The organism is Pseudomonas sp. GM60 (assembly GCF_000282415.1).
Lineage (GTDB): Bacteria > Pseudomonadota > Gammaproteobacteria > Pseudomonadales > Pseudomonadaceae > Aquipseudomonas > Aquipseudomonas migulae.
Window position 1 is genome coordinate 1 of sequence record NZ_AKJI01000061.1, and the last position, 57,671, is coordinate 57,671.

48 protein-coding genes, 1 other RNA gene and 1 pseudogene (1 of these 50 running past the window's edge) are annotated in these 57,671 nt (G+C 58.6%); 21 read left to right on the forward strand and 29 right to left on the reverse strand.

Features of this window, described 5'->3' with window-relative positions; genetic code table 11:
- The 3 genes from PMI32_RS13930 to rlmE form a co-directional block, all read right to left on the reverse strand.
- A partial coding sequence (locus PMI32_RS13930) for a dihydropteroate synthase (protein ID WP_008029766.1) occupies positions 1–413 on the reverse strand: 413 nt, incomplete at its 3' end.
- An 8-nt stretch (positions 414–421) separates the two neighbouring features.
- Entirely contained in the window at positions 422–2,332 is a 1,911-nt protein-coding gene (gene ftsH, locus PMI32_RS13925; RefSeq protein ID WP_032828773.1) for an ATP-dependent zinc metalloprotease FtsH, read from the reverse strand.
- A gap of 202 nt (positions 2,333–2,534) precedes the next feature.
- Positions 2,535–3,164 carry a 23S rRNA (uridine(2552)-2'-O)-methyltransferase RlmE gene (rlmE, locus tag PMI32_RS13920; protein ID WP_008029769.1) on the reverse strand — a complete coding sequence of 210 codons (630 nt, stop codon included), beginning with the start codon at positions 3,162–3,164 and terminating at the stop codon, positions 2,535–2,537.
- 101 nt (positions 3,165–3,265) lie between these two features.
- Between rlmE and PMI32_RS13915 the strand changes: the two genes are divergently transcribed.
- Positions 3,266–3,574, forward strand: a complete 309-nt coding sequence (locus tag PMI32_RS13915; protein ID WP_007942889.1) for a YhbY family RNA-binding protein — start codon at positions 3,266–3,268, stop codon at positions 3,572–3,574.
- A 9-nt stretch (positions 3,575–3,583) separates the two neighbouring features.
- Here the strand turns inward: PMI32_RS13915 and PMI32_RS13910 are convergent, their stop codons facing one another.
- The 8 genes from PMI32_RS13910 to grpE form a co-directional block, all read right to left on the reverse strand.
- Entirely contained in the window at positions 3,584–3,988 is a 405-nt protein-coding gene (locus PMI32_RS13910) for a hypothetical protein (RefSeq protein WP_008029772.1), read from the reverse strand.
- A 28-nt stretch (positions 3,989–4,016) separates the two neighbouring features.
- Positions 4,017–4,493, reverse strand: a complete 477-nt coding sequence (gene greA, locus PMI32_RS13905; RefSeq protein WP_008029775.1) for a transcription elongation factor GreA — start codon at positions 4,491–4,493, stop codon at positions 4,017–4,019.
- Positions 4,490–7,711 (reverse strand): carbamoyl-phosphate synthase large subunit, encoded by a 3,222-nt coding sequence (carB, locus tag PMI32_RS13900; protein WP_008029777.1) that lies wholly within the window; start codon positions 7,709–7,711, stop codon positions 4,490–4,492. The genes greA and carB overlap by 4 nt, the downstream gene beginning before the upstream one ends.
- A gap of 118 nt (positions 7,712–7,829) precedes the next feature.
- Positions 7,830–8,966 (reverse strand): glutamine-hydrolyzing carbamoyl-phosphate synthase small subunit, encoded by a 1,137-nt coding sequence (gene carA, locus PMI32_RS13895; RefSeq protein WP_008029779.1) that lies wholly within the window; start codon positions 8,964–8,966, stop codon positions 7,830–7,832.
- A gap of 259 nt (positions 8,967–9,225) precedes the next feature.
- A complete protein-coding gene (gene dapB / locus PMI32_RS13890) occupies positions 9,226–10,032 on the reverse strand; it encodes a 4-hydroxy-tetrahydrodipicolinate reductase (protein ID WP_008029781.1) in 807 nt (268 codons plus the stop codon).
- 9 nt (positions 10,033–10,041) lie between these two features.
- On the reverse strand, positions 10,042–11,166 hold the full coding sequence (dnaJ, locus tag PMI32_RS13885) for a molecular chaperone DnaJ (RefSeq protein WP_008029785.1): 1,125 nt from the start codon (positions 11,164–11,166) through the stop codon (positions 10,042–10,044).
- 297 nt (positions 11,167–11,463) lie between these two features.
- Entirely contained in the window at positions 11,464–13,380 is a 1,917-nt protein-coding gene (dnaK, locus tag PMI32_RS13880) for a molecular chaperone DnaK (RefSeq protein WP_008029786.1), read from the reverse strand.
- Between the two features lie 102 nt (positions 13,381–13,482).
- Positions 13,483–14,049: a nucleotide exchange factor GrpE gene (gene grpE, locus PMI32_RS13875; RefSeq protein WP_008029789.1), complete on the reverse strand. Its 567-nt coding sequence runs from the start codon at positions 14,047–14,049 to the stop codon at positions 13,483–13,485.
- A 241-nt stretch (positions 14,050–14,290) separates the two neighbouring features.
- Here grpE and recN point away from each other — a divergent pair, with 241 nt between their 5' ends.
- Positions 14,291–15,964: a DNA repair protein RecN gene (gene recN / locus PMI32_RS13870; protein WP_007942901.1), complete on the forward strand. Its 1,674-nt coding sequence runs from the start codon at positions 14,291–14,293 to the stop codon at positions 15,962–15,964.
- Positions 15,965–16,039: 75 nt separating this feature from the next.
- Here the strand turns inward: recN and fur are convergent, their stop codons facing one another.
- Positions 16,040–16,444: a ferric iron uptake transcriptional regulator gene (fur, locus tag PMI32_RS13865; RefSeq protein ID WP_003197684.1), complete on the reverse strand. Its 405-nt coding sequence runs from the start codon at positions 16,442–16,444 to the stop codon at positions 16,040–16,042.
- 97 nt (positions 16,445–16,541) lie between these two features.
- On the opposite strand from fur, the gene PMI32_RS13860 reads away from it, so the two are divergent.
- On the forward strand, positions 16,542–17,069 hold the full coding sequence (locus PMI32_RS13860) for an outer membrane protein assembly factor BamE (protein WP_008029791.1): 528 nt from the start codon (positions 16,542–16,544) through the stop codon (positions 17,067–17,069).
- A gap of 61 nt (positions 17,070–17,130) precedes the next feature.
- On the opposite strand, the gene PMI32_RS13855 is transcribed toward PMI32_RS13860, so the two are convergent.
- From PMI32_RS13855 to PMI32_RS13845, 3 genes are read right to left on the reverse strand one after another with little or no spacing between them, the layout of a single operon-like run.
- A complete protein-coding gene (locus PMI32_RS13855) occupies positions 17,131–17,445 on the reverse strand; it encodes an RnfH family protein (RefSeq protein ID WP_008029793.1) in 315 nt (104 codons plus the stop codon).
- Positions 17,438–17,872 (reverse strand): type II toxin-antitoxin system RatA family toxin, encoded by a 435-nt coding sequence (locus tag PMI32_RS13850; RefSeq protein WP_008029796.1) that lies wholly within the window; start codon positions 17,870–17,872, stop codon positions 17,438–17,440. Before PMI32_RS13850 ends, PMI32_RS13855 begins: the two co-directional genes overlap by 8 nt.
- 7 nt (positions 17,873–17,879) lie before the next feature.
- The gene (locus tag PMI32_RS13845) at positions 17,880–19,283 is read right to left on the reverse strand and encodes a sodium-dependent transporter (protein ID WP_008029797.1); all 1,404 of its coding nucleotides are present in this window, start codon (positions 19,281–19,283) and stop codon (positions 17,880–17,882) included.
- Between the two features lie 118 nt (positions 19,284–19,401).
- Here PMI32_RS13845 and smpB point away from each other — a divergent pair, with 118 nt between their 5' ends.
- Positions 19,402–19,884, forward strand: coding sequence for an SsrA-binding protein SmpB (gene smpB / locus PMI32_RS13840; protein ID WP_008029800.1), 483 nt, complete (start codon positions 19,402–19,404; stop codon positions 19,882–19,884).
- A 110-nt stretch (positions 19,885–19,994) separates the two neighbouring features.
- Here smpB and PMI32_RS13835 read toward each other — a convergent pair whose 3' ends face one another.
- Positions 19,995–20,762 carry a GntR family transcriptional regulator gene (locus tag PMI32_RS13835; RefSeq protein ID WP_008029801.1) on the reverse strand — a complete coding sequence of 256 codons (768 nt, stop codon included), beginning with the start codon at positions 20,760–20,762 and terminating at the stop codon, positions 19,995–19,997.
- Between the two features lie 262 nt (positions 20,763–21,024).
- Here PMI32_RS13835 and PMI32_RS13830 point away from each other — a divergent pair, with 262 nt between their 5' ends.
- The 9 genes from PMI32_RS13830 (at position 21,025) to PMI32_RS13795 (ending at position 31,562) form a co-directional block, all read left to right on the forward strand.
- Positions 21,025–22,719, forward strand: a complete 1,695-nt coding sequence (locus tag PMI32_RS13830; protein ID WP_008029804.1) for a lactate permease LctP family transporter — start codon at positions 21,025–21,027, stop codon at positions 22,717–22,719.
- 151 nt (positions 22,720–22,870) lie between these two features.
- Complete coding sequence (locus PMI32_RS13825; protein WP_008029806.1) at positions 22,871–23,695, forward strand: (Fe-S)-binding protein; 825 nt, start codon at positions 22,871–22,873, stop codon at positions 23,693–23,695.
- Positions 23,692–25,146: a LutB/LldF family L-lactate oxidation iron-sulfur protein gene (locus PMI32_RS13820; RefSeq protein WP_008029808.1), complete on the forward strand. Its 1,455-nt coding sequence runs from the start codon at positions 23,692–23,694 to the stop codon at positions 25,144–25,146. The genes PMI32_RS13825 and PMI32_RS13820 overlap by 4 nt, the downstream gene beginning before the upstream one ends.
- Positions 25,146–25,817, forward strand: coding sequence for a LutC/YkgG family protein (locus PMI32_RS13815; protein WP_008029810.1), 672 nt, complete (start codon positions 25,146–25,148; stop codon positions 25,815–25,817). Before PMI32_RS13820 ends, PMI32_RS13815 begins: the two co-directional genes overlap by 1 nt.
- On the forward strand, positions 25,814–28,624 hold the full coding sequence (locus tag PMI32_RS13810; RefSeq protein WP_008029811.1) for an FAD-binding and (Fe-S)-binding domain-containing protein: 2,811 nt from the start codon (positions 25,814–25,816) through the stop codon (positions 28,622–28,624). The genes PMI32_RS13815 and PMI32_RS13810 overlap by 4 nt, the downstream gene beginning before the upstream one ends.
- Positions 28,625–28,754: 130 nt before the next feature.
- On the forward strand, positions 28,755–29,027 hold the full coding sequence (locus PMI32_RS13805; RefSeq protein WP_008029813.1) for a PA2433 domain-containing protein: 273 nt from the start codon (positions 28,755–28,757) through the stop codon (positions 29,025–29,027).
- A gap of 330 nt (positions 29,028–29,357) precedes the next feature.
- Positions 29,358–29,612 carry a PA2433 domain-containing protein gene (locus PMI32_RS13800; protein ID WP_008029815.1) on the forward strand — a complete coding sequence of 85 codons (255 nt, stop codon included), beginning with the start codon at positions 29,358–29,360 and terminating at the stop codon, positions 29,610–29,612.
- Between the two features lie 113 nt (positions 29,613–29,725).
- Positions 29,726–30,119, forward strand: a transfer-messenger RNA (tmRNA) gene (ssrA, locus tag PMI32_RS29815).
- Between the two features lie 186 nt (positions 30,120–30,305).
- Complete coding sequence (locus PMI32_RS13795) at positions 30,306–31,562, forward strand: integrase domain-containing protein (protein ID WP_008029817.1); 1,257 nt, start codon at positions 30,306–30,308, stop codon at positions 31,560–31,562.
- Positions 31,563–31,723: 161 nt separating this feature from the next.
- Here PMI32_RS13795 and PMI32_RS30665 read toward each other — a convergent pair whose 3' ends face one another.
- The 3 genes and pseudogenes from PMI32_RS30665 to PMI32_RS13780 form a co-directional block, all read right to left on the reverse strand.
- The gene (locus PMI32_RS30665; RefSeq protein ID WP_008029818.1) at positions 31,724–31,993 is read right to left on the reverse strand and encodes a hypothetical protein; all 270 of its coding nucleotides are present in this window, start codon (positions 31,991–31,993) and stop codon (positions 31,724–31,726) included.
- On the reverse strand, positions 31,990–32,970 hold the full coding sequence (locus tag PMI32_RS13785; protein ID WP_008029820.1) for an integrase domain-containing protein: 981 nt from the start codon (positions 32,968–32,970) through the stop codon (positions 31,990–31,992). Before PMI32_RS13785 ends, PMI32_RS30665 begins: the two co-directional genes overlap by 4 nt.
- A 129-nt stretch (positions 32,971–33,099) precedes the next feature.
- Positions 33,100–33,888: pseudogene (locus tag PMI32_RS13780) on the reverse strand (DUF3987 domain-containing protein); the annotation flags it as partial.
- A 1,297-nt stretch (positions 33,889–35,185) separates the two neighbouring features.
- On the opposite strand from PMI32_RS13780, the gene PMI32_RS13775 reads away from it, so the two are divergent.
- Complete coding sequence (locus tag PMI32_RS13775) at positions 35,186–35,887, forward strand: helix-turn-helix transcriptional regulator (protein ID WP_008029824.1); 702 nt, start codon at positions 35,186–35,188, stop codon at positions 35,885–35,887.
- A gap of 5 nt (positions 35,888–35,892) precedes the next feature.
- Positions 35,893–36,678, forward strand: a complete 786-nt coding sequence (locus PMI32_RS13770) for a PhzF family phenazine biosynthesis protein (protein WP_008029825.1) — start codon at positions 35,893–35,895, stop codon at positions 36,676–36,678.
- Positions 36,679–36,817: 139 nt separating this feature from the next.
- On the opposite strand, the gene PMI32_RS13765 is transcribed toward PMI32_RS13770, so the two are convergent.
- Positions 36,818–37,693 carry a LysR family transcriptional regulator gene (locus PMI32_RS13765; protein ID WP_008029827.1) on the reverse strand — a complete coding sequence of 292 codons (876 nt, stop codon included), beginning with the start codon at positions 37,691–37,693 and terminating at the stop codon, positions 36,818–36,820.
- 102 nt (positions 37,694–37,795) lie between these two features.
- Between PMI32_RS13765 and PMI32_RS13760 the strand changes: the two genes are divergently transcribed.
- The 5 genes from PMI32_RS13760 (at position 37,796) to PMI32_RS13740 (ending at position 42,548) form a co-directional block, all read left to right on the forward strand.
- Positions 37,796–38,731, forward strand: a complete 936-nt coding sequence (locus PMI32_RS13760; RefSeq protein WP_008029828.1) for an NADP-dependent oxidoreductase — start codon at positions 37,796–37,798, stop codon at positions 38,729–38,731.
- Positions 38,732–38,765: 34 nt separating this feature from the next.
- Positions 38,766–39,635, forward strand: coding sequence for an NmrA/HSCARG family protein (locus tag PMI32_RS13755; protein ID WP_008029829.1), 870 nt, complete (start codon positions 38,766–38,768; stop codon positions 39,633–39,635).
- Between the two features lie 280 nt (positions 39,636–39,915).
- Entirely contained in the window at positions 39,916–40,323 is a 408-nt protein-coding gene (locus tag PMI32_RS13750; protein WP_008029830.1) for a DoxX family protein, read from the forward strand.
- 19 nt (positions 40,324–40,342) lie between these two features.
- A complete protein-coding gene (locus PMI32_RS13745) occupies positions 40,343–41,245 on the forward strand; it encodes a pirin family protein (RefSeq protein ID WP_008029831.1) in 903 nt (300 codons plus the stop codon).
- Between the two features lie 757 nt (positions 41,246–42,002).
- The gene (locus tag PMI32_RS13740; protein ID WP_008029832.1) at positions 42,003–42,548 is read left to right on the forward strand and encodes a DUF4410 domain-containing protein; all 546 of its coding nucleotides are present in this window, start codon (positions 42,003–42,005) and stop codon (positions 42,546–42,548) included.
- 104 nt (positions 42,549–42,652) lie between these two features.
- Here PMI32_RS13740 and PMI32_RS13735 read toward each other — a convergent pair whose 3' ends face one another.
- From PMI32_RS13735 to PMI32_RS13695, 9 genes are all read right to left on the reverse strand, one after another.
- Positions 42,653–43,075: an organic hydroperoxide resistance protein gene (locus PMI32_RS13735; protein ID WP_008029833.1), complete on the reverse strand. Its 423-nt coding sequence runs from the start codon at positions 43,073–43,075 to the stop codon at positions 42,653–42,655.
- A 168-nt stretch (positions 43,076–43,243) separates the two neighbouring features.
- Positions 43,244–44,617: an exopolysaccharide Pel transporter PelG gene (pelG, locus tag PMI32_RS13730; RefSeq protein ID WP_008029834.1), complete on the reverse strand. Its 1,374-nt coding sequence runs from the start codon at positions 44,615–44,617 to the stop codon at positions 43,244–43,246.
- Entirely contained in the window at positions 44,618–46,132 is a 1,515-nt protein-coding gene (gene pelF, locus PMI32_RS13725) for a GT4 family glycosyltransferase PelF (RefSeq protein ID WP_008029835.1), read from the reverse strand.
- Positions 46,129–47,118: a HEAT repeat domain-containing protein gene (locus PMI32_RS13720; protein WP_008029836.1), complete on the reverse strand. Its 990-nt coding sequence runs from the start codon at positions 47,116–47,118 to the stop codon at positions 46,129–46,131. Before PMI32_RS13720 ends, pelF begins: the two co-directional genes overlap by 4 nt.
- Positions 47,096–48,463 carry a PelD GGDEF domain-containing protein gene (locus PMI32_RS13715; RefSeq protein ID WP_008029837.1) on the reverse strand — a complete coding sequence of 456 codons (1,368 nt, stop codon included), beginning with the start codon at positions 48,461–48,463 and terminating at the stop codon, positions 47,096–47,098. The genes PMI32_RS13720 and PMI32_RS13715 overlap by 23 nt, the downstream gene beginning before the upstream one ends.
- A gap of 5 nt (positions 48,464–48,468) precedes the next feature.
- On the reverse strand, positions 48,469–48,987 hold the full coding sequence (locus PMI32_RS13710; RefSeq protein WP_008029838.1) for a hypothetical protein: 519 nt from the start codon (positions 48,985–48,987) through the stop codon (positions 48,469–48,471).
- 28 nt (positions 48,988–49,015) lie between these two features.
- On the reverse strand, positions 49,016–52,639 hold the full coding sequence (locus PMI32_RS13705; RefSeq protein ID WP_008029839.1) for a tetratricopeptide repeat protein: 3,624 nt from the start codon (positions 52,637–52,639) through the stop codon (positions 49,016–49,018).
- Positions 52,617–55,430: a bifunctional glycoside hydrolase/polysaccharide deacetylase family protein gene (locus PMI32_RS13700; RefSeq protein WP_008029840.1), complete on the reverse strand. Its 2,814-nt coding sequence runs from the start codon at positions 55,428–55,430 to the stop codon at positions 52,617–52,619. Before PMI32_RS13700 ends, PMI32_RS13705 begins: the two co-directional genes overlap by 23 nt.
- A gap of 47 nt (positions 55,431–55,477) precedes the next feature.
- Positions 55,478–56,410, reverse strand: coding sequence for an NAD-dependent epimerase/dehydratase family protein (locus tag PMI32_RS13695; protein ID WP_008029841.1), 933 nt, complete (start codon positions 56,408–56,410; stop codon positions 55,478–55,480).
- A gap of 288 nt (positions 56,411–56,698) precedes the next feature.
- On the opposite strand from PMI32_RS13695, the gene PMI32_RS13690 reads away from it, so the two are divergent.
- Positions 56,699–57,671, forward strand: the 5' portion of a protein-coding gene (locus PMI32_RS13690; protein ID WP_238541026.1) for a hypothetical protein. Its footprint extends 128 nt past the window's final position; only the first 973 of its 1,101 coding nucleotides appear in the window; it begins with the start codon at positions 56,699–56,701; its stop codon lies off the right edge, out of view.

The following is a 57,671-nucleotide window of genomic DNA, read 5'->3' on the forward strand; positions in this document are numbered from 1 at the left end:
GCGCCCGCCGCATCCAGAGCACCCTCTCGACGCAACGAACGAACGTCATTGATCAAACCCGCACCCAGCCGCGCCGATTCACGCATGACCGCTGGCGTGGAGGTATCGACCGAGATAATCACATCCAGCTCGCGGTTGATGCGCTCGACAATTGGCGCTACGCGCTCCAGCTCTTCGAGCGGCGAAACCGCCCTGGCACCGGGCCGGGTCGACTCACCACCGACATCAATCAGCGTCGCGCCGGCCAGCACCATGGCTTCGGCGTGGCGCAAGGCCGCATCGAGCTGGCTGTATTGGCCGCCATCGGAAAAGGAATCAGGGGTAACATTGAGAATGCCCATGACATGCGTCTGGGCCAAATCAAGAACCCGGTTGCCGCAAGGCAACCGGGTTGAGGACTGAACAGAAGTCATTTCAAACCTTAAACGTCAGCAGCCGGACCGCCGATCGGTGTTTCCGGACGCTCATCCTGTACCACCGGAGGCGTTCCGGAGGTACCGGTGCCGCCCGACCAGTCGCGAGGTTCGCGAGGCGTACGACCCGCCATGATGTCGTCGATCTGATCGGCATCGATCGTTTCGTACTTCATCAGGGCATCAGCCATGGCGTCGAGCTTGTCACGGTTATCCGTGAGGATCTGTTTGGCCGTGCCATAGCACTGGTCAATGATGCTGCGTACTTCGGAGTCGATCAGCTTGGCTGTCTCACCGGAGAAGCTTGCACTCTGACCACCGCCGCCGCGACCGAGGAACACTTCGCCCTCTTCTTCGGCGTACATCAACGGACCGAGTTTCTCCGACAGCCCCCACTTGGTCACCATGTTCCGTGCAATCTGACTGGCACGCATGATGTCGTTGGATGCACCGGTAGTGACACCGTCAAAGCCCAAAGTCATCTCTTCAGCGATACGGCCGCCGTACAGCGAGCAGATCTGGCTGATCAACGCACGCTTGGACAGGCTGTAGCGATCTTCTTCCGGCAGGAACATGGTCACACCCAGCGCACGACCGCGCGGGATAATCGACACCTTGTAGACAGGATCATGCTCAGGCACGACGCGACCAACAATGGCATGGCCTGCTTCGTGATAAGCGGTGTTCTGCTTTTCTTTCTCGGACATGACCATGGATTTGCGCTCGGCGCCCATCATGATCTTGTCTTTCGCCAGTTCGAATTCTTTCATCTCGACAATGCGCTTGCCGGTGCGGGCAGCGAACAGCGACGCTTCGTTCACCAGGTTGGCAAGGTCGGCACCAGAGAAACCAGGCGTACCACGAGCGATCACGGCCGGAGCGACGTCGTCACCCATTGGCACTTTACGCATATGGACCTTGAGAATTTGCTCGCGACCGCGGATATCCGGCAGCCCAACCACAACCTGACGGTCGAAACGGCCCGGACGCAGCAACGCCGGGTCCAGTACGTCCGGACGGTTGGTTGCAGCGATGACGATGATGCCGTCATTCATTTCGAAGCCGTCCATCTCTACCAGCAACTGGTTGAGAGTCTGCTCGCGCTCATCGTGACCACCGCCCATGCCGGCACCACGGTGGCGACCGACGGCGTCGATTTCATCGATGAAGATGATGCATGGCGCGTGTTTTTTGGCTTGCTCGAACATGTCGCGAACACGGCTCGCACCGACACCTACGAACATTTCGACAAAGTCGGAGCCGGAAATGGTGAAGAACGGCACCTTGGCTTCACCGGCAATGGCCTTGGCCAGCAAGGTTTTACCGGTACCTGGAGGACCGACCATCAGCACGCCGCGAGGAATGCGGCCGCCCAGACGCTGGAACTTGCCCGGATCGCGGAGGAATTCGACCAGCTCGCCGACTTCTTCCTTGGCTTCGTCGCAACCGGCAACGTCAGCCAGGGTAGTTTTCACCTGGTCTTCGGAGAGCAGGCGCGCCTTGCTCTTGCCGAAGCTCATCGGCCCGCCCTTGCCTCCGGCACCGCCCTGCATCTGCCGCATGAAGAACATGAACACGGCGATGATCACCAGGATCGGGAAGCTCGCGACCAGCAGTTGAGTCCAGATGCTTTGCTGCTCAGGCTGCTTGCCTTCGACTACCACGTGGTTGTCCACGAGATCGCCGATCAGACCGTTGTCCTGGATCGCAGGACGAATGGTCTTGAAGCTGTCGCCATCGTTGCGCTTACCGGTAATCACATAGCCATCAACGGCTACGCGCTCGACCTTGCCATCCTTGACCTGCTGGATGAAGTCGGAATAGTTGAGGGTCTGCGGCTCGTTAGGGCTGGAGAAGTTGTTCATCACTGTCACCAGGACAGCCGCGATGATCAACCACAGGATCAGATTCTTTGCCATATCGTTCAATTAACTACCCTCTGAAGCAAGCGCCGCTAATGGCGCGCGCTTCGCATGATATTCACCGGCCTAACTTACTACATTACCTACAACACTGGCAGGCGCCGTCTGTAACCCTTTGTGAAACACTTCCTACACAATATTCGCTAATTCCCACAAGGCGAAATACGAAAAACCTATCGCCCCGCAAAAAAACCTCGATTTACTCACTACGGCCGCGGTAGCCCCAAGCCAGCATGTATTGCTCGCGGGAACTGCCACGGGAAGAGTCCGGCTTGATCATCTGGACCTTGTCGAATTTCTGACGAGCGTCCTTCACGTAAGCATCAAACCCTTCGCCCTGAAACACCTTGATCACGAAATTACCACCCGGCTTGAGTATCCGGGCAGCCAGATCAAGAGCCAGCTCACATAGAAACATGGCTTTTGGCATGTCCACTTCAGGCGTACCACTCATATTGGGGGCCATATCGGAAATCACAAGGTCCACCTGCGAATTACCGACGGCTTCAAGGATCTGAGCGAGCACTTTGTCCTCGGTGAAGTCCCCCTGAATGAAAGTCACGTCCGGAATGCCGTCCATTTCCAGGATGTCCGAGGCGATCAGGCGCCCCTGACCACCGATCAGCCGACTAGTGACCTGCGACCAGCCGCCGGGCGCCGCCCCCAGGTCGACAACGCTCATACCCGGACGGATCAGCTTGTATTTCTCCTGAACCTCCAGAAGCTTGTAACTCGCACGCGAGCGGTAACCATCCTTCTGCGCCTGCTTCACATAGGGATCGTTGACATGTCTTTTCAGCCAACCAAGGCTTGTCTTGGAACGCGCCATTGGGCACCTCGATGATAAGGGTCGTGATTAGTTGGGCGGATCCACGAACCCTCGGGTAAAATGGCCGCCATTTTACAGAATCCAGACGAAAGGGTCAGATTATGCCGCTCACTCAAGAGCAGAAGAAACAGTACAAATCCATTGGCCACCACCTGAAACCAGTTTTGATTGTGGCTGACAACGGTCTGACTGAAGGTGTGCTAGCCGAACTTGAACGCGCTTTGGCGGATCACGAGCTGATCAAGATCAAGCTCAACATCCTCGATCGCGAATCGCGCCTGGCGTCCATTGCAGAACTCTGCAAGGTCGGCAAAGCGGATCTGGTTCAAGTCATCGGCAAGATGGCACTGATTTACCGCAAGAACTTCAGCGTCAACAAGCAGCTGTCGAACGTCCATCGCTTCAAGTGATGGCAAGGGTCAAGGGTGTGCTTCGCGCACCCTGCCGCTCCATCCCGGTACCGGCTGCAAGACCAGCACCAGCCCGGAAAAGCCCAGAACAAGATAGCTGAACACCTGCCAACGCACTGCATCCGGCCAACCGACACGCACCGCGAAAAACATCGCGCACGCATACAGCGCCATCATTAGCAGCTGCCCGCGAATATCGCGCCATAGACTGGCAAGGCCCTCGGCCTGAACCAGCACCAAAGCCTGAAAAATTACACACGCCGAGGCGAAACCCACCATCAGCGTATTCAGCATGCCTGCAATTTCTTCGATCAGCAGCGGCGCCAGGCCAATTTGGCCCAGCACCGGCAGCAGACCGATGTGTAACAGCCACAAGCCGCCGACCCACAACATCTGAGTCAGCTGCCAAAGCATGGCGCCCGCACGCAGCGGGCGCCTTCTTTCAGATGTGGCGGACTTCGACAATCTCGTACTCGATAACGCCACCCGGCGTTTTCACAGCAACCACATCACCCTCTTCCTTGGCAATCAAGGCACGGGCCAATGGCGAACCTACCGAAATCTTGCCGAGTTTGAAGTCAGCCTCGTCCTCACCCACGATGTGGTAAGTGACGCGCTCATCGGTCTCGACGTTGGCGATTTCAACGGTGGTGCCGAAAATCACTTTACCGGTGTGAGGAATGCTCGTGACGTCGATGATGACCTGATTCTGAATCCGGCCCTCGATGTCACGAATCCGCGCCTCGACCATACCTTGCTGCTCGCGAGCAGCGTGGTATTCGGCGTTTTCCTTCAAGTCACCCAATTCCCGGGCCGTACCGATGTCCTGGCTGAGCTTCGGGCGGACGACCTTGGTCAGGTGAGCGTGTTCTTCTTCCAGGGCTTTCGCGCCCTGGACGGTCATTGGGTACTTGATCATGCCTTCAATCCTGCGTGTAGATCCTGCAAGCGGCGTACGGTCTTCTCGGGACCGAACTTCAGCGCTTCGCAGATGGCTTCGCCAGCAGCAATGGTGGTGGTGCAGTAGATTTTGTGCTGCAAGGCATTACGACGAATGGAGTACGAGTCAGCAATCGACTGGCGACCTTCGGTGGTGTTGATGATCAGGGTGACCTCGTCATTCTTGATCATGTCGACCACGTGCGGACGACCTTCAGTCACCTTGTTCACACGGCGCACTTTCAGGCCTGCGGCTTCGATCAGCTTGGCAGTACCGGCAGTGGCTACCACTTCGAAGCCCAAGTTGATCAGATCACGGGCCACGCCTGCAACCAGTGGTTTGTCGTCGTCACGCACGCTGATGAACGCTGTACCGCCGGTCGGCAGCACTTCGCTGGCGCCCATCTGAGCCTTGGCAAACGCTTCGCCGAAGGTGTCGCCCACGCCCATCACTTCACCGGTGGACTTCATCTCTGGGCCCAGGATCGGGTCCACGCCAGGGAATTTGGCGAACGGGAAGACCGCCTCTTTCACACTGTAGAAGTTCGGGATGATTTCTTTGGTGAAGCCGATTTCCTTCAGGGTTTTACCGGCCATGACGCGTGCCGCGATCATTGCCAGGGAAACACCGATGCACTTCGACACGAACGGTACGGTACGGGAAGCGCGCGGGTTGACTTCGATGACGTAGATGTCTTCGCCTTGCAGCGCCAACTGCACGTTCATCAGACCGACAACGCCCAGCTCCAGGGCCATTTTCTTGACCTGTTCGCGCATCTCGTCCTGGATGTGCGCAGGCAGCGAGTACGGCGGCAGGGAGCATGCGGAGTCACCGGAGTGAACACCGGCCTGCTCGATGTGCTGCATGATCGCGCCGATCACCACGTCGGTGCCGTCGCAGACCGCATCCACGTCCATCTCGATGGCGCAGTTGAGGAAGTGGTCAAGCAGCACCGGGCTGTCGTTGGACACTTTCACTGCGTCACGCAGGTAGCGCTTGAGTTCTTCTTCTTCGTAGACGATTTCCATCGCACGGCCGCCCAGTACGTAGGACGGACGAACCACCAGCGGGTAACCGATCTTGGCCGCGGCACGAATCGCTTCGTCTTCGCTGCGCACGGTGGCGTTTGGCGGCTGACGCAGGTTCAGACGCTCAACCATTTGCTGGAAGCGCTCACGGTCTTCGGCACGGTCGATGGCGTCAGGGCTGGTGCCGATGATCGGCACGCCGGCTTCTTCCAGGGCACGAGCCAGTTTCAGTGGAGTCTGGCCGCCGTACTGGACGATCACGCCTTTTGGCTTCTCGACCCGGCAGATTTCCAGCACGTCTTCCAGGGTCACTGGTTCGAAGTACAGGCGATCGGAGGTGTCGTAGTCGGTGGAAACGGTTTCCGGGTTGCAGTTGACCATGATGGTCTCGTAACCGTCTTCGCGCAGGGCCAGTGCCGCGTGTACGCAGCAGTAGTCGAACTCGATGCCCTGGCCGATACGGTTTGGACCGCCGCCGAGGATCATGATCTTGTCGCGGCCCGACGGCGCGGCTTCGCACTCTTCCTCGTAAGTCGAGTACATGTAGGCGGTGTCGGTGGCGAACTCGGCAGCGCAGGTGTCAACGCGCTTGTAGACCGGGAAGATCTCCAGCTTGTGACGGTGGCGACGCAACGCTTTTTCGGTCACGCCCAGCAGCTTGGCCAGACGCATGTCCGAGAAGCCTTTGCGCTTGAGCTTGAACATCAGGTCGCGGTCGATGCTGGCCAGACCCAGGGTCTTGACCTTCTCTTCTTCCTTGATCAGATCTTCGATCTGTACCAGGAACCACGGGTCGATCATGTTCATGCCGAAGATGTCTTCGACCGACAGGCCGGCGCGGAAGGCGTCAGCGACGTACCAGATGCGCTCGGCGCCCGGCACGGTCAGTTCGCGCTTGAGGATGCTCATGCTTTCCGGGTTGCCCAGGTCGAGCTTCTCGTCCAGGCCGCAAACGCCCACTTCCAGGCCGCGCAGGGCTTTCTGCAGGGATTCCTGGAAGGTCCGGCCGATGGCCATGACTTCACCGACCGACTTCATTTGAGTGGTCAGGCGTGCGTCGGCTTTCGGGAATTTCTCGAAGGCAAAACGCGGCAGCTTGGTGACGACGTAGTCGATCGACGGCTCGAACGACGCCGGAGTAGCGCCACCGGTGATTTCGTTCTGCAGCTCGTCCAGGGTATAGCCGATCGCCAGCTTGGCAGCGATACGCGCAATCGGGAAACCGGTGGCTTTCGAGGCCAGGGCCGAGGAACGGGATACCCGCGGGTTCATCTCGATGACGACCATGCGGCCAGTGTCCGGGCAGATGCCGAACTGAACGTTGGAGCCGCCGGTTTCCACGCCGATCTCGCGCAGTACCGCCAGGGAGGCGTTACGCATGATCTGGTATTCCTTGTCCGTCAGGGTCTGTGCCGGCGCAACAGTGATCGAGTCACCGGTGTGCACGCCCATCGGGTCAAAGTTTTCAATGGAGCAGACGATGATGCAGTTGTCCTTCTTATCGCGGACAACCTCCATCTCGTATTCTTTCCAGCCGATCAGGGATTCGTCGATCAGCAGCTCTTTGGTCGGAGACAGGTCCAGACCACGGGCGCAGATTTCTTCGAACTCTTCACGGTTGTAAGCGATACCGCCGCCGGTGCCGCCCATGGTGAAGGACGGACGGATAATGCACGGGAAGCCCAGGCGCTCAAGAACGGCGTTGGCCTCTTCCATGCTGTGGGCGATACCCGAACGCGGGCAGTCCAGACCGATGGATTTCATCGCCTTGTCGAAGCGCGAACGGTCTTCAGCCTTGTCGATGGTGTCAGCGTTGGCGCCGATCATCTCTACGCCGAACTTCTCCAGAACGCCTTCGCGCTCCAGGTCCAGTGCGCAGTTCAGAGCGGTCTGGCCGCCCATGGTTGGCAGCAGCGCGTCCGGACGCTCTTTCTCGATGATCTTGGCAACGGTCTGCCATTTGATCGGTTCGATGTAGGTGGCGTCGGCCATGTCCGGGTCGGTCATGATGGTCGCTGGGTTGGAGTTCACCAGGATGACGCGGTAACCCTCCTCGCGCAGGGCTTTGCAGGCCTGGGCGCCGGAGTAGTCGAATTCGCAGGCCTGGCCGATAACGATCGGGCCAGCGCCGAGAATCAGGATGCTTTTAATGTCTGTACGTTTTGGCATGGGTTTGTCACTCAAATCCGCAGGTCAGTCGGCAAGCCGTCTTGTTCAATCTTTGAAGCCTTGAGGGGGTCGCCGATGTCGGGACCGCCCTCAAGCTTTGCTGCATCAAGGCGAGCGATCAGCGTCGCTTGGCCATTTCGTTGATGAAGCGATCGAACAATGGCGCTACGTCGTTCGGGCCAGGGCTGGCTTCCGGGTGACCCTGGAAGCTGAAGGCGCTCTTGTCGGTACGCTCGATGCCTTGCAGGGTGCCGTCGAACAGCGATTTGTGAATCGCACGAACGTTGGCTGGCAGGGTCGCTTCGTCTACCGCAAAACCGTGGTTCTGGCTGGTGATCATCACCACGCCGCTGTCCAGATCCTGGACCGGGTGGTTGGCACCGTGGTGGCCGTGGCCCATTTTCAGGGTCTTGGCGCCGGAGGCCAGGGCCAGCAGTTGGTGACCGAGGCAGATGCCGAATACCGGAATCTCGGTTTCCAGCACGTCCTTGATCGCCTGGATCGCGTAGTCGCAAGGCTCCGGGTCGCCAGGGCCGTTGGACAGGAATACGCCGTCCGGCTTCATCGCCAGCACGTCAGCGGCAGGCGTTTGCGCCGGCACCACGGTCACACGGCAACCGCGCTCGACCAGCATGCGCAGGATGTTGAGCTTGACGCCGTAGTCGTAGGCAACCACGTGGTACGGCAGCTCGGAAGCGTCGATGGTCGCGTGGCTGTCGGTTTTCAACTCCCAGACAGTCGAGCGCCACTCGTAGGTTTCCTTGGTGCTGACGACTTTCGCCAGGTCCATGCCTTTGAGGCCAGGGAAGCCTTGAGCCGCGGCGATGGCCGCTTCTTCGGAAATGTTGTCACCGGCCATGATGCAGCCGTTCTGCGCGCCTTTCTCACGCAGGATGCGCGTCAGGCGGCGGGTGTCGATACCGGCGATTGCCACAACGTTGTTGGCTTTCAGGTAGTCGGACAGGGACATCGTGTTACGCCAGTTGCTCGCAACCAGCGGCAGGTCACGGATGACCAGGCCAGCGGACCAGACGCGGTCGGACTCGGCGTCTTCCGGCGTGGTGCCGGTGTTGCCGATGTGCGGGTAAGTCAGGGTAACGATCTGTTGGGCGTAGGAAGGATCGGTAAGGATTTCCTGATAGCCGGTCATTGCGGTGTTAAACACCACCTCACCAACGGTTTGACCGTCGGCTCCAATGGCTTCGCCGCGAAAAATGCTGCCATCAGCAAGGGCGAGTATGGCTGGCTTAGTCAAGAAGACCTCCCGTAAATAAAGCCTGAAAGGGCGATCGCAGGTTGTAAAAAAGCGGAGTGACGTATGGACACGTCACCCCGCTTCTTCACTGAATTATTCTGCGCGCTTTTAGTGGACACACTAAAGCTGTAGCTTACAGAAAAAGGCTTTTTTGGTCTACCGCCAATGAGCCCTAAAGGCCGGAGAATGCGACAGGACGTCGCTTGGCGTAATAAAACCGGGCCCAAACGCAATGCTGGAACCCGGTTTCGGCTGCATCTTAACGCAGGTCGAGCACGTCTTGCATGTCGTAGAGGCCAGGCTCACGACTGTCCAGCCACAACGCCGCACGCACAGCGCCCTTGGCGAAGGTCATGCGACTGGACGCTTTATGCGTGATTTCCAGGCGCTCGCCCTCACAGGCAAACAGCACGGTGTGATCACCGACCACATCACCGCCGCGCACAGTGGCAAAACCGATCGTTTCACGCTCGCGCACACCGGTGTGGCCTTCGCGCCCGTAGACCGCGACCTTCTGCAGGTCACGATCCAGCGCACTGGCAATCACTTCCCCCATGCGCAGGGCCGTACCCGACGGTGCATCAATCTTGTTCCGATGATGCGCCTCGATGATCTCGATATCGGCGTCATCACCCAGCACGCGGGCAGCCATGTCGAGCAGCTTCAGCGACAGGTTCACACCGACACTGAAATTCGCCGCGAACACGATTGGAATGTCCTTGCCCGCCTCGACCAGCAACTGCTTTTGCGCAGCATCCAGCCCGGTCGTACCGATAACCATGGCCTTGCCCGCCTTGCGGCAGAAGGCCAGGTTTTTCAGCATGACTTCGGGCAGCGTGAAATCGATCAATACATCGAATTCATCCGCGACCGCATCCAGATTACCGGACAACGGCACACCGATACGCCCCAGCGAAGCCAGCTCGCCAGCATCCACGCCAATCAGCGTGCTGCCGGGACGCACGATGGCGGCTGTCAGACCGGTCAGCGGCGCACGTTGCTGCACCGCTTCGACCAGGATCTTGCCCATGCGGCCAGCGGCGCCCATCACAGCTATACGTCGCATGCTCACTCCTTACAGATCGCCGAAGAAGCGCTTCACGCCTTCGAACCAACCGGTGGTTTTCGGCGAATGACTGTTGTCGTCTGCCAGCGAACTGCGGAACTCTTCCAGCAATTCGCGCTGACGACGACCCAGATTGACCGGAGTTTCCACCGCCACACGACACATCAGGTCACCAGCACCGCCGCCACGCACAGGCGCAACGCCTTTGCCGCGAACACGGAACTGCTTGCCGGTCTGAGTCCCCTCAGGGATCTTCAGTTTGACCCGACCATCAAGGGTCGGAATCTCCAGCTCGCCACCCAGCGCCGCATCGACGAAACTGATCGGCACTTCACAGAACAAGTGTTTGCCGTCACGTTGGAAGATCGCATGCTCGCGCACGTTGATCACCACGTACAGATCGCCCGTCGGACCACCCTGAGCACCCGCCTCGCCTTCGCCGGACAGACGAATGCGGTCACCGGTATCGACACCGGCCGGCACTTTCACGGAAAGGGTTTTGTACTCTTCAACGCGACCGTCACCGTTGCAGGAGTTGCACGGGTCGGAAATGATCTTGCCCTGGCCATGGCAGCGCGGGCAGGTCTGCTGCACCGAGAAGAAACCTTGCTGCATGCGGACCTGACCGATACCGCCGCACGTCGGGCAAGTGACTGGCGAAGAACCTTTCTTGGCACCCGAACCATCGCACGGCTTGCAGTTGACCAGTGTCGGAACGCGGATATTCACGGTGGTACCGCGTACCGCTTCTTCCAGATTCAGTTCCAGGGTGTAACGCAGGTCGCTGCCGCGCTGAGCGCCGCCACGAGCACCGCCGCGACCACCACCGAAGAAGTCACTGAAGACATCGCCAAAGATGTCGGAGAAGTTCTGACCGCCAAACCCGGCACCGCCGCCACCCATGCTTGGGTCGACACCGGCATGACCGTATTGGTCGTACGCCGCGCGCTTGCTGGAATCGGACAGCACTTCGTAGGCCTCGTTGGCCTCCTTGAACATCTCTTCCGACGCTTTGTCATCGGGATTACGGTCCGGGTGGTGCTTCATCGCCAGGCGACGGTAGGCCTTTTTCAGGTCCGCTTCGCTTGTGCCACGCTCAACACCCAATACTTCGTAATAGTCACGCTTTGCCATAAGTCTTTGCACTCTTAAGGACGTTCGGCAAACCTCTCCTGAGCCCTGCCGAACTCGTTGAGCCCCAATACAGGCCCGGACCCAACTCACGTCAATTCAACGATCCTGGTCTTTGATTCATTGCGGTACTTTCGGCTCGAAAAGCAGGAGCATTTCCGGCCATACCACCAGCACACGAGCGTTGTCGCATGCTGTAAAAATTCGTGTACTCCAGACACGCCAACGCGGGAGCAGGCTCCCGCGCGGCGACATCCTACCAGTCACCGCCTAAAGGCAGTCAACCGGGCGACCAACAACTTACTTGTGGTCTTTGACTTCTTCGAACTCGGCATCGACAACGTCGTCGGCTTTTTCAGCTTTTTCGTCGTGCGGTGCTGCGCCTTCAGCAGGCTGAGCCTGTTCGGCGTACATCTTCTGCGCCACTGGAGCGGAGACTTTCGACAGCTCTTCAACCTTGGCTTCGATTGCAGCTTTGTCGTCGCCTTTAACAGCGGCTTCCAGAGCAACAACAGCAGCTTCGATTGCAGTCTTCTCTTCAGCAGTCACTTTATCGCCTGCCTCAGTGACCATTTTGCGAGTCGAGTGAACCAGTGCATCGCCCTGGTTGCGGGCAGTTGCCAGCTCTTCGAACTTGCGGTCTTCCTCGGAGTTCGCTTCAGCATCGCGAATCATTTTCTCGATCTCTTCATCGGACAAACCGGAGTTTGCCTTGATCACGATCGATTGAGCCTTGCCGGTGGCCTTGTCTTTGGCGCCTACGTGCAGGATGCCGTTGGCGTCGATGTCGAAGGTCACTTCGATTTGTGGCACGCCACGTGGTGCTGGTGGAATCTCGGCCAGGTCGAACTTGCCCAGGGACTTGTTCTGGGCGGCTTGCTTACGCTCGCCTTGCAGCACGTGGATGGTCACGGCGCCCTGGTTGTCGTCGGCAGTCGAGAACACTTGCGATTTCTTGGTAGGAATCGTGGTGTTTTTCTCGATCAGCGCGGTCATCACGCCACCCATGGTTTCGATACCCAGGGTCAGCGGGCTGACGTCCAGCAGCAGAACGTCTTTCACGTCACCGGCCAATACAGCGCCCTGGATAGCAGCACCCATGGCAACAGCTTCGTCCGGGTTCACGTCTTTACGTGCTTCTTTACCGAAGAACTCGGTCACCAGCTTCTGAACCAGTGGCATACGGGTCTGACCGCCTACCAGGATCACGTCGTTGATCGAGCCAACTTCGATGCCGGAGTCTTTCAGAGCGATGCGGCAAGGTTCGATGGTGCGTTGAACCAGGTCTTCAACCAGCGCTTCCAGCTTGGCGCGGGAAATTTTCACGTTCAAGTGCTTAGGACCGGTGGCGTCTGCAGTGATGTACGGCAGATTCACGTCGGTCGACATGCTCGAAGACAGTTCGATCTTGGCTTTTTCAGCGGCTTCTTTCAGGCGCTGCATGGCCAGCGGGTCACCTTTGAGGTTCATGCCGCTTTCTTTCTTGAATTCGTCGACGAGGTAGTCGATCAGACGAATGTCAAAGTCTTCACCGCCCAGGAACGTGTCACCGTTGGTGGCCAATACTTCGAACTGGTGCTCGCCATCGACTTCAGCGATTTCGATCACGGAAACGTCGAAAGTACCGCCACCCAAGTCGTAAACGATCACGGTGTGATCGCCTTTCGCCTTGTCCATACCGTAAGCCAGAGCGGCTGCGGTTGGTTCGTTGATGATGCGCTTAACGTCCAGGCCCGCGATGCGGCCGGCGTCTTTGGTCGCCTGGCGCTGGCTGTCGTTGAAGTAGGCCGGAACGGTGATCACCGCTTCGGTCACTGGCTCGCCGAGGTAGTCTTCGGCGGTCTTCTTCATTTTCTTCAGAATTTCAGCCGAGATCTGTGGCGGCGACATTTTCTGGCCGTTCACTTCAACCCAAGCGTCGCCGTTGTCAGCCTTGGCGATTTTGTAAGGGACCATCTTGATGTCTTTCTGTACGACTTCTTCGTCGAACTTACGACCGATCAGACGCTTCACCGCATACAGGGTGTTGTGCGGATTGGTCACAGCCTGACGCTTGGCCGACTGGCCAACGAGGATTTCGCCATCGTTGGCGTAAGCGATGATCGACGGCGTGGTACGCGCGCCTTCAGCGTTTTCAATAACTTTGGCTACGCCGTTTTCAAGCACGGAGACGCAGGAGTTGGTAGTCCCCAGGTCGATACCGATAATTTTGCCCATGTTCACTCTCCCGAAACTTTGGATTTGGTTGCCGCAGCAGTGGTGGCTAACTGCGGTAGCACTTAAACGCTTGACTTCTAAATGGGGGCCTTGCGGCTAATTTCAAGCCTGCTCATCAATCGAAGGCGAAACCGGTGCCGGTGCCTTGCTGACCACGACCATGGCCGGGCGCAGCAGACGACCATTGAGCTGATAGCCCTTCTGGAACACCTTGAGCACGCTGTTCGGCTCGACGTCAGCGCTTTCCTGCATGGCCATTGCCTGATGAAGAACGGCGTTGAACGGTTCGCCATGCGGGTCGATCGCTTCCAGCTGATAACGCTTCAGGGTGTCCTGGAACATTTTCAGGGTCAGCTCGATGCCTTCGCGCATTGGGCGGATGCTTTCATCGTCCGGGTTGGACAACTCCAGACCACGCTCAAGGCTGTCGATGATCGGCAGCAGATCACCGGCAAATTTCTCCAGAGCGAATTTGTGAGCCTTTTCGACATCCTGCTCGGCGCGACGGCGGACGTTCTGCAGATCGGCGGCAACACGCAAAGCCTGATCCTGCGCGCCTGCCAGTTGCTCTTCGAGCACTTGTACACGAGCCGCGAGGTCTTCACCCGAAGCCGCGGAGCCCTGGTTGGCTTCTTGATTTTGCGTATCCACTGTCTGTTCGTCAGCCATAGATTTCTCCTTTCAATATCGTCCGCGAGCTCAACTCGCGCTTCTGCCCAGCTATATGGGGCCGCAAAAATCAGCTTCAAGGGGTTTGTTGTGATTAACCCTACAAAAAACAGCTGCATTGTCATTTCCCGATGCGCTAACGATTTCGTCGGATCAATCAAATCGAGCTAAGCGAGGGCATTGTCAGTCGCAAATAAAACACTGTATAAATAACCAGACCTAAAGCCTGGGAGCGGCCTTTATGCTGGTGCACCTGTCCGTACACAATTACGCCATCGTTGAACATCTCGATCTCGAACTCGATCGCGGGATGAGTGTGATCACAGGGGAAACCGGCGCCGGCAAGTCGATCATGCTCGACGCCCTCGGCCTGACCCTGGGCGATCGCGCCGACAGTGGCGTGGTCCGCCCGGGCGCCGACAAGGCCGACATCCTGGCCACCTTCGACCTGGTCGATATTCCCGAAGCCAGTGCCTGGCTGGCCGAGCGCGACCTTGAAAGCGATGGCCCGTGCATCCTGCGCCGGGTGATCACCGCTGAAGGACGTTCCCGCGGCTATATCAATGGCACGCCCTGCCCGCTTGGTGATCTCAAGGCCCTGGGCGAGTTGTTGATTGATATCCACAGCCAGCATGAGCACCAATCCCTGCTCAAGACCGATACTCACCGCCGTCTGCTCGACGAATACGCTGGCGCCACCGACCTTGCCCGCCAGGTGCAATTGGCTGCCCAACGCTGGCGCCAGACTCGCCAGGAACTGGAGCGCCTCTCCAACTCCGGCGATGAACAACGCGCCCGCCATCAACTGCTCAGCTATCAACTCGAAGAGCTGGAAAACCTCGGCCTCGGCGACAACGAGCTGGAGCAGCTGGAGCAGGAACACAAGAACCTGACCAACGCCGAAACCCTGCTGGGCATCTGCCGGCAAGTGGTCGAACAATGCAGCGAAAGTGATTCCGGCAATGTCCTGAACGCCCTGACCGCCAGCCTCAACCGCCTGTCGAGCGTGAACAACTCGATCGGCGCACTGGGTGAAGCCAGCAGTTTGCTGACCAGTGCACAGATCCAGGTTGAAGAGGCCGTCGGCGAACTGAATCGCTTCCTCGATAACTTCGATGCCGACCCGGCGCGCCTGCAGTACCTGGAAGAACGCCTCGATGCGATCTACACCATGGCGCGCAAGCACCGCATCCAACCGACCGAGGTCGCCGAGATGCAACAGCGCTTGCTGGATGAAATTGAAACCTTGAACGCCAATGATGAATCCATCGAGCGCCTGAGCGATGAACTGGCCTCTTATGCCCGCCACTATCAGGAGAAGGCTCGCGAACTGAGCGATTTGCGCCACCAGGCCTCCAGCAGCCTGGCCAGCGCCGTGGAGCAGGAAATCCAGCGACTGGGCATGCCCGGCGGCCGCTTCACCATCGAGTTGCGCCCCAACAGCAGCGATGAGCTGCTGCCTAACGGGCTCGAACAGGTAGAGCTGCTGGTCAGCGCCAACCCCGGCCAGCCCTTGAAAGCTTTGGCCAAAGTAGCCTCGGGTGGTGAGCTGTCGCGGATCAGCTTGGCGATTCAGGTGATCACCGCACAGACCTCACGGGTACCCACCCTGGTATTCGACGAAGTAGACGTAGGCATCGGCGGCCCGACGGCCGAGATTGTCGGCCAGCTACTGCGTCGCCTCGGTGAGCGCGGACAGGTGCTGACAGTGACTCACTTGCCGCAGGTGGCAGCGCAAGGGCATCAGCATCTGTTTGTGCACAAGGTGCGTGGCGAAGAGGCAACCCACACGGCCGTTTCCAAACTGAGCAAGAATGATCGCGTTGAAGAAGTCGCGCGGATGCTCGGCGGCATCGACCTCACCAAGGAATCCCTGGCGCACGCGAAAAAAATGGTCGTTACCGCAAAGATTTAAGAACGGCAGACAGCACGAAGGCGACCCTGGGGTCGCCTTCGTTCGTTTCGCGAATGTGAAATTCGCGCGACATGCTTACTTTTTCTTGCGCACGTACAGCACCAGATTGTGATCGACCATCTCGAAACCGTACTTGTCGACGATGGCTTTCTGCAGGCGCTCGATTTCTTCGTCGAAGAATTCGATCACTTCGCTGGTTTCGACGTTGACCATATGGTCGTGGTGCTTGCCGTCATCCAGCTCGAAGACCGCATGGCCTCCGTCGAAGTTGTGCCGCACCACAAGGCCAGCTGCCTCGAACTGAGTCAGTACACGGTAAACCGTGGCCAGACCGACGTCCTCACCAGCCTCCATCAGCGCCTTGTAAACATCCTCGGCACTCATGTGGCGTTGCTCGGCGGAATCGAGCATTTGCAGAATTTTGACCCGTGGAAGGGTCACTTTGAGACCGGCTTTGCGTAGTTCGCTATTTTCAACCATGGTCAGCTTTCTCGCGATGCTGCTTCGCAGCTTCTCTTAATGCGGGTATGATCGGCGTTTACGTTGTCCCAGCCAAGATAGTGGAAGTCGCCCACCGATGCAAAACACCAAGCTCTTGCTAACCAGTTTCACCTTTGTGGGACTGCTCGCACTCGCCGGTTGTTCATTCCCCGGGGTTTACAAAATCGACATCCAGCAGGGCAATGTCGTCACGCAGGACATGATAAACCAGTTACGCCCGGGAATGACCCGTAAGCAAGTACGGTTTATCATGGGCAACCCTCTGTTGACCGACACGTTCCATGCCGATCGCTGGGATTATCTGTACAGCCTGCAACCCGGTGGCGGTGAACGCCAACAGGAACGCATTAGCGTTATCTTCAACCCAAATGACCAACTTGTCAGCCTCTCTGGTGATTTCATGCCAGGCGTGAGCCGGGACGAAGCCATTCTCGGCAAGGACAGTGGCACTAACGTGACCGCGCCTGTTGAAAACGCCGAGAAGCCGAAACCGGAAAAACCGGTCAAGCCAGGTTCGTTGCTGGATCAGATCCAGAAGGACGTGGACGGCGTAGAAACCGTTCCAGTCCCAACGCCAGAACCGCTGGAAACTTCGCCGCAATAATTTGCGACGCAATAAAAAACCCGGAATGTCCGGGTTTTTTATTGTCTGGCATTTAATCAGGTCACTGATTTCGGGCTTTGGCCTCGGCAGCCTTGGCCGCGCGCAACCGGCGAACCTCTTTCGGATCGGCCAGCAAAGGCCGATAGATCTCGATACGATCCCCTGCCCGAACCTGGTGTGTGTCTGGATCGGCGATCACCTTGCCGAAAATCCCGACCGGGCATTCGCCCAGATCCAGTTCTGGAAACGCTTCGCCTATTCCCGAATCAAGCAGCGCTGCGCGCACTGTTGTGCCTGCGGGCACCGCCACACAGCGAAGCACCTGACGATCAACGGCGGCATACACCACCTCGATTTCGATCACGGGCTTAACCATGTATCTGTTTGGCGCGCTGGCAGAACGCATCGACCAGCGTATTGGCCGCCTGATTGAACAATGGCCCCAGGGTCGCGCGAACAATCGGCCCGGCGTAATCGAACGACAGGTCCAGGCTGATCTTGCAGGCCTTGTCGGTCAACGCCTTGAACACCCAAATGCCATGCAACTGCGTGAATGGGCCTTCCTCGAGGTTCATCTCGATCGATTGCCCGGGGACCAGAGTGTTACGCGTCACGAAATGCTGACTGAGGCCACCCTTGGCCACGCCAACGCTCGCGCGCATGTACTCGGGAGAGTTTTCCAGGACTTCGGCCGACGAGCACCACGGCAAAAACTCCGGGTAACGTGCCACGTCATTGACCAGGTCATACAGCGCTTGTGCCGGGTACGGCAGCAGAGCCGAACGTTGAATGTGTGTCGTCATGTCAGCGTCACTTCCACAGCTGGGCGGCAAACACTACAAGAATGCCGATGGGCGCCACATAGCGCATCAAAAACAGGGACAGATTGAACAGCATGGGGTTGCGGATCGACAACTCGTCGCGCACCGCTTCACGCCCCATCACCCATCCTGCAAACACCACGAAACACAAACCACCGAGTGGCAACATGATCCGCGAGGTAAAGAAATCGATCACGCCAAAGAAATCCAGACCGCCGGCCGCACCCCATTGATAGAGATGGAACATCCCGCCTTCGTTCACGAAAAACTTGGCTTCCTTCCAGATATTGAAGGAAAACACCGTGCCCAGACCGACGAACCAGCAGGTGAACGCCAGCCAGAAAGTCACCCACGCGCGGCTGACTTTAGTGCGTTCAACCAGGTAAGCCACCATCGGTTCGAGCAATGAAATCGCTGAACTCCAGGCTGCAATCGCGACCAGGACGAAGAACACTACCCCCATCAACTGGCCAAACGCTACGTTGCCAAAGGCAAATGGCAGGCTGACGAACATCAGGCCAGGTCCTTCGCTCGGATTCAGGCCGGCGGCGAACACAATCGGAAACAATGCCAGACCCGCGACCAGCGAAACAAAGGTATCGAGCAGTGCGACACCGACCACTGTGCCGGAGATCGACGAGTGTTTCGGCATGTAGGCGCCATAGATCATGATCGAACCAACGCCCACGCTCAGGGAAAAGAACGCGTGCCCCATGGCCGGCAACAAGCCGTCGAGGACTTTTTCCGGGTGGAAGTCGAACATGAAATGCACGCCCTCCATGAAATGGCCGGTGGTCATGCTGTAACCCAGCAGCACCAGAACCATCACGAAGAGCAACGGCATCATGATGCGCAGGCTGCGCTCAAGGCCGGCGACTACGCCCCTGGCGATGACGACGGCGGACAACAGCATAAAAATCGTATGCCAAAGTGTCAGACGCCATGGATCGGCGATCACCTTGCCAAAGTACGCACCGACCTGATCCGGCGTTACCCCCTGAAAGTCGCCGCGCCCCATGTCGATGATGTAATCCAGCGACCAACCACCGACGACGCTATAGAAAGACAGGATCAGCAACGCCGTGATCATCCCGGCGAATGCGCCCCAGGACCACTTGCCCGAATGCCCCGCCTCCAGCGCCAACACCTTCAAGGCATTGGCCGGACTTTGCCGGGCACGACGACCGATCAGGGTTTCAGCCAGCATGACCGGTACGCCGATCAGTGCGATACAGGCCAGGAACATCAATACAAAGGCACCGCCGCCGTAGACCCCGACCATGTACGGGAACTTCCAGATGCTACCCAGGCCCACGGCCGAACCGGTCGCGGCGAGTATGAAGACCCAGCGGCTAGCCCAACTGCCGTGGACAGAAACCTTGTCTGTCGACATCGTTACCACGTCCAAGCATTGAAAAAAGAGGGCGCATTGTCCGGGATTCAATCAACCTGCTCAAGCACGCAGCATCACCGTAGCCGACTCGCGTGCAACTCCCTATAATGCCGCCCCTATGGCTAAACAGAAGAAACACCCAACAGGGACCATCGCGCAGAATAAAAAGGCGCGACACGATTACTTCATCGAACATCGGTTCGAGGCTGGTCTGGTCCTGGCCGGCTGGGAAGTAAAAAGTCTGCGGGCAAGCAAGCTGCAACTGGTCGACAGTTACGTGCTGCTCAAGGATGGCGAAGCCTGGCTGCTCGGCAGCCACATTACGCCCCTGACGACCGCCAGCACGCACGTCATCGCCGATCCGACGCGCACCCGCAAATTGCTGCTCAACCGCCGCGAGCTGGAAAAGCTGGCCGCCGCCGTGCAGCAAAAGGGTTACGCCTGCGTGTGCCTGTCCTGGTACTGGAGCAAGCACATGGTCAAGTGCGAGATCGCTCTGGGCAAAGGCAAGAAGGAATACGACAAGCGTGATACCGAACGCGAACGCGACGCCGGTCGCGAGTTGCAGCGAGCGGTGCGCAACAAGGGCAAGGAAGAGTAATTTTTCGCCTTGAGGCCCTCTTCGCGGGCAAGCCTCGCTCCTACACGTTTCCCTGTAGGAGCGAGGCTTGCCCGCGAATGCAATCGCACGAACGATACAAAACTAACTGACTACATCCCCTTGCGCCGCTCCGCCCGGGCCATGCGCTGCACTTCCTGACGCACCTCTTCCAGCACTTCCTGTACATACAGAATGTGTCGACTGGAAACTTCCCGCGCCTGCTCCGCCCGTCCTTCGATAATCGCCATGTACAACTCCCGATGCTGCGTGATCAGCATGTCGCGGGTTTCCGTGCGCTGTTTGTACATGCCGCCAATGTTGGTCACAACGTTGCGTTTGAGCAGATCGAACAGCCCGCGAATGGTGTGCAGCAACACCGCGTTGTGACTGGCTTCGGCGATTGCCAGGTGAAACTTCGCGTCCGCCGCCCCCTCTTCCGCCCGACTCACTTCATCGTGACGGGTGTAGCAGTCCTGCAATTCATTGAAGGCCGCGGTCAGCCGCTCGCGATCGACATCTGTCGCCCGCATTGCTGCGTAATAGGCGCAGGACGCTTCCAGGGTATGGCGAAACTCCAGCAGATCGCGCTGGGCCTCGGGGTTGCTTTCAAGCAGATGAAGCAGCGGATCACTAAAGGTCGTGCCCAGTGATTCCACCACATAGTTGCCGCCACCCTGGCGGCTGACCAGCAAGCCCTTGGCCGCCAGCTTCTGAATCGCTTCGCGCAACGAAGGGCGTGACACGCCGAACTGCTCGGCCAATGCGCGCTCGGCCGGCAAGCGCTCACCTGCCTTCAGCGTGCCCTCGAGGATCATCCCCTCGAGCTGCTCGACAATATCGTCAGACAAACGGCGCTGACGAATTTGATCAAACCCCATAACTCAATTCTCCACGATCCCGACGGCTCGCCGGGCTCTCTATTCTGGCCTATCGGCGCTTTGCCAGCACCTGCCAGACGGCATTTGTACGACCGGCTCAAACAGGCGCCACAGCGCTTGTTCGACAAAAGTTTTAGGGCGGCAAATTGACACGCCGCCTACAAGGCTTTTACCCTAGCGAACAGCGATTGTAAATTGGTATTACCAATTATCCAAGAACGCTGATCAGTGCCTGACCAACAACAATTAGGGGCCACCCCATATGCAAACCTGGCAACAGCTCTATACCCCGCTCGGCAGCCTCGGCTTTTCCGCGCTCGCAGCCGTTATCCCCATCGTGTTTTTCTTTCTGGCGTTGGCCGTGTTCCGACTCAAAGGGCACGTGGCCGGCAGCATCACGCTGGCCTTGTCCATTGCGGTGGCCATCTTCGCGTTCCAGATGCCGGTCGATATGGCATTCGCCGCCGCCGGGTATGGCTTCGCCTACGGCCTGTGGCCGATTGCGTGGATCATCGTCGCCGCCGTGTTCCTCTACAAACTGACGGTCAAGAGTGGTCAGTTCGAGGTGATTCGCAGCTCCGTCCTGTCGATCACCGACGACCAGCGTTTGCAGGTGCTGCTGATCGGCTTCTGCTTCGGTGCATTCCTTGAAGGTGCAGCCGGTTTCGGCGCACCGGTAGCGATTACCGCCGCCCTCCTTGTAGGACTCGGCTTCAACCCGCTGTACGCCGCAGGCTTGTGCCTGATCGCCAACACCGCGCCAGTGGCCTTCGGCGCCTTGGGGATCCCGATCATCGTGGCCGGGCAAGTGACCGGTATCGACGCGTTCAAGATCGGCGCCATGACCGGTCGCCAACTGCCGCTGCTGTCGCTGTTCGTGCCGTTCTGGCTGGTGTTCATGATGGACGGCCTGCGCGGCGTGCGGGAAACCTGGCCAGCAGCACTGGTGGCCGGTTTGAGCTTCGCCATCACCCAATACTTCACGTCGAACTTCATCGGCCCGGAACTGCCGGACATCACCTCGGCCCTGGCCAGCCTGATTTCCCTGACGCTGTTCCTGAAAGTCTGGCAGCCGAAACGCGCCGCAGGCCAACACATCGTCGGTGCCGTTTCGGCCTCCGTTGTGACTGCCAGCGCCGGCGGTTTCGGCCAGCCGCGCACAACCGTGGCCTCGCCTTACAGCCTCGGTGAAATTTTCAAAGCCTGGTCGCCGTTCCTGATCCTCACCGTGCTGGTCACCATCTGGACCCTGAAACCGTTCAAGGCGATGTTCGCCGCTGGCGGCTCGATGTACAGCTGGGTGTTCAACTTCGCCATTCCGCACCTAGACCAAATGGTGATCAAGGTCGCACCAATCGTGACCGCTCCGACCGCCATCCCGGCCGTGTTCAAACTCGATCCGATTTCCGCGACCGGCACGGCGATCTTCTTCTCCGCGCTGATCTCGATGCTGGTATTGAAGATCAACATTAAAACTGGTCTGACCACTTTTAGAGAGACATTCTACGAGCTGCGCTGGCCGATCCTGTCCATCGGCATGGTGCTGGCGTTTGCCTTCGTCACCAACTACTCGGGCATGTCGTCGACCATGGCGCTGGTATTGGCAGGCACCGGCGCGGCGTTCCCGTTCTTCTCGCCGTTCCTCGGCTGGCTGGGCGTGTTCCTGACCGGTTCAGACACCTCGTCCAACGCGCTGTTCAGCTCGTTGCAAGCGACCACCGCGCACCAGATCGGCGTCAACGACACCTTGTTGGTGGCGGCAAACACCAGCGGCGGCGTGACCGGCAAGATGATCTCGCCACAATCGATCGCCGTGGCCTGCGCCGCGACCGGTCTGGTCGGCAAGGAATCGGACCTGTTCCGTTTCACCCTCAAGCACAGCCTGTTCTTCGCAACCATCGTCGGCCTGATCACCTTGGCTCAGGCCTACTGGTTCACCGGCATGCTGGTGCACTAAGTACTACAAGAAAAAACGCAAAAACCGACGCCGGACCACGATTCCGGCGTCAGCTATTCACAACCCGGTCTGTAAGGCTGCTGAAAGAATCTCTCTCTATATTCAGCAGCCTCAGCGGACGGATAACCGGGACCACCCGGAGACACGCCTGATGAGCGAGCTTTTTTACAACGCCGTGCCGAACGCGACCCGCGTCGCCCCGCCACTGCCCGAGCCTCGGCAATATCCCAGCGAAAAACCGGCACGGGTCTACCTGTTCGGGACCTGCGTGGTTGATCTGTTCTACCCGGAAGCCGGGATGGATGCGATTCACCTGCTGGAACGCGAAGGCATTCGTGTCGAGTACCCGCAAGGGCAAAGCTGCTGCGGACAACCGGCCTACACCTCCGGTTACACCGACCAGGCCCGGACCGTGGCGCGCGCGCAACTGGCGCTGTTCGCCGGAGATTATCCGGTGGTGGTGCCGTCGGGATCGTGCGCCGGCATGTTGCGCGAGCACTATGCCGACTTGTTCAAGGACGAGCCGCAAACGTTGAAACAGGTTCAGGCCCTGGCGGCCCGGACGTATGAGTTGGCCGAGTTTCTGTTGTTTGTCTGCAAGGTGCAGCTCAAGGACAGCGGCGAACCGGTCAAAGTGGCATTGCACACATCGTGTTCGGCACGTCGTGAGATGAACACCCACTTGCACGGCCGCGAGTTGTTGGCGCAGTTGGGGAATGTGGAGCGAGTCGACCATAGCCATGAAAGTGAATGCTGTGGCTTCGGTGGGACTTTCAGCGTCCGTATGCCAGACATTTCCGGCGCGATGGTGGCTGACAAGACCCGGGCGTTGAAGGAATCCGGTGCGCACAAGGTACTCAGTGCCGATTGCGGCTGCCTGATGAACATCAACGGCTCGCTGGAGAAACAGAAGGAAGCGTTGCGCGGCCAACACCTGGCCAGTTTCCTTTGGCAGCGCACCGGAGGTGTTCAATGAACGCTTCCGCGATTATTCCTACGGTTGCCGTAGAAGAAGATTTCCGCACCCGTGCGCACAAGGCGTTGGGTGACAAGCAACTGCGAAACAACTTTCGCACTGCGATGGATTCTCTGATGACAAAACGGGCAGCGTCCTTCAGCGATGCCCATGAAAGAGAACATTTGCGAGCGCTGGGCAATGCTGTCCGCGCCCGTGCGTTATCGAAGTTGCCCGACCTGCTCGAACAACTTGAACAGAACCTGACCCGCAACGGTGTGACAGTGCACTGGGCGGAAACGGTGGACGAAGCCAATGGCATCGTCCTCTCGATCATCCGCGCTCACGAGGGGCGGCAAGTGATCAAGGGCAAATCGATGGTCAGCGAAGAAATGGAGATGAACCATTTCCTCGCTGAACGGGGCATTGAATGCCTGGAATCGGACATGGGCGAGTACATCGTCCAGCTCGACCACGAGAAGCCTTCACACATTATTATGCCGGCGATCCACAAGAATGCCGGTCAGGTCGCGTCCTTGTTCCATGACAAACTTGGCGTGGAATACACCAAGGACGTTGACCAACTCATTCAGATCGGTCGCAAAGTCTTGCGGCAGAAATTCTTCGAAGCGGACATCGGCGTCTCCGGCGTCAACTTCGCCGTGGCCGAAACCGGCACCTTGCTGCTGGTGGAAAACGAAGGCAACGGGCGCATGACCACCACGGTGCCACCGGTACACATCGCCGTTACCGGCATCGAAAAAGTCGTGGAAAACCTGCGTGACGTGGTGCCGCTGGTGTCACTGTTGACCCGCTCGGCCCTCGGCCAGCCGATCACCACCTACGTCAACATGATCTCCGGCCCACGCAAGGCCGATGAACTCGATGGCCCGCAGGAAGTGCACCTTGTGCTGCTGGACAACGGTCGCAGCCAGGCCTTTGCCGACAGTGAATTGCGCCAGACCCTGAACTGCATTCGCTGCGGCGCCTGTATGAATCATTGCCCGGTCTACACTCGAATCGGCGGCCACGCCTATGGGGAGGTTTACCCTGGGCCTATCGGAAAAATCATCACGCCGCACATGGTCGGCCTGGCGAATGTCCCGGATCATCCGAGTGCGTCGTCGCTGTGTGGTGCTTGCGGCGAAGTCTGTCCGGTAAAAATCCCTATCCCTTCTCTACTGCGTCGCCTGCGGGAAGAGAACGTCAAAGCCCCGGACAGCCCGCATCAAGTGATGCGCGGCCAGGGCAGCAAGTATTCGCGCAAGGAGCGTTTTATCTGGAATGCCTGGGCGAAACTCAACAGCTCGCCGACGCTGTATCGACTGTTCGGCTTTGTCGCCACGCGTCTGCGTGCCCTCGCACCGAGCAACGTCGGCCCCTGGACGCAAAACCACAGCGCCCCGAAACCGGCTGCCCGCTCACTGCACGACATGGCCCGCGAGCATCTGGCCAAACAGGGAGACCGCTGATGAGCGCCAAGCAAAACATCCTCGCCAAGTTACGGAAAAGTCTGACCGGCACCACGCCCGTGCCTGACGAGTTCGACGTCGAACTGGTGACAGCGCCGTACACCTACACCCCAGAACAACGCATTCCGCAGCTGCGCAAACTGATGGAAGCGGTGCACACGGAAATCCATCTGACGTCCGGCGAAGCCTGGCCTTCGTTGCTTGCTCAGTTGCTGCAGGATCGTCAGTTGCCGAGCCTGTTGATCGCGCCGACGACGCCACACGGTCAACGTGTCACTCAGCACTGGGCGAAAAATCCCGGCTTGCCGACGCTCAAGGCCTACGAGCGTCCGGTGGAAGAATGGAAAGCCGAGCTGTTCAACGACACACCGGCCAGCCTGACCACCACCCTCGGCGCAATCGCCGCGACAGGTAGTCTGATTCTCTGGCCGACGCGGGAAGAACCGCGCTTGATGAGCCTGGTGCCCCCCGTACATTTCGCCCTGCTCAAGGCCAGTGAAATCCGTGACAACTTCTATCAGGTGCAGCAGGAGTTCAACTGGGCTCACGGCATGCCGACCAACGCGCTGCTGGTGTCCGGCCCGTCGAAAACGGCCGACATCGAACAAGTCCTGGCTTACGGTGCCCACGGCCCGAAAGACTTGGTGGTTTTGATCCTGGAGGACCAATGACTCTACCGGTGACTTTCCTGCGAGATGCGCAGCAACTGATCCCCCAAGAACGACGGTTCGACGACCCGCTGTCGACATTGGCGTTCGGCACCGATGCCAGTTTCTACCGGTTGATTCCGCAACTGGTGATCCGCGTCGAGTCTGAAGATGAAGTGGTGGCGTTGCTGAAACTGGCGCAACGGGATCAGGTTCCGGTGACCTTCCGCGCCGCCGGCACCAGCCTGTCCGGCCAGGCCATCAGCGATTCGGTGCTGATCGTGCTTGGGGATAACTGGAATGGACGCGAGATCCGCGGCCACGGCACGCAAATCCGTCTGCAGCCGGGCGTCATCGGTGCGCAGGCCAACGCTTGGCTGGCGCCGTTCGGACGCAAGATCGGTCCCGACCCGGCCTCGATCAACGCCTGCAAAATCGGCGGTATCGTTGCCAATAATGCCAGCGGCATGTGCTGCGGCACGGCGCAAAATACCTATCACACACTGGCCGGTATTCGCCTGGTGCTCGCCGACGGCAGCCGTCTCGACACCGAAGATGCGGCGAGCGTCGCGGCGTTTCGTGAGAGCCACGCAGCGTTGCTTGAACGTTTAGCGACACTGGGCCGCGAGACACGCGCCAATTCCGAATTGGCTGCAAAAATACGCCACAAATACCGTCTGAAAAATACCACAGGCCTGTCACTTAACGCCCTGGTGGATTACGACGAGCCTGTGGATATCTTGAGCCACTTGCTGGTGGGTTCCGAAGGCACGCTGGGGTTCATCAGTGCCGTGACCTACGACACGGTGATCGACCACCCGAACAAGGCCTCGGCACTGATCGTGTTCCCGGATGTGGAGACCTGCTGCAACGCCGTCACCGTGCTGAAAAGCCAACCGGTGTCAGCCGTGGAACTGCTCGACCGTCGCAGTCTGCGCTCAGTGCAGAACAAACCCGGCATGCCGGATTTCGTACAGCACCTGTCGAACAATGCCTGCGCGCTGCTGATCGAATCCCGCGCCGCGTCGTCGACTTTGCTGCACGAGCAACTGGCGCAAATCATGGCGTCGCTGACTTCGTTTCCAGTGGAAAAACAGGTCGATTTCACCGAAGACCCAATCGAGAACGCCCGCCTCTGGGCCATTCGCAAGGACACCTTCCCCGCCGTCGGCGCGGTGCGTAAAACCGGCACCACGGTGATCATCGAAGACGTGACCTTCCCGGTAGAACAACTGGCCATCGGCGTGAATCGTCTGATCGAGTTGTTCGACAAGCATCACTACGACGAAGCGATCCTTTTCGGACACGCGCTGGAAGGTAATCTGCACTTCGTCTTCACCCAAGGCTTCAACAACCCGGAAGAAGTCGCACGCTATCAGGCGTTCATGGACGACGTGGCGCAGTTGGTCGCGGTGGAATTCGGCGGTTCGCTGAAGGCCGAGCACGGCACCGGTCGCAACATGGCGCCGTTCGTGGAGCTGGAATGGGGCAGCGATGCCTACCAGTTGATGTGGCAGCTCAAGCGCCTGCTCGACCCCAACGGCATTCTCAATCCGGATGTGGTGCTCAGCGACGATCCGCAGATTCACCTCAAACACCTGAAGCCGTTGCCGGCTGCCGACGAGATTGTGGATAAGTGCATCGAGTGCGGTTTTTGTGAGCCGGTCTGCCCGTCGAAAGGCCTGACCCTGAGCCCACGCCAGCGCATCGTGATCTGGCGAGACATTCAGGCAAAAAAACGCGCCGGCGTTGACACCACGGAACTCGAAGCCGCTTACGAATACCAGGGCATCGACACCTGCGCCGCCACCGGGTTGTGCGCACAGCGTTGCCCTGTAGGAATCAACACTGGCGAGCTGGTGAAAAAGCTTCGCGGTCGTAAGGCGACGCATACGAAAACTGCCAATTGGCTGGAAGGCAATTTCGCCACCGCGCTGCAAGGCGCCCGTTTCACCCTGCATGTGGCCAATGGCGCGCGGATGCTGCTGGGGGCGCCACGTCTGGCGAAGCTTTCGGCAACGCTGACGAAGTTGTCCAAAGGCCAGGTCCCACAATGGACTAACGCCATGCCGCAGCCAGAAAAAGCCATTCGCTTCAGCCCGATCGTGTCGGACGAGCGCCCTCGCGTGGTGTACCTGGCGGCTTGCGTCTCGCGGGTCATGGGCCCGGCGGCCGGTGATAAAGAGCAAATGTCGCTGTACGACAAAACCCGTGGCCTGCTGGAAAAAGCCGGATACCAGGTAGTCTTTCCGGACAACCAGGATAGCCTCTGCTGCGGCCAGCCGTTTGCCTCCAAGGGCTACACCGAACAGGCCGAACACAAGCGCCAGGAACTGATTGGCGCGTTACTGCACGCCAGCCGTGGCGGGCTCGATCCGATCTACTGCGACACCAGCCCCTGCACCTTGCGACTGGTTCAGGACCTGGGAGATGTTCGACTGGACCTGTACGACCCAGTGCGTTTCATCCGTACGCATTTGATGGATCGACTCGACTTCACACCGCAGGAAGCGCCCATCGCCGTGCATGTCACGTGCAGCACTCAGCACCTCGGGGAAAGCCAGGCGCTGATTGATCTGGCGCGCAAGTGCAGCAAAAACGTGGTCATCCCCGAAGGTATTCACTGCTGTGGATTTGCCGGCGACAAGGGCTTCACCACGCCGGAGCTGAACGCCCATTCGCTGCGTACGCTCAAGGACGCGGTGCAACAGTGCAGCGAGGGGATATCGACCAGCCGCACCTGTGAGATCGGTCTGACGCAACATGGCGGAATCGACTACCACGGGCTGGTCTATCTGGTGGATCGGGTCACACAGCCGAGGGGCATCTGAAGAAAAATAGAACCCTGACAAATCGTCGTAGTCCACTGGTTAAGCCCGGACATTGCCGGGCCTTACCCAGCCTCGGCAGCCCGTTCTTATGGCCGATAATCACCTGAGCCCTCAGTTCAAGGAGATACTCATGAAACGTTCTGTACTGTTAGGTCTGTTCGTTACTGTCTCGCTGATGGCGTCCCCCTCGTTTGCCGCTGAAGACCTCTGTGCGGTCAACATTAAAACCATCGAAAATGCCAGGGCACAGACGCCTCCGGAGATGGCTGATCAGGTAATGGACAGCGTCAAGCAAGCCAAAGCCGATCAGGCAAAAGGCACCAAGGAAGGGACTGACGATTGCATCGCCGAGACAGAACAAACGATCAAGCAAATCAAGGACGCGAACAAAGGCGGGAAGTAACCCGGCACACTGCCAACCTTCGGGTGGGCTTTCCTGGCGTTCAACTCGCAGGCTTGTTGCTCATCAAGATCCACAGAGCAACAGGCCAGGGAGCGCTCAGGATGGCTTCACCCAATGCGAAACAAACCAAAACCCGCCAAATGCGGGTTTTGTTGCTTCTGGGGTTTGGTCCTGCATGAACCTTTTTTCCATAGCGCTTGGGGAAAAACGAATTCCTGCACAACGTCGTAGTCTTTTAAGTAGGACCGATCAATCGTGGCTTGTTTTTCGACCTCGGCCGAGCTCCCGCCCCTATGGCTGCACCGAGACTACCCGTACAAGGAAATACCCATGAAACGTACCGCGATCGCTGGTTTGCTCATGTCTGCTGCACTGTTGGCTTCTCCCGTATTTGCAGCGGACAACGACCTGTGTACGAGCAAGCTGCAACAGCTCAAAGCCAAAGTGAATGCACTGCCGGCGAGCGCCGACAACACCACAATGGAGATCAAAAGACTGCTGGCCAGCGCCGAAGCTTCAAAAGCTGCCGGGGACGACAAAAAATGCGTCACCGAGGCCACCCAGGGATTGTCGCTGGCAAACTGAGCAAAGATCCCAACCCATGATCACTCGCGCCAAGCATCGGGTGGCCTTCTGAGCCACGTTGGCGTACACTGCGCAGGCTTGCTGCTCACTTTGATTCACAGAGCAACAGGCACGGGGCCGTTTAGGATTCGACGCCGGTCGCGAAACTTTAGGTGCATGCCGAGTTGGTAACAGAACTCGTAAATCCACTGTTGCAACTTCTTATAGTTGCCAATGACGAAACCTACGGGGAATACGCTCTCGCTGCGTAAGCAGCCTTAGCCCTTCCCTTCTGGTACCTTCGGGTCCAGCAATCATCAGGGGATGTCTGTAAACCCAAAGTGATTGTCATATAGAACAGAATCGCCGTGCAGTACGTTGTGGACGAAGCGGCTAAAACTTACACAACTCGCCCAAAGCACCCTGCCCGTCGGGTCGCTGAGGGTTAACTTAATAGACACGGCTACGCATGTAGTACCGACAGCGGAGTACTGGCGGACGGGGGTTCAAATCCCCCCGGCTCCACCACTTCATCATCTAAAGACGTCCACGGACGTCTTTTTTTGTGCCTGAAATCCAGCAAATACAGGGCCCTCAGCGCTTATGGGAGCTTTGGAGGTTTTCTGATTTCCAGCCGCTTTGGTATCCCAGGTGGTATCCCGGACTGCCAAATGCTATTTTCAGGATACCAAAACGGTGCTGGAGGTAGCCCCCATGCCTACTAACGCAACCCGCCTCTCCGATCGCCAGCTCAAGGCAGTCAAGGCAACTGGTAAAGACTTCGTCCTCAGCGACGGCGATGGCTTGCAGCTTCGAGTACGCGCCAGCGGCTCGATGATGTGGAATTTCAATTACCGCGAGCCGGTGACCAGAAGCCGTATCAACATGGCGCTTGGTCCATACCCCGACCTTTCGCTAGCCAACGCCCGGAAGAAAGCCGCAGAGGCGCGTGAGTTGCTCGCTTTGGGCACTGATCCCAAAACCCAGCGTGATGAGGTAAGGCAAGCCAAACTTGCTGAGACTGAACACACTTTCGAGAAGGTGGCCACTGCCTGGTTCGAGCTGAAGAAAGACTCCGTAACCAAAGCCTACGCCGAAGACATTTGGAGATCGCTGACGCTTCATGTTTTCCCAAGCATGAAAACAACGCCGCTCTCTCAAATCACTGCTCCGATGGTTATCAAGATCCTTCGCCCAATCGAGGCCAAAGGGAGCCTCGAAACCGTGAAACGATTGAGCCAACGACTCAACGAGATCATGACCTACGGGGTCAACTCCGGGCGGATATTTGCGAACCCTCTCAATGGCATTCGGGCGGTGTTCAAGAAACCCAAGAAAGAGAACATGGCTGCGCTACCACCTGAGGAGCTTCCCGAGCTCATGATGGAAATCGCGAACGCCAGCGTCAAGCGCACGACCCGCTGCCTGATCGAATGGCAGTTGCACACGATGACCCGCCCTGCCGAAGCAGCCACCACACGATGGGCAGATATCGACTTCGACAAGCGCATTTGGACCATTCCGCCAGAGCGCATGAAAAAGCGTCGGCCGCACACAATCCCTCTTACCGATCAGGCACTTTCGTTACTGGAGACGCTCAAGCAACTCAGCGGTAACAGAGAGTACGTGTTCCCCTCAGATAGAAACCCCCGCACCCATGCCAATAGCCAGACCGCCAACATGGCGTTGAAGCGCATGGGCTTTCAGGACCGTCTAGTCAGCCACGGCTTGCGCTCGATGGCGAGCACCATCCTGAATGAGCATGGCTGGGATCCGGAGCTGATCGAGGTCGCGCTGGCGCATGTCGACAAGGACGAAGTTCGTAGCGCCTACAACCGGACGGATTACATCGAGCGCCGGCGTCCGATGATGGCCTGGTGGAGTGAACATATCCAGAAGGCGGCCACTGGCAGCCTGTCGGCATCTGCCATCAATCAAACCAGGGACCGCAACGTCGTGCCGATACGCTGAGCATCACCGCCGCCAACTCATGCCATCCGTGTCGTGGAGCATGGCGACAAAAATGACGACTATCGCTAGATCTCTCGCATGCCTGCGCTTCTTCGGCCAAGCCCCTGAGTATGGGAAGGCTCCGCATTCCCATACTCAGGGGCTCACGCTTAAAAGGTCTATCAGGCAACCACGAGTTGCGCCTTTCTGCGGCGGATCAACCCTGCTGTCAATTCGTAGTAGTAGACGGTAGCTGGAGCTGAGCATCGCAGGTAGTGCTCCAGAAACCATCTCACGTGTTTGTCCCTCCAGGACCAAGGAGTTGCACAACTCCAGCGCTCACGAATTACCTCGTGCATCCTTTCTGCCTGTCTGATGTGCCTTTGCCGCGTGGCATGCGCACCTTTGAGCACAGGGCTCAGAAACAACGCCATGTCGAATTCAAACTTCATCGCCGACCTCCGATGTAGGCACTCACCACATCGATGCGGTTATGTCCCAACTCATGGCTGATCTGCTGTCGTGCACGCTGATCAAGCTCCCGATCTTCTCGATGAACACGACCGCCATTGACGGGGGCAGGGAAGCCGGTCATTTGCTCATAGCGCTCACAGGCGTAAGCCGCCCGTAGGTCATGAAAACCTTTCAACCCATGCTCATGCAGGATATCCCGTGCCGACCGCACAACTGTCTGTACGAAGTCTTTGTAACTTTCGTCGGGCGCCAACAAATTCCGACTCCCACTGGGCGACGCATCGCTGGCTCTATCCAGGGCCTCTCGGACTTGAACCGTGACCGTAATCCAGCGCGGCGCCGATGCCCCTGATCGACCACCTTTGGTGCCATCTTGGATATTGATCTTTCCCAGTCGCTGAGCCTCTCGTTGCAGGCGCGGCAGGTCGGCCAAGATCGCTTCACGCAGGCGCATACCGGTCTCCCGAGCAAGGAGCACAATGGCACTCACCCTCTCCTGCTGACGATCTGACAGCGCTTGCGCAATCAGCCTGACCTGCACACGGTCTTGGCCTTGCGGTGCCTCACTACGAACGCTTGAGCGCTGCAAGCCCAGCGACTTGCTCGGACTGGGGATTTTGACGTACTGATCACCGCGCAGCGCGGCCAGCGTTCGGTTAACACTGGACAGGCGGTTCTGCGCGGTGGCGATGCCGACGTTGCCCAGCTCAACTTGCTCGCGCATATGGAAGGCGTACCGCATGAGGATCTCACGGTCGATCTGTCGCGCGTCGTTGAGTCCCGGCCCCTCCTCGGATCGACACCATTGCACGAATGCCTGCCAGCGATCGCTATGGGCTTTGACGGTACCAAAATGGCCATCGCCAAACAGATCTTTCAGGGCTTGCGGTCCGGCATAGCTGAGCTGGCGACCGAAGCCGAAATTACGCCCAGATCGCTTACCGACCCGAGCCATTTCTCTGTTCCTGATCGACTGTAACTAGATCATGCAAAAGCGCTCGCCAGTTCGCACTTACGATGGCGAACTGGGCCCAATCAGTCGGGCGAAAACACAGCGTGTTGTCGGCGACGTAGAGATGCGCCTCATCAAGCAACGACCGAGAATGCCTTGTCCCTGCAGCAACGGATCACTGAGTAATTGCATAGCCAAATACGGTTGCAGCATCAGATGCAGGCTCAAGCGCCGGTCATAGGCTCGCAGGCTTTCGCCGACCATGGAGCGAGCACGATCAATCGGGCTACCGTCCCAGAGCGACGATAAGGTCGTCACAGCTTTCAAACGGTTATCCCGATTCATGGTGCTGCTGCCAAGAAATTGTCCGCCCTCATCACAGAACAGGCCCATGCTGGGCAAATCATGACAGAGCCCTTTGATCAGGGCCTCGATGGTTGGGTCTGTGGTGATAAGTCGGGGGGCAGAGGGCTCCGCTTCAAGCGGTACGTTTATTGTGGGGTCGAGTTCGGCAAGGTTGATACGCTGCGCCTGCCGCTGCGCGGCACGGTACCGGGCGAGTTGTTCGCGGTAGCGCTGCCACTGCTCACGCTCCCATTGTCGGGCGGGCAACAAGGCAAATCGGTCTGCCGCCGTCTTGCGATCACCGGACGCGGCCACCGTGATCAGGTACAGCGACAGGGGATAATTTCTCCCGTCGAGTTGTAAGCCCGCATGACCTTGAGTGGCCAGCGCCGAGGCAGCCAATACCGATTGCGCGGCCAGTGCCTGGGGCACGCCGATGACCTCGGCCATGCGCTCGACTGCCGGCCCAAGAATCCCACCCAGTGCCTGCATCGGATAAGGCTGGGCCACGGGATTCGACTCAATCAGCGGTCGAGGCGGTCGTGGTAGTTCAAGCGTCGGATCTAACTGCTGCATGGGCCCTCTCCTCGTTCATTACTGGTTGTCCTCACGTAGTCCCGCCAAGGCTGTTGAGTGTTATCAGGGATCAAGGCCCCTGCGACCTGTGAGGTGTTCACTGACGCGGAACGAACGGCTCCTTACGACCGGGAGCGAGGGCATGAACCCATGAACCTGACCTCCTTGGCGCATCCGAAGAAGCGGGCGGGTGGAGGCTGTGCCGACTGACGAGTTCGGCACCGAGAGATCCTGGGAGAGAGAAGGCAAAGACCTAGACACCTGGGGCATGCCTGACTGTCAGTCAGGTGCTGCCTTTCCATAGGCTGCGGCACCGGTGCCTGTGTCGTTGCGGATGGCGACGAATCGGAGTTGTCAGGTCGATTGTCACGAGGAGAGTTGCGGCAATGCCCTGTACGAAGTGGCTTGCAGCAGTTATACGAGCGCCCGTCTCTTTCCAGGAGAAAGAGACGGGCGCGGTTTGGCGCAGCGAAGTGTGCCGAAACGTGAGGTGGCTGCAGCGCAGCGAGGTAGGTCCATCGTCTGCCGCAGTGGACAGATAAGTCGAGTAAGCATCCATCACTCTTGGGGAGTGACCGTGCGAGCCGCCGGACGCTAATCGCACTTCGGGAGAACCACCACGCAAGTGGCGTAGCCTTGAGGGTTCTGGCTACCTGGGCTGGTGCTGTCAATGACAGCGATCCGTGCGCCAATTGTTATACCCACTCCAAAAGGCGGTCAAGCGTCACGGCCAAAGCGCTCAGAAAGTGGCGACTGTCGCCACTTTTGTCGCCACGCTACAGGGCACGTCCGACAGGGGGTGTCGCCGCTGTCGCCGCTGTCGCCACTTCTCTAGTCATAGCCCCACGACAAGCTCCGCTCTGACACTGGAGCTGTGCTGCGCTTAATAACGGTTGCAGCCAATTGCTCTCGGAAAAACGACGGCGTGGCGCGAATTAAATTTTGGAATGAGATGGTGGTACGAGGTGCTTCGAAAAAAAGCGGGGGGAACCCTCCGATCGGCGCGATCAAAGATCGCTGGATCAGAGGGTTTGGCGGAAAAAGCAAAGTCTCAAACGTCTATTACAGCCTCAAGCATCGAAACTTGTTGGTCGGGATGCAGCGGCTTCACGAAGGTTGATCTGCGTCTGCTGCAAACGCAGCAGAAAACCGGCTGTTTTCACACAGCCTCGACCCAAAGCTGCCTATCAGGAAAACCGCTAAGACGATTTGGATACGCGCAAAATTCAACTATTAATTGATAATTCAACAGACAGTTGATACTTTCGCCGCCTTCGATAAATCACTGAAGGCACCAATGAAGGTTTCTGAAGTATCACCAGCCGATCGGCAGCTGACTCTTAATGTGCTTCACAGCACCCTCAAAATGCTCAGTAATACGGTTGGTCTTCATACGGAGATCGTGTTGCATGACCTGACCAATCCGGAGCGATCTATCCTTGCCATCGCCAATGGTCATGTCACTGGAAGAAAAGTGGGCGGGTCAGTGTTGGGCGGCCCACGCCAGGACTTAGGGTTCATCGCCGTCAGGCGCGCCATGGAAGATAACTCAAGCTCTGATCCCATAGTGGTGGAGAACTATCCGACACTCGCGCCTGATGGCCGCCCGCTCCGCAGTTCCACCGTGGTGTATCGAGATAGCAGCGGGCAGCCTTTCGCCAGTCTGTGTATCAATGCCGACTTGAGCGGTGTTGCCGCCGCCCACGCCGTTCTCGGAGGACTTCTGGGGCTGGAAGGCGTGCCTAAGTCACGCGTCGATGAGCCGAGAGATATGGAGCAGCTGATGGCGGAAATCATTCAGGTAGCTTGTCCCGGCGGTGTCGTAGGGATGAAAAAACCTCAAAAGCTTGAAGCTGTACGGCAAATGCAGGATCGCGGGATATTCATCGTCAAAGGCGGAATTGAAAAAGCCGCTGCTGCGCTCGGCGTGACCCGATACACCATCTACAACTACCTGGAGCAGATCCGGGCTACAGAAAACGCTAGTGGGCAGGAATGATCAGAATGCAACTCGATATTTTCCAGGTGGACGCTTTTTCCTCTGAGGCTTTCGGCGGTAACCCGGCGGCGGTTTGTCCGCTGGAGGCCTGGTTGCCTGATGCGACGCTGCAACAAATCGCCGCAGAGAACAACCTATCCGAGACAGCCTATATTGTGCGTAACGGTGAGGTGTTCGAGTTGCGCTGGTTTACTCCCACGGTGGAAGTCGACCTGTGTGGCCACGCCACCCTGGCAGCAGCCTGGGTGTTGTTCGAACAGCTTGGTGAAAGCCGCGACATGCTGCGCTTTTCCACTCGCAGCGGTGAATTGCGGGTACGCCGCGAAAGCGGGCGCCTGGCCATGGACTTCCCGGCCAAGCAGCCTGAAGCCGTAGCTGTCCCGTCAGGCCTTTTGCAAGCCTTGGGCCTGGAACGGATCGATGCGCTTTATCGCACAGATGATTACGTGGTAGTGGTCGAGGATGAAGCCATCATTGCCGGTCTCAATCCCGACTTCGTTGCACTGGCCGCGTTCGACGTGCGCGGTGTCGCGGTTACTGCGCCAAGTCGTCACTTCGATTTTGTCTCTCGCTGGTTCGGGCCTCGGGTGGGGGTGAATGAAGACCCGGTCACTGGCTCGGCCCACACCTCCCTGGCGCCATACTGGGCCAAGCGCTTAGGCAAGCGCAGCCTGAGTGCCGAGCAAGGTGGGGCGCGCAAGGGCCAGTTGCACTGCGAAGTCCTGGACAACGACCGAGTCATTATCAGCGGCCACGGCTCGCTGTACTTAAGCGGCACTATCTTTATCTGAGGCCAGTTCATTCAGGAGAACTTGCTCTGAAGAATTGAGTTCGCTTTTGAATGTCCGCTCTTGCCCAGGCTTGTCACCATGGACCGAACCGCCCCTAACCGGACGCTCGAATCAATACCTGAGACTAGTGAACGGTCTTCTATCCCTTTAGTACTAAAGACATGTCCGGATATTTCGCGCACATGAAATCGACGAATGCGCGAACCTTCGGAGCAGCAAGGCGCCTGGATGTGTGCAAGACCCAGAGCTCGGGTTCTACACTCGATACCGTGCCCCACTGGACCAACTCGCCACGGGCCAGCTGGTTCCATGCTATGGACTGTGGGATCAGGGCAGCACCACCGCCGGCGATAGCAGCATCGCGAACCATCAGTAACGAAGAGAACCGCAGTTTTGGGATCGGCTCCAGGACCAACTGCCCTCCATCGAGACTCCAGTGGGTGGGCTGAAAACTCGACGTTACGATGCTGGGCACTGGTCTAATTGCGCCGGGTATGGGCTTGGGTACTTCAGGCGCAGCCACAACGACCAGCCTGTCCTTGGCGAAGCAGCGGCCGACCAAACTGCTGTCTGGGCTCGGGTTGATCCGAATGGCGACGTCATAGTGTTCCTCGACGAGGTCGACCAGGCGATCCTCCGCCACGACTTCGATTTCGACCTCCGGGTAGGCGGTACAGAATTCGACGCCAATGCGGCCCATCGCAAGCTGGGAGAACAGGACAGGGGAGGCGACACGCAAGCGTCCGCGAGGCGTCGATACGCCCTCACGGGCCGCCGTCATGGCTTCGGCCACCTCGCCTAATGGACCTTCTGTTCGAGCCATCAGCATTTCGCCAGCTTCGGTGAGCTTCAGGCCGCGAGCGCTGCGCTCGATCAGTCTCACGCCCAGTTGTTCCTCAAGGTCGGAGATCCGGCGCGATAAGGTTGCTTTGGATATGCCGCTCGCTCGGCTCGCCTTTCCGAGCCCCTCATTCGTTGCGACGAGCGTGAAATCGATCAGAGCGTTCAGATTCATGGTGTTCCACTTTTGAAACGAAGTGTCTGTATTTTGGTGTCTCCGCTTTATCTGCGCAACAGCATATCTTCTCGTCATCGGAACTCGATACGAGGAACTGCAATGAGCACAATGCAACGCGCTGTACTGATCCGGGCATACGGCGGCGCTGACGCCGCGGAAGTGGCCGAGATCGAAAAGCCAGAACCAGGGCAAGGCCAGGTTCTGGTTCGAGTTCGAGCCGCCGGCGTGAACGGCATCGATTGGAAGGTCCGTGAAGGCCATGTGCGAAATGCTTTCCCGCTTCCACTACCAATAGTACTCGGCGCCGAAATGGCGGGAGTTGTCGAGGCTGTCGGCCCCGGTGCCTCTCGCTTTCGTGTTGGCGATCGCGTCATGGGCGCGGTGGGAGGGCTGGGCGCGTACGCCGAATTCGTGACCGTCAGTGAAGCGAGCCTCTCCCTTACACCTGAAGATCTTGATGACATCCATGCTGCCGCTGTACCCGTCGCAGCCGTGGCGGCCTGGAAGAGCCTCCATCATGCGGGCCCGATTCATCCAGGCCAGCGAATCCTTGTTCACGGCGCTGCAGGAGGACTGGGCGCCTATGCCGTGCAGTACGCCAAGCGGGCAGCCGCCGAGGTCTTCGCAACTGCGGGCACGGCTGACTTGGATTATGTGCGCAGCCTCGGCGCGGATCATGTCATCGACTATCAATCCCAACGTTTCGAGGACGTCGTCCAGGACATTGACCTGGTGCTCGACTACGTCGGGGGTGAGGTACTGGATCGCTCGTGGCAGGTGTTGGCGGAAAACGGCGTCATTGTCGGCACGTCATCACCCGATATCTTGGCGCGCACGCCTGCGAATCGCCGAGGCCTCTGGTTCATGAACAAGCCCGACCCCGAATTGCTGGAGACGCTGGCTCAAGAAATCGCCAGCGGCACGCTGCAGTCCAGGATTGGCAAGGTCGTTGGCTTCGCCGACATCCCTGAGGCCATCGAACGCAATCGCAGCGTTTCACGGACTGGCAAGGTAGTTGCGGACTTCTCTCGCTGACCCACCCTATATATTCAATGCAGGAGATTCAAAAATGAGCATTCTCGTTATTGGTGCCACGGGTACCATTGGTTCACTCATCACTCAGGGCCTTGCCAACGCAGGCGCCGAGGTCAAAGCCCTTGTGCGCCAATCGAGTAAGCGGGACTTCCCGGCCGGCGTCACTGAAGTTGTCGCAGATCTCACCGATGTACCTTCGATGCGCGTCGCGCTGTCGTCGGTGCGGACGCTGTTTCTGCTCAACGCCGTTACGCCCGATGAGGTGACGCAAGCCCTCATCACGCTGAACCTCGCTCAGGAGGCTGGCATCGAGCGCATCGTCTACCTGTCGGTGATTCATGCCGACAAGTTCACCAATGTTCCGCACTTCACCGGCAAGCATACGGTTGAACGCATGATCGAAAGCCTCGACATCCCCGCAACCATTCTGCGTCCGGCTTACTTCATGCAAAACGACCTTATGGTCCAGCAGACGATTCAGAACTACTCGGTATACCCGATGCCAATCGGCTCGGCGGGCGTCTCGATGATAGATGCGCGCGACATCGCCGATGTCGCCGTTGCAGAGTTGCTGCGACGCGACAAAGCATCTTCTGCCCTGGATCGTGTAACGCTGGAGTTAGTCGGGCCGCAGGCACTTACCGGTGCTTCCGTGGCGAAGATCTGGAGCTCCGCCCTGGGTCGCGACATTGCCTACGGCGGTGACGATGTAGCGGCCTTCGAAGGACAGCTGGCTTCGTACGGCCCCACCTGGTTGGCTTATGACATGCGCCTGATGATGGCGGGTATCCAGAAGTTCGGCATGCAAGCAACTGAAGGAACCGTAGAACAGCTTCAGACCATCATCGGGCACCCACTGCGCACCTATGAAGACTTCGTTCGCGAGGCCATTGCAGAGGTTTAAACAGCCAGGGCAGTGAGGACATGTTTATTTTTTGGCTGGTGCGCCGCACCCATAAAAATCTGTCCTCGTTCGCCGTACCACTACTCCCTCAATGGACGAACGGCGCCAGACATTGCCGGCAGGGACATAGGGTCGACCTGCGCTCCCTAAGCCAGGCGCATGCCAGGAAATACTGGAGTCGGTGATGTTGTTTCCGGTCCGCTGTATATGTCCATTGCGGTAAGCCTGACTGTCAGAGACCTGAAAGTTTGGCTCTGAGCCCTCTAAAGAGAACACTACTATGAGCAACCAAGCTTCCACAGCGTCGAACACCCCGAGCAGAGTTTTAAAGTACACATCCCTCGGATTACGTCTTGTTGCCGCGGCAGCATTCCTGGCAGCTGGCAGTGCCAAGCTTGCTGGCGTGCCAATGATGGTCGAGGTCTTCGAACATATTGGCTTGGGTCAGTGGTTCCGTACCGTGACGGGACTGGTCGAAGTAGCCGCTGCTATCGCCCTACTGATACCCGTCACCGCAGGACTGGCCGGTCTGCTGCTGGCGGTCACCATGTGTTTTGCTACTTTCACCCACCTGTTCTTTATTGGCGGTAGTCCCGTACCGGCAATCGTGCTGCTACTGATCACGGCGAGTATTGCCTGGCTCCACCGCGCCAGCATCTTGAACCTCATCCGTCCAATGCAAGCCTGACTTTACGGGAATCGAAACCATGACTACGTCCTCAACCCACCTTGATACGAGTTTGTCCCGGCATATTGCGCAGCACACGCGAGGAACGGCAGGTCATGGACCTATTACCCGCCTGATGAGTCCTTCTGATCTGGGTCAGACTCTCAAGCCCTTCGTGTTCCTCGACATCTTTGACGTCAGTGGAGATGCCATCCATGTGATGTCCAGCATGCCTTTGCATCCCCATTCGGGCATAGCCACAGTGACGGTCTTTACAGAAGGCCGTGTGCGCTATAACGATCCGGATAATGGGGAAGGGACGATCGGTTATGGTGGTGTCGAATGGATGCGGGCCGGTGGAGGTATCTGGCATGGCAAAGAACTGACAGCCGAGGAAGTCCCTCGCATTCAGGGGTTTCAACTGTGGATCGCCTTACCAGCTGAGTTCGAAAACGGTGAGCCTGAAAGCCGCTACATCGAGTCAGTGGGTACCAATGAGGGCCAGCCTGCTCATGTCATCCTCGGCAACTACCAAGGCGTGCAAAGTCCCGTCCCTGCGCCTGAGGACGTCAATTATTTGCTGGTCACTTTAAAACCAGGAGAGCGTTGGGTGTATCAGCCGCCTGCTGGGCACAGTGTCGGATGGCTCGCGCTCGCCAAGGGGACGCTGAATGCCGGAGGCGTTGTCCAGGCTGGTGAGATGGTTAGTTTCGACTACAGCGAGGCACCTATTACCTTGCAGGCATCAGGTCAAGAGGACGCAGTATTCGTCTTGGGTTCGGCTGTACCCCATCCCTATCCGCTACACCTTGGATATTACTCGGTGCATACCAGTGCGCAGGCGCTTGAGGCGGGCGAGCGTCGCATAGCCGAGTTGGATCAGAAGTTGAGGGCTGCAGGGGACCGTCGTACAGCGTCAGGAACGATTCCGGTATTCCGCTGACCGCTTGCAATCCATCGGCGGTTACCGGGCTTATGTCAGCTAAATACTGGCGGCATCCCCTAACGGATTTGCCTGGTCATTACTTGTCTACAACGTCTTTGATCTAACGGTGCATTGAAAGATCTTGATTGATCGGCTCGTTCTTTCCGGCGTCCTCTATCAGCCCAGGCTGTGTGAAAACGCATGCACCGTTTTAAAAGTCTGCGTTGCCACCTAAAATCTGCCAGCGTTTAGTTGGTCAGCAGACCTGAAATTTTCGTAGAAACGCGATTTTTCGTTGCGGTTCTGACTGTCAAACTCGCTCTAAAACATTTTCACACAGCCTAGGCCGAATGCTGCCTCTGCCCCTAGCCTGTACGCAGTTCACCGATCATCATGGGTACAAAGCACGATAGTCAGCTTGGATATGAACAGGCTTCATATGGAATACAAACGGGCAATAAAGCGGAGTGCAATCTCACCAGGTATTCCAGCTGGTATTCCAACCAAAAATAAAAATGAATATAAGTTATAAAAATCAATATGATAAAGGCTAGGTTCAGATTACCCCGGCCCACCAAACAAGCTAGACAAAAAAGGCACTTGGCGATTATCGCAAGTGCCTTTTTTGTGCCTGAACGATTGACGTCGGTTCATTGATAGCTACCTCGCAGCTTGACGAAATCAATGGCTTCGCCTCAGGATTGCGCCAACTGCCATCATATCGCTATCACTCACTGTTTAGCGCCGACCCAATCGTTCCGGATATGGACATTCAATGAAAAATCCAAAGTTTTTGCTCTCCCTTTCATGCCTCCTGGCCGTGTCACTTCTGAGCGGTTGTGCTGCGTCGGTAAAAAGTGGCGGTGGTGAAACGCTGGCGATTCAGGAGTCGGCGAAGCAAAACCTGGTGGTCAATTTCAAAGGGAACAGCAAGGTCCAGCAGAATGAAGACTGGCCCCTTTTGCAACGCGACTGGAATGAGGCCCTGCAAGCAGAAGCCGCCCGTGCCGGCTACGGCCTTACAGAGGCTCAGACATTGAGTTCGGGCACCAAGGATGGCGTCGGCATCACCATCAACGTGAGCAACTTCCGCTACCTGACGCCGGGGGCGCGCGTTGCTGCTGGCATTATGGTGGGCAACGCCTGGGTCAATTCCAGCGCCGACTTTTCTGACTTGAAATCGGGGAGTCTGATCGGCACCCGAACCTACGACACGTCATCGTCGGCATGGGAAGGCGTGATGTCGGCCATGACCAAAAAACAGGTCCAGGCGATTGCGCAGCAAATCATCAGCGACATCAAGAGCGCGAAGGCCAAGTAATCTGGCTCGTAGTGGTTCTTGCTGCGCAGACTGAACAAAGCCGTAAAGCGTCGAGAAATCGAAGCTTCACGGCTTTTTTGTTACCTGGATTTTTTATCCAGCGATCAAACGACTTTCAACTCCACCGTCACATGCCCCCGTGTCATCCGCGAATACGGGCAGATCTGATGCGCAGCGTCTGCCAGTTCTCGTTTCACGCGGTCCTCCAGGCCAGGAATGTTGACGTTCAGGCGGACCGCCAACTGAAATTCGCCGCCCTTGGTTTTGCCCAAGTCCACCTCGGCATCCACCGACGTATCTTCTGGCAATTTGACTTTCAGTTGCCCGGCGGCCACCTGGATCGCACCGATAAAACACGCTGAATAACCGAGCGCAAACAGCTGCTCCGGATTGGTCCCCGGCTTGCCTGAACCGGGGGAGCTGAATTTCACGTCAAGCTCGCCATCGCTGGATTTGCCGGTGCCCGTGCGGCCGCCGACGGTGTGGGTTTTGGCTGTGTAAAGAACGGTTTCCAGGGAAGTACTCATGACGATAACTCCTGAATGGGTGACGGGCTGATAAAGCCTGCGAACGACCTGACCGTGCAAGCCTAGCAGCGCACTATCGGCTTTCAAGTGACGCCAGTCGGAAGCCATCAGGCAAAAAAAGGCACTGGATGACGATCGCCAGTGCCATTTTTAACCCCGGAAAAACCGTCAGCGCGCCGACAACATAAACGTGTCGTACTCCAGGTCTTCCAGCGCCGTGGACAGTCGATGCAACCCCAGCAACACACACACCAGCAATGACAGCGTGAACCCATAGCCAAAAAAGCTTGGGCCAAGGTACATGCTGAGCAGCGTCAGCCCCCCGTTCAACACCGCAAACAGCACGCACAACTCCAGCACCACAGTGCGCTTGTCCAGGTAGAAAAAGACGTTGAGCAACGCCATGAACACCACCTGGATGCTCACGCCGATCAGGTCGATGTAGAACAGCGGCAGGTAGTAGCTGGAGATGCCCAGCCAATCCAGCAGACGCGGTGCGAACAGGAACAACAACACCACCGTCAGCCCCTGCACCTTGCAGATTTCCAGCAGGCCCTGGCGGATCGACAAGGTCATTTCGGTTTTCAACTGACCGATGTGCTGCAAGGTTTCGCCGTCGCGGATCGCCCGGAACAGTCGGTCGTACCATTCGGCAAAATCGGTTTCGATGCGCACCAGAAACACTGCCATGCCGGGGATGATTGCCAGGTAGGCGAGGAAGATCGGCAGGTCATACAGGATAGACGCGCGCAGCGGACCGATGACGATGTTCGAAGTGCCGGGGTTGAACCAGAACAGGAACTTGTCGATCCAGATGCCGAAGTTGTAGAAAAAACCGGTGGCGAGCAGGCTGAGGAAAACCTGGCGGCGATCGAGAAAATCGAAGGCGATCAGTTTCTCCGCCCGGTACTCGCGCAGGATGTCGTAAAGAAACAGAAACAGCAGTGCGCTGTGTCCGATCAACAGCGCAAGCAGCAAGCCCGGTAACTTCAGGAAGCTCAGCACATAGGCACTGGCCACCATCAGCGTGTAGCCCACCAGCATGACCAGCAGAATGCGGTTGTAGGCCTTCATCCCCGACAGGAAGATGATTACCAGCCACAAGTTGCACAGCACCACGAAATTAGACAGCACCAGCACCCGGTAGATCAGCGGCTGATCGAACATCACGGTCAGCACGATGATGCCCAGTACGCCGGCAGCAAGCGTGACCAACAACAAGATGCCCAGCAAGTTGGGAAGGATCTGTTCGTACTTGTGCTCGAACAATCGGTCGGACACGAACCGGGTGAAGTACAGCTGCAAGCCACCCGTGAGAATCAACGAGGTGGCCATCAGGTAGGTCACCGTCACCAGAAACTGCCCCACCAACGAGTTGGGTATCACAAGGCCCAAGCTGATGATGCCCACCAGCATCACGCTGATGATCGACAACACCCAGGGACCGGAGCTGATCAGCCCGGCGTACACGTAGGCGTGCAGGGTTGCGGTGTAGGAGTCGCGCGAAAGGATCTTGCGCAGTTCGAAGCCAATGCCGGCCATTTAACTGTTCTCCATGGCTGCTTTGTACAAGTCGCGATAACGCTGCAGCATCAAGGCTTCGGTGTAGTAACGATTGACCCGCAACAAGCCGCTGGCCTGAGCGGCCTGCCAGCGTTGCGGGCTGCGCAATAGTTCAAGGATCGCGGCGCAGGTGGCCTGTGGGTCGGCAATCGCCACCACCTTGCCGGCCAGGCCGAGGTCGCGGTCCTCGGCGCTGCCGCCTTCGATCAATTCCCGGCACGAACCCACGTCGCTGCTGACCACCGGCGTGCCGGCGGCCCAGGCTTCGAGAATCACCAGCGGTTGCGCTTCACTGATCGAGGTCAGCACCATCAGGCCGAGCTTCGGCAGGAGGTCCTGAATGCGCTGGAAGCCAAGGAAATGCACCTTGCCCTCCAGGCCCAGGCTGGCCATCAGGCTGCGGCATTCGCTGACATACTCCGGGTCTTCCTCTTCCGGGCCGACGATCCAGCCTTCCGCCTGGGGCATCGCGCTGATCACACCGCGCATGGCCCGCAAAAAGGTTTTCACGTCTTTGATCGGCACCACACGCCCGATCAAACCCACCACCGGCGCAATGCCGGGCGCACGGGCTTCCAGTGCGCGGCTCCACTGCGGCAAATCGATGCCGTTCGGAATCACCTGCGTGCGGGCAGGGTCGGCGCCGTCCTTGATCTGCCGCTGACGGTTGCCGTCATACAACGCAATGATGTTATCGGCGCTGTTGTAGGTCAGTTGACCGATGCGCTCAAAGAAGCGAATCCACAAGGTGCGGATGTAGCCCGAACCGGCATCGAGGCTACGGTTCAGCGCCTGGCCGGAGCTCTCGGCGATCCACGTGGCCTGGGCCAGGTCGATCTTGCGTTCCTTGGTGTAAATCCCGTGCTCGCTGAGCAAGTAGGCACAGTTCCAGCGCTGCTTGAGGATGCATCCCAGCAGCCCGGCGTACCCGGTGGAAATCGAATGCAGTACCCGCGCCTGCGGCATGTTGCGCGACGCTTCGGCGAGCATCAGCAACGGCGACTGCATCGAACGCAGGGTCCAGAAATAGTTGACGAAAGACGGGTCGGCACAATGCTGGCGATAGCCCTCGCTCAACACTTCCCAACTGGCGCGACTGCGCAGCACATCGTCGAGGCTCAGGCGACCCTGTGCGATGCAATCGAGCAAGCGCTCACCCAGTTCGGGCTCCGGCGCATCCGGGTGATGCAGGAAGCGATACAGGTCCAGCAGCTGTTGCGGATCGGCTACTCGCGGCGCGGCGCGGGTGTTGGTTGGACGCGTCGCATCTTCGAGAAACACCTCTTCAATGTGCAACACATTCGAGGGCACTTCGTAGCGCCGCGACGGATAGGCCGAACGTTGGCCGCCGATAAACATCACCGAAAAAGTCAACTCCGGCAGGCCGAGGATCATCTGATGAATCCAGCTCGACACGCCGCCACGCACGTAAGGCCAGGTGCCTTCGAGCAGCAGGCAGATGTCGGCAACCGGGGCTGCTTCCTTATGCTTCATGTCCAGCTCCTCACCAATTCAGCGAAAGGAGGCCGCTGACGGGTTTTCTCCGGAAGGCTTGCGAGCAACCCCGGAATTTCGTGATAACGACCGGCCTCGAACGCCAGCTCGGCGTGAAACGGCAACACCTGCGCGGCCCCCATGCCGTTGTCCTGGGCCTGATGCAAAAGGACTTCGGCGCGCTCGATATCACCCCGCTCCAGGGCAATGCGCCCCGCCAGCAGAAACAGCTCACCGCCCTCGCCCGCGCTCAAACCCTGTTCGGCATGATCGCTGGCCCGGTTGAGTACGTGTTCGAGCACGCTGCCTTGCGCCAGGCCGAGATACGCCAACTCCCAATACCAGCGCGCCAGGGTGCCATGCAGCGCACCGGCCACTTTGGTGTTGGCATCGGCCAGTTGCCCAAGGGCGATCTGGATGCGCAAGTTGATGTCGCTTTCCTGCTTGTCGAGCATCGAGTACGCCAACAGACGTACGTCGTCACTGGGATCGCCAAGCGCCAGTTTGAGGATCGGCACCGCTTCTTTGCCCGGCATCCGCCGCGTAGCAAGCAAGGCGGCCAGACGCTGATCCGGATCCGGTGCATGACGCAGCACATCCTGCAAACCGCCGTCGGCAAAGATCGGCGAATGCGACTGCAACTGAGCGCGAAACGGCAGGCTCGGGATTCCGACCGCTTGCCAGGCTTGCTTGTCACGCTTGCGCGGCAGGTACAACGCAGGAAATATCGACGCGACCACACCGATCGCCCCGATCACCGGGACAAAGAATGCCAGGCTGAAAATGAACAGCGGGCTCCAGGGCAACGGCGCCCGGTAGCGTGCCGGCAACAACAGCCACACCGCGGCGCACAGCAGCACGCAGGCCAGGCCATGGCTGAGGGTGAACACCAGCAATTGTTGTAACTCGGGCGCTGCCAGCCACAAACTGGCCCAACTGCCCGCCTCTAACAACAAGGCTCCGCTAAACAGCCACTTGCTGATCATTCAGGCCACACTCGTTGAACAGGAAATTACGCAGCCCGTTGCGTTCACAGCCAGGCTCCAGATTGAAAGGCATCACCCGCACACCGAGGCTGTCCAGGTTACTTTCAATGCCAAAGTGCTCATGCAACAACAGGCTGATGCGCGCCAGATAACCTTCGGTGCCCTGCGGGCTGGTCAACGGCAAAAGCACCAGCAACAGCCTATGACCCCGGTTGTTAAGCACCGGCAAATGCAAATCGAGACCGCGCTGACTGCGCTCCATCAAACGAGTCAGCTCTTCGTTGGGACGGGTCATTTCAAACGCAAACAGGCCGGCCGGCAATTTGTGCTGCTCGACATCCACCAGCGAACGTTTGAGCTGCAGGGTGAATTGCTGTGCATCGGCGTCGGGCAGTTGCAGGACTTGCGGGTCTCGACGCAACAGGTCGGCGATGTGCCCGGCGAGCAGCGCCAACAGGCTCAGAGTGCGATCCTGGAAGGCGAAGAACGGCATCTGCCGAACCGCCAGAATCGCCAGCAGACGACCCTCGGCATCGATTAACGGAATGCACGCCTGCAACGATGAGAACTGCGCGGAGGTACCGGAATCGATCAGCTCCTGACGCACACTGACCAGTTCGCCACGCTCCAGGCACAGCTTGACCAGACCATCCTCAGTGCCCAACGCCCCCATGACACCGATGGTTGCCAGCGCGTCAGGGAGGACATTTTCTTCGCGCACGTCCACGCGATACAGACCGGCCACTCGCAGCGCGCCGTATTGTCCGAGCATCGCCACGATCGGGTCTGCCAGCGCGCCCAGCGCATCGTTGTCCTCCGGCATCACCCGAAGTTTTTCGCGCAGGCCCAACAAGGAGCTGCGCAAGCTCTGGTCGCTACCGGCCACGCGCTGCTCCAGCAGGTCGTGGGAAACCCGCAGAATCTGGTGCGCGCGGGTGAATTCATCGAGACGGTACTGACGATATTCGTTGGCCATCTGCAAACGCTCAAGGCGCCGCATCCACAGGTCACGCACCTCGCCGACCAGCATCCCGCAAACCAGCACGCCGACGATGAACGAAGGTTCGAGCCTGGTGTAGTTTTCATGGCCGCTGTAGCGCAGCGCAAACAGCGCCGCCACCAGCAGGCTGGCACTGAACAAACCGCGCACAAAACCGTAACGCACACCCAACAGCAGCGGCGCCAGAATCGGCCAGGGGAAACCACCGCGCATCTGTAACGGGTCTTCAGGGGTCAGCCACAAGCCGAGGCCGATGGCCAGACCGGTCACCAGTAACGTTTCCAGCCAAGACACCGGGCCGCTGGCTTGAGGCGCCAGGCTGTAATCCATGTGGGGAGAATTCATTGCAATCACTCGAACCGAAGGGCGCCAACAAGTTTGTCGAGCACCGTTTGGGCGGTGCCCGCGAGGCTTTCACGGGACCAGCCGGCACGCGCGCCACTCTTGCTCCAGAGTACGCGACCGCTGCTGCCATCGAGTACACGCAGGCTGATGCCCACCGCTGGCTCGCCGTCCAGGCCGTTCTTGTACTGCCACTCTTCAACGCTGCCGGCGATCACATAATCGAGTTTCTGCTCACGCGCCCATTCCAGGGCTCCGGCCAGACGCTCGTTGTCATCCATCAGCGCTTGTTCGCCCTGAGTGCTGACCGGGTAAACCCGTGGTTGCAGGCCGTGGCTGCTGAGCACGCTGAGCAGGATCTGCTCGCTGCGTTCACCGGCCTGTGGCGTCTGCGAATAGTTGACCATCGGCACAATGCCCCACTGCGCATTGCGCGGCAGGTTCGGGCTGGCCTCATCGGTGAAGCTGGCGCAACCGGCGACGAACAGGACTGCCAGAGCCAGGCTCAGATTACGAATTACTTGCATAGGTTTTTCTCCTGTAGACATTCCATGATCAGCGTCCAAAACGCACGCCGTAGCTCACACCCAGTGTTCCGCCGGACTGACCATCCCCGCCTTGTGGCGCGGATTGGTAGCCGAAGGTCAGGGCCAGTTCGTCATCACCCAGCACTTCGAAGCCGATCCCGGTGTTGATGCCGTAGTTGAAGGTTTGATCCAGCCATTGCCAACCGGCCGTCACGTCCACCAGCCAGGTGTACTGCGGTTTGGTGCGCACCAATGCGCCCGGTATCCCGCGACGCCATGAGGTGCCGACGTACAGTTGCCCGTAGCGGCTCTGCAGCAGGTCGCTGCCCATGACGGTTTGCGTATCGCTGGCGTCGAGTTCTCCGGTTACGGCATCACGCTCCTGATCGGGCACGATTACCGGCCCGCCGTTGCGGCTGGACAGGTCGTCCAGGCGGCGGTCGTTCACGTTGTTGTGCTGATAGTCGACACCGCTGCGCACGGTCCAGTTGGGCCCGGCGAATTCCAGCGTGTGGTTGTATTCCATCTTCAGCGCCTGGCCATTACCCAGGTTGTCGCCGGCACGGGTGGAGAATGACTTCTGCGCCACTTCCCAACTGAGCTGATCACGCGCGGAGAAACCATGGCGACCACCGACCCACACACTGTCGTGCTGACCAAAGGCGCGCATCAAACCGCTGCCCTCACTCTTGCGATGCCAGTCCAGACCGGTTTCGAGTTCATCGCTGACGCCCAACTGCCACGTACGGGAAAGGCCCAGGCCATTGCGGTCGTCGTCCTTGCGCTGACTGGTGTCGGCGAACAGTTTGTAGCGGCCGTTTTCCACCGGACGGATCAGCGTCAGGGCCGCGTTGCGTTCCTCGCCGAGTTGCGAAGAGTTCACGTCGTCGCCGCTGTAGGTGCCCTGCTCCAGCTCAATATCAGCGTACCAGTTGTCACCCAGGTTACGGGCGATCTGCAGACGTGGCGCGTTGAATTCCAGGCCGCCGAAATCCTGCTGATGCCAGGACAGCTGCGCCCCTTGTGGCGTGGCTTCGTGGATTTCCACCGCCTGACGGCGCAGTTGCTCACGCACGGCGCCAGGCTGCTCGTCACCGAGCGCGGAGAGGTTGACGTCCAGTGCTTCTCCCAGACGCCCCAGACGACTGAGGGCCTGAGCGCGCTGCGCCGGGTTCAGATCGCTGCTGGCCAACAGCGTTTCGACCTGTTCTTTATTGCGACTGCGCAGGGCCTGCTGAATCTGCTCGTAGCGCTCGACCTTCAGGCCCTGGCTGCGTGCCCAATCCAGCCACTGGTCTTTCTGCGATTCCTGATTCGTCGCGTCGAGACGTGCCAGCAACCGTTCGAACCACAATTGCAGCATCGCCGGCGAACCATCCTTCCACTTCAACACTTCCTGCTGAGCCTTGCGCGGCGAATAGCTGCTCGCCATCAGGCGCAACCAGATCGCATAACGCTGGGACGACGGTTGAATGCTTTCGCCCTCGGGGCTGCGCAGCAGCTTTAAACGCAGACGCTGGGCAGCGTCCTGATAACCGGCGCTGTCGAGTGCATCGGCATAGGCCGCGCGCACCAGCCAGTCATTCGGGCTGCCCTTGAGGTACATGCGGTACCAGGCCAACGCGTCACTGTCGCGGCCAAGCATCTGGCTGGCACTGGCGAACGGCAGCCACAAGAGGCGGTCTTCACGCGCCTGCGCACGCCATTGACTCAGCAGCGGCTTGAGTCGGGTGGTGTTGCCCTGATCGACGTAAAGCCACATCAAGCGCTCGCGGAACAGGTTGTCGTCGGGGTAACGCGACAAGCCCAGCTGGTACAAGCGCTCGGCCTCGTCGCTCTGTCCCTGCTGCACCGCCAGCGCACCGCGCACCGCCAGCACTTGTGCCTGCTCATAGGCCTGCGGGTATTGCTCGGCATCCTTGAGCAGTGCAATCACTTGCGGCCAGTCCTGTAACTCCTGTGCTTGCTGCAAGGCCTCGACCAGGCGTTGCGGATCCCTTGCGCGGTACCAACTGCCCACCATCAGTTTCAAGGCACGTTGCGGATCGCTGGTGCGATACAGGGTGATCAACTGGCTCTCATCGCCGCTGGTCAACTGGCCATTGAGGGCGAGCATTCTTTCCAGCGAGACCTGCAAGTCTTCATCGCGCTCCAGATCCCAGGCCAGAGAGGCTCGGATCCGCCAGTAATCCGCGTCCGTAATGCGCTCGTCATTGGCCTGTACCACGCTCCACGCCGCCTGGTCATCAAACAGTTTCAGGTAGGTGTTGGCCCAGTCGACCTGTTCGGTGGTGTTGAGCTTGAAACGTTTCGAATAGTCCTTGTAAACCTTGGCCTTGGCGGCGAACTGCCCGGTGTTTTCCAGGTTCTGTAGCAAACGCGTCCATGCCAGACGGTGCGTCGGGTACTTGCGCAAATAGACATGCAACCAGGCTTCGGCCTCGTTCGGCGTACCTCGCGATTCGTGACCATAGATCAGCGCATCGAGCTCGATGTCGGTGAGCGCGCGCATCTGCATGATGTCTGCGAGCAACGGAATCGACCGATCAAAATCGAACTGCTGACTCGCCAGACGCCACGCGTGTTCGCGGGTCTGGGGGTTTTCCTGCAACGCGAGCAGACGAATCCAGTAACCCAGCGCGGCTTCGCTCTCGCCACGCCATTCACCGAGGTGGGCCATTTGCTCGAGCAGCGCCGGATCATCCGGATGGTCGATCACTAACTGCTGACCGGTTTCCCAAGCCCCCGCCAGATCGCCAATGGCCAGGCGCATGTGAAAATCTTTCTGCAGGATTTGCGGGTTATCCGGCTGCAGGACTTGCCACTGTTTGAGCACTCGCTGCGCCAGGTCAAAACGCTTGCTCGCCACCGCGACATCGACGCCCTGCTCCAGCCACGGGGCATCGGTTTGTGTATTGTTCAGCTGCGGTAATTCATCGGAAAGCACCTGCGCAGCCTCGTCGCCACGACCGGCGGACAACAGGCTGTCGAACGCCAGTTTCGCGTAGTCGCGACGCTCGGTTGCTTGCTGGCTGTCTCGTTTGAGTTGCAGATAGACGTCCGCTGCCCGAGCGGGTTGCTCGCCCGCCATATACCACTGAGCAGCGGACTTAAGCGACTCGGTGCGCAACTGTGGATCACGACCGGCAATCTCCTCGAAGACACTGGCCGCAAAGGCCGGGGCCTGCAACGTCAGCGCCAGCTTCGCCAGGTTCTGCAACAACGGCACCGGCAGTTTGCCGTGATCGAAGCTTTTCAGTCGTTCGACCAACGCTTGCTGCGCAATCAGATCGCTGCCGTTTGCCGCGACCAATGCATCCAGCTCCAGGCGGTAGTAAGCCTGGATGTCGGGCAGCGGCTTGGGCCAGGCCTCCAGATGTTGCCGTGCCTTGGTGTAGTCGCCGAGTCGAATCAGCAGATCGACCAGTTGCATACGCAAATGATCATCTTCCGGGTGAGCCGTCAGCAGCAGCTCGGCGTAGTTGGCCGACACCGCATCCGGCTCACGACCATCGGGCTGGAAGGTTTCTTCGCGCTGGAAAGTCGCCCACAGCAGACCGCCCACGGCGACCGCCACTACCGCCAATGCCCAGGGGTTGAGCAGACGGCCGCTTTTGGTGGCTGAGGAATTAGTTGCAGACGAGCTGACCATTACTCACCTGCTTCATCGGTAATTGAAAAGTCCACAGACCGGCCGAGGCCTTGCCCGCAAAACGCTGGCCGTCCACCTCCACCCGGCAGGCGCTTGTCGAGCGTACCGAGAACGTCAGATCGAACTGCCCTGCAAACGAAAAGCTCACACGACGATCATCCAGGTAACGCCAGTCCACCAATGGCAGATTGGCCTCCTCCAGCGCTGGTCTGTCGTCCCGGTCGGGTCGCAGCACCAGCAACGCCCGGTCGCTGCTCAAATGCACATAGCGCCCTTGGGGCAAGTCGCGCACACCGGCAATCCCTTGTGAACGCAGCAAATCCGGCCAACCCATTTGCGGGTCTAGCCGCACCGTGCGCAGCGCGTCCATGCCGCGAACCTGCCAGGCACCGTCGGCAGTACGCGCCAGGCTGGCCTGGTACAAGCCGTGCAGACGATCGATGTAATCGCTCATCCACAGCGACATCGGCTGCTGCTCGCGCATGTAGCCGTAGATCTCGTGCATCGCCTTGATCGAAGCCTGCTTGGTGCTTGAGTAAAAGTGGTAATAGAGGTGCAGCCCGCGCAGACGTCGCGGGCTGTCAGTCAGTTCGAAGGTGTCGACCAGATCGCGGAAGCCGTAATACGGGCCTTTCCACAGGTTGGTGAAGAGGTTCTCGTTGATGATCGGCGCGTAGTACTGCAACCCACCGGCGGTCGGTCGCAGCAACGGGTTCAACCCGGTCAGCGACGGATCGGCCTTGGTCATCCTGGTCTCGGCGCCGTTGACGTTTTTCAGACCGGCGTCATAGGCCAGCTTCAACGTCGCCGGCGAAGGCAATGCATCGCCTGGCCAGAACACCAGCTTCACCGGCTTTTGCGCGGTGGTGAGGTTCTGGTTGATGTAATCGCGCGAACCGAAAATCTCGCGGCGGAAATCGATCTTGTCGTAGCCCGGGATGGCCATGTTCAAACCGTACTCCGGTTTGAAGTTTTCGCGTTTCCTGGCTTTGTCCGGCTGCATGAAAAACGGGTGGCTGAAGGTGTGCGTGGCCGCTTCGACTTTCGGGTTGGCGAAGATTTCACGGGCGATCGGCTCCAGTTCACGCGCCAGGAACGGGAACATTCCGCGCGGTGAAATCTCGCCTTCGACGATCGACACCGAGGTCAGAAACGGGTTGGGCTTGATGAAATCTTCCAGCGTATGTCGGCCGGCGTATGGCGTGCCTCGCACTTCGGCGCGGGATGGAAACCCGTCGCCATCGATGTGCACCGTAGCGATGCGACGGCCGTTCTCCGTGGTGGTGTCCGGACGCGGTTGCACCGGCAGACGCAAGCTGGCCTGAAGGAACGCGAACGGATCGAGAATCCAGCGGCTGCGTTCGTTGTTCACTTCGAGAATGTACGGCGCAAGGGCCAGGCCGCCCCACTCGCCAATCACCACTGGAGTGAAAACTTCGCCACCGGCATTGGTCAGCGACAATGCTGCTTTCGGCCCGTTGGGCAGCACTGAAACAGCGGTCAGGTCACGGGATCGGGGCTGCACCGGTGCTTCGAACGCCCCGAGCAGCGCCTTGTCCTGATGAGTAATGGTCAGCACTTGCGTGCCCGGAGGTGCATCGCGCTTGAGGCCAAGGCGCTTGAGCAGGAGTTTGTCTTCAATCGGCAGACCGGAGAAGAAAACCACCGGCACGTGCTCGTCCAGACGCGCGTTGATCCAGCGGTTGAAGGCCGGACTGTCCTGCGGCGGGCCGCTGGTCATCCAGGTAACGACACCGGCATACAAGCCACTGAAACGGTAGCCCGGCAGTGAGTTGTCGGCCGGCAGGTAATCGACACGATAACCGAGGTACTCGAGCAGACCGCCGAGCAGGCTGTGCCCGGCGTTGTCGGCCAGGTCGCCCTCGCGCGGGTCGAAAACCAGCGCTACGCGGCGAGGCTGCACTTCGATGTTGCTAATGCCCATCGAGTCCAGATCAGGGGTGCCGATGTACGGGATGAACCCCTCGTCGCGCAGACGCTTGGCGAGTTTGCGCGCCTCTTCGCGACGCTCCGGCGGCAAGTAGTCGATGGCGACCAGCGGGATGCCTTTGGCACGCAAGGGTTGCAGGTGTGTTTCGAGCCACTGACGATCGGATTCGGACACCGGCCGATAGCGCTTGGCGGACGCATCCCAACCGGCGTAGATGGACTCGACGGCCACTGCGGCGGCAACGCCGTCAAGGTCTGGAAGCACTTCAAAGCCGCGGTTGAAAAACAGCTTCAGCTTCGGCTCACGCTGGTGCAGTTCACGCAGGAAACTGGCGAGGGCGACGCGCTGGGCTTCTCGCGAGGCTTGCGGCAACAACTGAAAACTGTCGAGGGTATCGAGGAACAACCCGGCATACCCTTCAGCCTGCAAAGCCTTGGCGGCGCTGAACAGATGCTCGCGCCAGGCCGGCGCGGAGAGGTCCATGACCTGGCTGTCCCATGCGTCGTTACGCACCGGGCTGACCGCTTTTTTCAGGCCGGCCTTGTCGATTTCAACCTTGGTGCCACTGAACTCGCCGACCGACAGATAAGCGAACGGCTGACTGCCCAGCTGGCGCAGGGTTTTGACGTCCTCGGCAGTCATATGGCCCGGCTCGACCACGGACCAGTCGAACTGCGCCAACTCGGGAATTGGCGGTTGGTCGGCGTACCAGAAGGTCACGCTGGAGGGCTGCGGCAAAGCGGCAGCCTGGACGGCCGGCCCGCTCACGAAGAGCGCCAAGGCAGCCAGCAGCCGCTTGACGACCGCGCGGATAGGCATCCTGCGAAAAACGATTTCCATAATTCACTCTTGAAATGACTGAACTGATACGGCGCGAACCGGCCGGATTACAAACTGCGCAGAAGCTGTGCCAGGCCCCGGCCGATGGAAGTCGGTGCAGGGAGGGTGAAACGCTCAAGCAAACGAGCGTTGTTGGCGCGCGAATGACGAATATCGCCTCGACGTGGCGCTTGATAAGTCACGGTCAAAGGCCTGCCGGTGGCGCGTCCCAGTTCAGTGATCAGGTCGTTGAGGCTGGTGGAACGGCTGAGCCCGACATTCATCGCACTAGCGCTCGGCTCGGTTGTTTCAACCGCCTGGACGAGGATGCTCACCAGGTCTTCAACAAAGACGAAGTCGCGGGTCTGTTCGCCGTCACCGAAAATCGCCACAGGTTTGCGGGAGATCGCCCGTTCAGTGAAGATGCTGATCACGCCGGAATACGGCGATGACGGGTCCTGGCGTGGACCGAAGATATTGAAGAAGCGCAGGACCACTGGCTCCAGACCGTGCTCACGGCGATAGAAATCCAGGTAGTACTCGCTGGCCAACTTGTCGCTGGCATAGGGCGTAAGCGGGGACTTTGGGGTGTCCTCATCGATCGCCGAACCTTCGCCATTGTTGCCGTAGATGGCCGCGCTGGACGCAAACACCACGCGCTTGATCCCCACCTTCAACATTTTTTCGCAAACGTTGAGCGTGCCGACGAAATTGCTTTGATGAGTGCCAACCGGATCATCGACCGAGGCTTGCACCGATGCCACCGCAGCCAGGTGAACGACTGCGCTGCAATCACGCATGGCCTGTTCCACGACTGCAGCGTCCGCCACATCACCGACCATCAGGTCCAGATTGGCATGACCAACCGGCAAGTTATCGACCTTCCCGGTCGACAAGTTATCCAGTACACGCACGTTGTAGCCTTTGCCCAGCAACGCTTCCACGAGGTGTGATCCGATGAATCCTGCACCGCCGGTAACCAGTATTCGCCCAACAACCATGAGTTTTCTTCCTGAAGATTCAAGCGCAGACATCGCGTGAACGTCCGCTAGACAGTGGCTTTGTAGAAATCATTACCCAGACTGATGGCGTTTAGCCCGCAAACCAGAACTGCGACATCGTCCAAATCCTGAAGGTTCAAAATCATTGGGACGATCTGCTACCTGTGCGTCGTTTTTATGGCGTAGAGCCATCAAAACGCGGCCGATAATGTGATACCAAAGAGATACTGTCAATGTTTTGTCTAATTTCTTTAAGGCGTCAAAAAATACACAAAAGACGCCGTTAAATTGACGATCCTTATTAGATGCATGGTGACATGCAATACCGCCCGGACCATCGCCGAAACCAGTCAACTCCTCGAAAAACCTCAACGAGGAGCGGCAGCTTTAGCGTCGCCCAGGCTCTATGCTGATGTGTCAGATGCAGGGGCGACACACCGAACTGCAGCACTCAGGAAGATCACCATGAACCTCTGGGTCACTGCCCTCCTGGCGACCATGTTTTGCCTGCCGACATACGCCGCCACCAAGGTCGAGACGCGTGTCGAACAGATTGATTTCAAGAGCGACTCTGACACCGTCAAGCGCTCCGGCTCGATCAAAGGCCAGCTCACCGCTCAGTACCGTCTGAGCGCAAAAGCAGGCCAGATCCTGACCGTCGATCTCGAACCGCCCAACACCTGCGCCTACTTCAACATCACCGCCAAAGGTGCCGACTTTGCGCTGTTCAACAGCTCGGTCATGGGCAATCACTTCCTGGGACCGCTGCCCGCCGATGGCGAGTACACGGTTCAGGTCTACCTCATGTGCAACGCAGTGCGGCGCAAGGAAGTGGCGAATTACCGCCTTTCATTGAACCTCAGCCCCGCTGACGGCACACACAGCACTGCGCCGTTTGACCAGGTGCTCGAACTGCAGGGCATTCACTTTCATGTGAAAAGCGAGCTGGTGGGCGGCAGTCGGGTATTGCGTATTTCCCCCTTAGGGCTGGAAATCGACAACTCGGACATCACTCGTCCCCTGACCGGCGACATCGTCCGGGCCGAAGTTGCGGACCTTGATCAGAATGGCTCACCCGAGGTGTACGTCTTCGCCAGATCACCTGGCCCCAGGTTGCCGGGCGAGCTGATTGCCTACGCTGCCAATCAGAAAAAATCGCTCAGCGAAATTTATCTTCCGGATATCAGCGAGAACGCGAAAGCGGCGCAGGGTTATCAGGGTGAGGATGAATTTGCGGTGGTGGAAAACGCATTGGCGCGGC

Coding starts and splice junctions, on each gene's coding strand:
- PMI32_RS13710 (WP_008029838.1), bottom strand. CDS start 48,987: ATGCAAGTAATTCGTAATCTGAGCCTGGCTCTGGCAGTCCTGTTCGTC.
- grpE (WP_008029789.1), bottom strand. CDS start 14,049: ATGGCTGACGAACAGACAGTGGATACGCAAAATCAAGAAGCCAACCAG.
- dapB (WP_008029781.1), bottom strand. CDS start 10,032: ATGCGACGTATAGCTGTGATGGGCGCCGCTGGCCGCATGGGCAAGATC.
- PMI32_RS13915 (WP_007942889.1), top strand. CDS start 3,266: ATGCCGCTCACTCAAGAGCAGAAGAAACAGTACAAATCCATTGGCCAC.
- PMI32_RS13855 (WP_008029793.1), bottom strand. CDS start 17,445: ATGGTTAAGCCCGTGATCGAAATCGAGGTGGTGTATGCCGCCGTTGAT.
- fur (WP_003197684.1), bottom strand. CDS start 16,444: ATGGTTGAAAATAGCGAACTACGCAAAGCCGGTCTCAAAGTGACCCTT.
- PMI32_RS13820 (WP_008029808.1), top strand. CDS start 23,692: ATGAACGCTTCCGCGATTATTCCTACGGTTGCCGTAGAAGAAGATTTC.
- PMI32_RS30665 (WP_008029818.1), bottom strand. CDS start 31,993: ATGAAGTTTGAATTCGACATGGCGTTGTTTCTGAGCCCTGTGCTCAAA.
- PMI32_RS13695 (WP_008029841.1), bottom strand. CDS start 56,410: ATGGTTGTTGGGCGAATACTGGTTACCGGCGGTGCAGGATTCATCGGA.
- PMI32_RS13765 (WP_008029827.1), bottom strand. CDS start 37,693: ATGAATCTGAACGCTCTGATCGATTTCACGCTCGTCGCAACGAATGAG.
- recN (WP_007942901.1), top strand. CDS start 14,291: ATGCTGGTGCACCTGTCCGTACACAATTACGCCATCGTTGAACATCTC.
- PMI32_RS13700 (WP_008029840.1), bottom strand. CDS start 55,430: ATGGAAATCGTTTTTCGCAGGATGCCTATCCGCGCGGTCGTCAAGCGG.
- PMI32_RS13760 (WP_008029828.1), top strand. CDS start 37,796: ATGAGCACAATGCAACGCGCTGTACTGATCCGGGCATACGGCGGCGCT.
- pelF (WP_008029835.1), bottom strand. CDS start 46,132: ATGAAGCATAAGGAAGCAGCCCCGGTTGCCGACATCTGCCTGCTGCTC.
- PMI32_RS13835 (WP_008029801.1), bottom strand. CDS start 20,762: ATGGGGTTTGATCAAATTCGTCAGCGCCGTTTGTCTGACGATATTGTC.
- PMI32_RS13785 (WP_008029820.1), bottom strand. CDS start 32,970: ATGGCTCGGGTCGGTAAGCGATCTGGGCGTAATTTCGGCTTCGGTCGC.
- PMI32_RS13735 (WP_008029833.1), bottom strand. CDS start 43,075: ATGAGTACTTCCCTGGAAACCGTTCTTTACACAGCCAAAACCCACACC.
- PMI32_RS13720 (WP_008029836.1), bottom strand. CDS start 47,118: ATGATCAGCAAGTGGCTGTTTAGCGGAGCCTTGTTGTTAGAGGCGGGC.
- smpB (WP_008029800.1), top strand. CDS start 19,402: ATGGCTAAACAGAAGAAACACCCAACAGGGACCATCGCGCAGAATAAA.
- PMI32_RS13860 (WP_008029791.1), top strand. CDS start 16,542: ATGCAAAACACCAAGCTCTTGCTAACCAGTTTCACCTTTGTGGGACTG.
- PMI32_RS13770 (WP_008029825.1), top strand. CDS start 35,893: ATGCAACTCGATATTTTCCAGGTGGACGCTTTTTCCTCTGAGGCTTTC.
- pelG (WP_008029834.1), bottom strand. CDS start 44,617: ATGGCCGGCATTGGCTTCGAACTGCGCAAGATCCTTTCGCGCGACTCC.
- PMI32_RS13810 (WP_008029811.1), top strand. CDS start 25,814: ATGACTCTACCGGTGACTTTCCTGCGAGATGCGCAGCAACTGATCCCC.
- PMI32_RS13775 (WP_008029824.1), top strand. CDS start 35,186: ATGAAGGTTTCTGAAGTATCACCAGCCGATCGGCAGCTGACTCTTAAT.
- PMI32_RS13745 (WP_008029831.1), top strand. CDS start 40,343: ATGACTACGTCCTCAACCCACCTTGATACGAGTTTGTCCCGGCATATT.
- PMI32_RS13800 (WP_008029815.1), top strand. CDS start 29,358: ATGAAACGTACCGCGATCGCTGGTTTGCTCATGTCTGCTGCACTGTTG.
- PMI32_RS13740 (WP_008029832.1), top strand. CDS start 42,003: ATGAAAAATCCAAAGTTTTTGCTCTCCCTTTCATGCCTCCTGGCCGTG.
- PMI32_RS13795 (WP_008029817.1), top strand. CDS start 30,306: ATGCCTACTAACGCAACCCGCCTCTCCGATCGCCAGCTCAAGGCAGTC.
- PMI32_RS13825 (WP_008029806.1), top strand. CDS start 22,871: ATGAGCGAGCTTTTTTACAACGCCGTGCCGAACGCGACCCGCGTCGCC.
- PMI32_RS13755 (WP_008029829.1), top strand. CDS start 38,766: ATGAGCATTCTCGTTATTGGTGCCACGGGTACCATTGGTTCACTCATC.
- PMI32_RS13910 (WP_008029772.1), bottom strand. CDS start 3,988: ATGCTTTGGCAGCTGACTCAGATGTTGTGGGTCGGCGGCTTGTGGCTG.
- dnaK (WP_008029786.1), bottom strand. CDS start 13,380: ATGGGCAAAATTATCGGTATCGACCTGGGGACTACCAACTCCTGCGTC.
- PMI32_RS13850 (WP_008029796.1), bottom strand. CDS start 17,872: ATGACGACACACATTCAACGTTCGGCTCTGCTGCCGTACCCGGCACAA.
- greA (WP_008029775.1), bottom strand. CDS start 4,493: ATGATCAAGTACCCAATGACCGTCCAGGGCGCGAAAGCCCTGGAAGAA.
- carB (WP_008029777.1), bottom strand. CDS start 7,711: ATGCCAAAACGTACAGACATTAAAAGCATCCTGATTCTCGGCGCTGGC.
- PMI32_RS13715 (WP_008029837.1), bottom strand. CDS start 48,463: ATGAATTCTCCCCACATGGATTACAGCCTGGCGCCTCAAGCCAGCGGC.
- PMI32_RS13845 (WP_008029797.1), bottom strand. CDS start 19,283: ATGTCGACAGACAAGGTTTCTGTCCACGGCAGTTGGGCTAGCCGCTGG.
- PMI32_RS13815 (WP_008029810.1), top strand. CDS start 25,146: ATGAGCGCCAAGCAAAACATCCTCGCCAAGTTACGGAAAAGTCTGACC.
- PMI32_RS13750 (WP_008029830.1), top strand. CDS start 39,916: ATGAGCAACCAAGCTTCCACAGCGTCGAACACCCCGAGCAGAGTTTTA.
- PMI32_RS13805 (WP_008029813.1), top strand. CDS start 28,755: ATGAAACGTTCTGTACTGTTAGGTCTGTTCGTTACTGTCTCGCTGATG.
- dnaJ (WP_008029785.1), bottom strand. CDS start 11,166: ATGGCAAAGCGTGACTATTACGAAGTATTGGGTGTTGAGCGTGGCACA.
- rlmE (WP_008029769.1), bottom strand. CDS start 3,164: ATGGCGCGTTCCAAGACAAGCCTTGGTTGGCTGAAAAGACATGTCAAC.
- ftsH (WP_032828773.1), bottom strand. CDS start 2,332: ATGGCAAAGAATCTGATCCTGTGGTTGATCATCGCGGCTGTCCTGGTG.
- PMI32_RS13705 (WP_008029839.1), bottom strand. CDS start 52,639: ATGGTCAGCTCGTCTGCAACTAATTCCTCAGCCACCAAAAGCGGCCGT.
- PMI32_RS13830 (WP_008029804.1), top strand. CDS start 21,025: ATGCAAACCTGGCAACAGCTCTATACCCCGCTCGGCAGCCTCGGCTTT.